At 69.3% G+C, this 52,954-nt stretch carries 47 protein-coding genes, 1 tRNA gene and 1 pseudogene; 34 read left to right on the top strand and 15 right to left on the bottom strand.

The window, feature by feature from the left end; translation table 11 throughout:
• Positions 1-300: 300 nt before the first annotated feature.
• From HF519_RS10175 to HF519_RS10160, 4 genes are all read left to right on the top strand, one after another.
• On the top strand, positions 301-600 hold the full coding sequence (locus tag HF519_RS10175; protein ID WP_169412493.1) for a hypothetical protein: 300 nt from the start codon (positions 301-303) through the stop codon (positions 598-600).
• 30 nt (positions 601-630) lie between these two features.
• Positions 631-1,119: a GNAT family N-acetyltransferase gene (locus tag HF519_RS31205; protein ID WP_169412491.1), complete on the top strand. Its 489-nt coding sequence runs from the start codon at positions 631-633 to the stop codon at positions 1,117-1,119.
• A 12-nt stretch (positions 1,120-1,131) separates the two neighbouring features.
• On the top strand, positions 1,132-2,355 hold the full coding sequence (locus HF519_RS10165; protein WP_211169817.1) for an MFS transporter: 1,224 nt from the start codon (positions 1,132-1,134) through the stop codon (positions 2,353-2,355).
• A 149-nt stretch (positions 2,356-2,504) separates the two neighbouring features.
• Positions 2,505-3,335: a DMT family transporter gene (locus tag HF519_RS10160; protein WP_169412489.1), complete on the top strand. Its 831-nt coding sequence runs from the start codon at positions 2,505-2,507 to the stop codon at positions 3,333-3,335.
• A 77-nt stretch (positions 3,336-3,412) separates the two neighbouring features.
• On the opposite strand, the gene HF519_RS10155 is transcribed toward HF519_RS10160, so the two are convergent.
• From HF519_RS10155 to HF519_RS10145, 3 genes and pseudogenes are all read right to left on the bottom strand, one after another.
• Positions 3,413-4,270: an SDR family NAD(P)-dependent oxidoreductase gene (locus HF519_RS10155; protein ID WP_169412487.1), complete on the bottom strand. Its 858-nt coding sequence runs from the start codon at positions 4,268-4,270 to the stop codon at positions 3,413-3,415.
• Positions 4,271-4,332: 62 nt separating this feature from the next.
• Positions 4,333-4,503: pseudogene (locus HF519_RS10150) on the bottom strand (FAD-dependent oxidoreductase); the annotation flags it as partial.
• 199 nt (positions 4,504-4,702) lie between these two features.
• Positions 4,703-5,290 (bottom strand): DUF2231 domain-containing protein, encoded by a 588-nt coding sequence (locus HF519_RS10145; RefSeq protein ID WP_169412485.1) that lies wholly within the window; start codon positions 5,288-5,290, stop codon positions 4,703-4,705.
• A gap of 95 nt (positions 5,291-5,385) precedes the next feature.
• On the opposite strand from HF519_RS10145, the gene HF519_RS10140 reads away from it, so the two are divergent.
• Together HF519_RS10140 and HF519_RS10135 are read left to right on the top strand one after the other, a co-directional pair.
• Complete coding sequence (locus tag HF519_RS10140; RefSeq protein WP_169412483.1) at positions 5,386-5,739, top strand: MmcQ/YjbR family DNA-binding protein; 354 nt, start codon at positions 5,386-5,388, stop codon at positions 5,737-5,739.
• Positions 5,740-5,844: 105 nt separating this feature from the next.
• Positions 5,845-6,681: an alpha/beta fold hydrolase gene (locus HF519_RS10135; protein ID WP_169412481.1), complete on the top strand. Its 837-nt coding sequence runs from the start codon at positions 5,845-5,847 to the stop codon at positions 6,679-6,681.
• 16 nt (positions 6,682-6,697) lie between these two features.
• On the opposite strand, the gene HF519_RS10130 is transcribed toward HF519_RS10135, so the two are convergent.
• The gene (locus tag HF519_RS10130; RefSeq protein ID WP_169412479.1) at positions 6,698-7,402 is read right to left on the bottom strand and encodes an SRPBCC family protein; all 705 of its coding nucleotides are present in this window, start codon (positions 7,400-7,402) and stop codon (positions 6,698-6,700) included.
• 175 nt (positions 7,403-7,577) lie between these two features.
• On the opposite strand from HF519_RS10130, the gene HF519_RS10125 reads away from it, so the two are divergent.
• Positions 7,578-8,525 carry a hypothetical protein gene (locus HF519_RS10125; protein ID WP_169412477.1) on the top strand — a complete coding sequence of 316 codons (948 nt, stop codon included), beginning with the start codon at positions 7,578-7,580 and terminating at the stop codon, positions 8,523-8,525.
• A gap of 39 nt (positions 8,526-8,564) precedes the next feature.
• Here the strand turns inward: HF519_RS10125 and HF519_RS10120 are convergent, their stop codons facing one another.
• Positions 8,565-9,023 (bottom strand): VOC family protein, encoded by a 459-nt coding sequence (locus HF519_RS10120; RefSeq protein WP_169412475.1) that lies wholly within the window; start codon positions 9,021-9,023, stop codon positions 8,565-8,567.
• Positions 9,024-9,491: 468 nt separating this feature from the next.
• Between HF519_RS10120 and HF519_RS10115 the strand changes: the two genes are divergently transcribed.
• From HF519_RS10115 to HF519_RS33260, 7 genes are all read left to right on the top strand, one after another.
• Positions 9,492-10,976, top strand: coding sequence for a sugar transferase (locus HF519_RS10115; RefSeq protein ID WP_246242996.1), 1,485 nt, complete (start codon positions 9,492-9,494; stop codon positions 10,974-10,976).
• Positions 10,977-11,062: 86 nt separating this feature from the next.
• Complete coding sequence (locus HF519_RS10110; RefSeq protein WP_169412473.1) at positions 11,063-11,749, top strand: arsenate reductase/protein-tyrosine-phosphatase family protein; 687 nt, start codon at positions 11,063-11,065, stop codon at positions 11,747-11,749.
• A gap of 211 nt (positions 11,750-11,960) precedes the next feature.
• Positions 11,961-12,815: an LCP family protein gene (locus HF519_RS10105; protein WP_312860026.1), complete on the top strand. Its 855-nt coding sequence runs from the start codon at positions 11,961-11,963 to the stop codon at positions 12,813-12,815.
• Positions 12,816-12,889: 74 nt separating this feature from the next.
• Positions 12,890-14,272, top strand: a complete 1,383-nt coding sequence (locus tag HF519_RS10100) for a tyrosine-protein kinase domain-containing protein (RefSeq protein ID WP_169412471.1) — start codon at positions 12,890-12,892, stop codon at positions 14,270-14,272.
• A gap of 118 nt (positions 14,273-14,390) precedes the next feature.
• On the top strand, positions 14,391-15,806 hold the full coding sequence (locus HF519_RS10095; RefSeq protein WP_169412469.1) for a tyrosine-protein kinase domain-containing protein: 1,416 nt from the start codon (positions 14,391-14,393) through the stop codon (positions 15,804-15,806).
• 334 nt (positions 15,807-16,140) lie between these two features.
• Entirely contained in the window at positions 16,141-17,241 is a 1,101-nt protein-coding gene (locus HF519_RS10090) for a polysaccharide pyruvyl transferase family protein (protein WP_169412468.1), read from the top strand.
• 39 nt (positions 17,242-17,280) lie between these two features.
• A complete protein-coding gene (locus HF519_RS33260; RefSeq protein WP_169412466.1) occupies positions 17,281-18,147 on the top strand; it encodes a glycosyltransferase family 2 protein in 867 nt (288 codons plus the stop codon).
• A 210-nt stretch (positions 18,148-18,357) separates the two neighbouring features.
• Here HF519_RS33260 and HF519_RS10080 read toward each other — a convergent pair whose 3' ends face one another.
• The 4 genes from HF519_RS10080 to HF519_RS10065 form a co-directional block, all read right to left on the bottom strand.
• Positions 18,358-19,728, bottom strand: coding sequence for a hypothetical protein (locus tag HF519_RS10080; protein WP_169412464.1), 1,371 nt, complete (start codon positions 19,726-19,728; stop codon positions 18,358-18,360).
• Between the two features lie 84 nt (positions 19,729-19,812).
• Positions 19,813-20,850, bottom strand: a complete 1,038-nt coding sequence (locus HF519_RS10075; protein WP_169412462.1) for an acyltransferase family protein — start codon at positions 20,848-20,850, stop codon at positions 19,813-19,815.
• Between the two features lie 1,050 nt (positions 20,851-21,900).
• Positions 21,901-23,049 (bottom strand): hypothetical protein, encoded by a 1,149-nt coding sequence (locus HF519_RS10070; RefSeq protein ID WP_169412461.1) that lies wholly within the window; start codon positions 23,047-23,049, stop codon positions 21,901-21,903.
• Positions 23,050-23,811: 762 nt separating this feature from the next.
• Entirely contained in the window at positions 23,812-25,020 is a 1,209-nt protein-coding gene (locus HF519_RS10065; protein WP_246242994.1) for a glycosyltransferase, read from the bottom strand.
• 204 nt (positions 25,021-25,224) lie between these two features.
• On the opposite strand from HF519_RS10065, the gene HF519_RS33255 reads away from it, so the two are divergent.
• The 3 genes from HF519_RS33255 (at position 25,225) to HF519_RS10050 (ending at position 28,472) form a co-directional block, all read left to right on the top strand.
• Positions 25,225-26,292: a glycosyltransferase family 4 protein gene (locus tag HF519_RS33255; RefSeq protein ID WP_369009244.1), complete on the top strand. Its 1,068-nt coding sequence runs from the start codon at positions 25,225-25,227 to the stop codon at positions 26,290-26,292.
• Between the two features lie 354 nt (positions 26,293-26,646).
• Positions 26,647-27,717 (top strand): hypothetical protein, encoded by a 1,071-nt coding sequence (locus HF519_RS10055; RefSeq protein ID WP_169412455.1) that lies wholly within the window; start codon positions 26,647-26,649, stop codon positions 27,715-27,717.
• Between the two features lie 122 nt (positions 27,718-27,839).
• Complete coding sequence (locus tag HF519_RS10050; protein ID WP_169412453.1) at positions 27,840-28,472, top strand: maleylpyruvate isomerase family mycothiol-dependent enzyme; 633 nt, start codon at positions 27,840-27,842, stop codon at positions 28,470-28,472.
• A 125-nt stretch (positions 28,473-28,597) separates the two neighbouring features.
• On the opposite strand, the gene HF519_RS10045 is transcribed toward HF519_RS10050, so the two are convergent.
• Positions 28,598-29,842, bottom strand: a complete 1,245-nt coding sequence (locus HF519_RS10045; protein ID WP_438826387.1) for an IS701 family transposase — start codon at positions 29,840-29,842, stop codon at positions 28,598-28,600.
• A gap of 174 nt (positions 29,843-30,016) precedes the next feature.
• On the opposite strand from HF519_RS10045, the gene HF519_RS10040 reads away from it, so the two are divergent.
• Positions 30,017-30,244, top strand: coding sequence for a dihydrofolate reductase family protein (locus HF519_RS10040; protein ID WP_169412451.1), 228 nt, complete (start codon positions 30,017-30,019; stop codon positions 30,242-30,244).
• Between the two features lie 87 nt (positions 30,245-30,331).
• Here HF519_RS10040 and HF519_RS10035 read toward each other — a convergent pair whose 3' ends face one another.
• On the bottom strand, positions 30,332-30,706 hold the full coding sequence (locus HF519_RS10035) for an ATP-binding protein (protein WP_169412449.1): 375 nt from the start codon (positions 30,704-30,706) through the stop codon (positions 30,332-30,334).
• Between the two features lie 1,567 nt (positions 30,707-32,273).
• Here HF519_RS10035 and ltrA point away from each other — a divergent pair.
• The 3 genes from ltrA (at position 32,274) to HF519_RS10020 (ending at position 35,325) form a co-directional block, all read left to right on the top strand.
• The gene (ltrA, locus tag HF519_RS10030) at positions 32,274-33,974 is read left to right on the top strand and encodes a group II intron reverse transcriptase/maturase (protein ID WP_169412447.1); all 1,701 of its coding nucleotides are present in this window, start codon (positions 32,274-32,276) and stop codon (positions 33,972-33,974) included.
• A 187-nt stretch (positions 33,975-34,161) separates the two neighbouring features.
• Positions 34,162-35,022 (top strand): alpha/beta fold hydrolase, encoded by an 861-nt coding sequence (locus HF519_RS10025; RefSeq protein WP_169412445.1) that lies wholly within the window; start codon positions 34,162-34,164, stop codon positions 35,020-35,022.
• Between the two features lie 126 nt (positions 35,023-35,148).
• Positions 35,149-35,325, top strand: a complete 177-nt coding sequence (locus HF519_RS10020) for a hypothetical protein (protein WP_211169814.1) — start codon at positions 35,149-35,151, stop codon at positions 35,323-35,325.
• 95 nt (positions 35,326-35,420) lie between these two features.
• Here HF519_RS10020 and HF519_RS10015 read toward each other — a convergent pair.
• Positions 35,421-35,491, bottom strand: a tRNA-Gly gene (locus HF519_RS10015).
• Positions 35,492-35,676: 185 nt separating this feature from the next.
• Between HF519_RS10015 and HF519_RS10010 the strand changes: the two genes are divergently transcribed.
• Both HF519_RS10010 and dcd read left to right on the top strand, forming a co-directional pair.
• The gene (locus tag HF519_RS10010) at positions 35,677-36,807 is read left to right on the top strand and encodes a UDP-N-acetylglucosamine 2-epimerase (RefSeq protein ID WP_169412443.1); all 1,131 of its coding nucleotides are present in this window, start codon (positions 35,677-35,679) and stop codon (positions 36,805-36,807) included.
• Between the two features lie 35 nt (positions 36,808-36,842).
• A complete protein-coding gene (gene dcd / locus HF519_RS10005) occupies positions 36,843-37,424 on the top strand; it encodes a dCTP deaminase (RefSeq protein ID WP_169412441.1) in 582 nt (193 codons plus the stop codon).
• 33 nt (positions 37,425-37,457) lie between these two features.
• Here dcd and HF519_RS10000 read toward each other — a convergent pair whose 3' ends face one another.
• Both HF519_RS10000 and HF519_RS09995 read right to left on the bottom strand, forming a co-directional pair.
• A complete protein-coding gene (locus HF519_RS10000) occupies positions 37,458-38,216 on the bottom strand; it encodes an ABC transporter permease (protein WP_169412439.1) in 759 nt (252 codons plus the stop codon).
• A 2-nt stretch (positions 38,217-38,218) separates the two neighbouring features.
• Complete coding sequence (locus HF519_RS09995) at positions 38,219-39,196, bottom strand: ABC transporter ATP-binding protein (RefSeq protein ID WP_169412437.1); 978 nt, start codon at positions 39,194-39,196, stop codon at positions 38,219-38,221.
• 136 nt (positions 39,197-39,332) lie between these two features.
• On the opposite strand from HF519_RS09995, the gene HF519_RS32795 reads away from it, so the two are divergent.
• From HF519_RS32795 to HF519_RS09975, 4 genes are all read left to right on the top strand, one after another.
• Positions 39,333-40,079 (top strand): histidine kinase, encoded by a 747-nt coding sequence (locus tag HF519_RS32795; protein WP_169412435.1) that lies wholly within the window; start codon positions 39,333-39,335, stop codon positions 40,077-40,079.
• 3 nt (positions 40,080-40,082) lie between these two features.
• The gene (locus HF519_RS09985) at positions 40,083-40,514 is read left to right on the top strand and encodes a sensor histidine kinase (RefSeq protein ID WP_169412433.1); all 432 of its coding nucleotides are present in this window, start codon (positions 40,083-40,085) and stop codon (positions 40,512-40,514) included.
• A complete protein-coding gene (locus tag HF519_RS09980; protein WP_312860025.1) occupies positions 40,511-41,146 on the top strand; it encodes a response regulator transcription factor in 636 nt (211 codons plus the stop codon). The genes HF519_RS09985 and HF519_RS09980 overlap by 4 nt, the downstream gene beginning before the upstream one ends.
• Before the next feature lie 61 nt (positions 41,147-41,207).
• Positions 41,208-42,176: a hypothetical protein gene (locus HF519_RS09975; RefSeq protein ID WP_169412431.1), complete on the top strand. Its 969-nt coding sequence runs from the start codon at positions 41,208-41,210 to the stop codon at positions 42,174-42,176.
• A gap of 68 nt (positions 42,177-42,244) precedes the next feature.
• Here the strand turns inward: HF519_RS09975 and HF519_RS09970 are convergent, their stop codons facing one another.
• Complete coding sequence (locus tag HF519_RS09970) at positions 42,245-44,554, bottom strand: (Fe-S)-binding protein (RefSeq protein ID WP_169412429.1); 2,310 nt, start codon at positions 44,552-44,554, stop codon at positions 42,245-42,247.
• A 528-nt stretch (positions 44,555-45,082) separates the two neighbouring features.
• Between HF519_RS09970 and HF519_RS09965 the strand changes: the two genes are divergently transcribed.
• From HF519_RS09965 to HF519_RS09935, 7 genes are all read left to right on the top strand, one after another.
• On the top strand, positions 45,083-45,346 hold the full coding sequence (locus HF519_RS09965; protein WP_169412427.1) for a hypothetical protein: 264 nt from the start codon (positions 45,083-45,085) through the stop codon (positions 45,344-45,346).
• Between the two features lie 4 nt (positions 45,347-45,350).
• Complete coding sequence (locus HF519_RS09960; protein WP_169412425.1) at positions 45,351-45,788, top strand: hypothetical protein; 438 nt, start codon at positions 45,351-45,353, stop codon at positions 45,786-45,788.
• A complete protein-coding gene (locus tag HF519_RS09955) occupies positions 45,775-48,873 on the top strand; it encodes an ATP-binding protein (protein WP_169412424.1) in 3,099 nt (1,032 codons plus the stop codon). Before HF519_RS09960 ends, HF519_RS09955 begins: the two co-directional genes overlap by 14 nt.
• The gene (locus tag HF519_RS09950; protein WP_169412422.1) at positions 48,873-50,819 is read left to right on the top strand and encodes a hypothetical protein; all 1,947 of its coding nucleotides are present in this window, start codon (positions 48,873-48,875) and stop codon (positions 50,817-50,819) included. The genes HF519_RS09955 and HF519_RS09950 overlap by 1 nt, the downstream gene beginning before the upstream one ends.
• Complete coding sequence (locus HF519_RS09945) at positions 50,809-51,423, top strand: hypothetical protein (protein ID WP_169412420.1); 615 nt, start codon at positions 50,809-50,811, stop codon at positions 51,421-51,423. Before HF519_RS09950 ends, HF519_RS09945 begins: the two co-directional genes overlap by 11 nt.
• Before the next feature lie 50 nt (positions 51,424-51,473).
• Positions 51,474-52,487 carry a C40 family peptidase gene (locus tag HF519_RS09940; protein ID WP_169412418.1) on the top strand — a complete coding sequence of 338 codons (1,014 nt, stop codon included), beginning with the start codon at positions 51,474-51,476 and terminating at the stop codon, positions 52,485-52,487.
• A 49-nt stretch (positions 52,488-52,536) separates the two neighbouring features.
• On the top strand, positions 52,537-52,954 hold a 418-nt coding region (locus HF519_RS09935; RefSeq protein WP_211169813.1), incomplete at its 3' end, for a hypothetical protein.

The raw sequence follows: 52,954 nt of genomic DNA, 5'->3' as shown, positions 1-52,954 counted from the left end.
ACGCACCCACCTGCCCGTGGTGGTGTCGCACCGGCGCCGGCCCCCCCGGCGCCGATCCCGCCCGCGCCGGTTCCGTCGTCACCGAACTCGCCCGCGCCGGTTCCGTCGTCACCGAACTCGCCCGCGCCGGTTCAGGCGGGGGAAGGGGCCGGGGCCGACGCGGCACGGGAGCCCCTGCGTCGGTCTCGGTCTCGTTTCTGTCTCGACTCGCCCGAGGGGGCTCACGTCCGTCGCTCCACCGGCGATGAACGGGCGGGGCCGCCCGGAACCGGGGCGGCATCGGGATGAGAGGAGGCCGCCGTGGGGCGGTTGGCAGCGGCAGTCATCGCCATGGAGGTCGCGGCGCTGGTCGTCGCCTATCTGGCGTTCGGCTGGCCGGTGCTGCTGGTCGGCGCTCCGCTGCTGGTGGGCACCGTGTTCGTGTTGATCGTGGTCCGGGCCAGCGAGGCTCCGCGGCGCAAGCTGCACGAGCTGCGCTCCACCCGCTGGGAGACCGACACGCCGCTCCCCGGTGGGCTGATGAGCGGCTTCTTCCAGCTCTCCCCGCAGGGACGTCCCGCGCAGGTCCCCGAACCGACCTCGCGCGGCGCCGGGAACTGACCTCCACGCCGTCGGTGCGATGGTGGCGGGGTGCAGATCCGTCCGGCCCGGCCCGACGAGGCCGAGGTGCTCGCCGGGATCGCGGTGCGCGCCAAGGCGCACTGGGGCTATCCCGCCGCGTTCATCGCGCGTTTCGCCCGATCGCTCGGGCTGACGCCGGAGGTGGTCACGGCGAACGACGTGTGGGTGGCCGAGCGCGCGAGCGTCGTGGTCGGCTTCTACTCGCTGCTGCACCGCGGTGAGCTGACGGTTCTCGACGATCTCTGGCTGGAGCCGGAGGAGATCGGGCGCGGTCTGGGCCGGTGGTTGTTCGAGCACGCCCGGGATCGGGCGGCCGCCGCCGGTGCCGAGGTCCTGGAATGGGAGGCCGAACCGTACGCGGTCGGTTTCTACGAGCGGATGGGCGGCCACCGGGTGCGGATGGCCGATTCCTCCCTCGGGCGGAAGTTGCCGGTGATGCAGTTGGCCCTGGGCGCGGTGCGGACCGGAAAACCGGCCGCCGGCCCGCCGGCCCTCTAGCGATTCACCGCCGTGCCGACCGACGACGACGCCGGGACCGGCGGGGCGGTCGCGCTGCTGCGCCGCCACCGCGGCTACCGCGCACTGTGGACGTCGCGGGCGGTGTCGCTGCTCGGCGACGCGATGAGCCTCGTCGCGCTGATGCTGCACGTCGCGGGCACCACCGGGGCGGCGCTCGCGGTGGCGCTGCTGCTGCTCGCCGGTGACGTCGCGCCGTCGCTGCTCGCGCCGCTGACCGGGGCGCTCAGTGACCGCATCGACCTGCGCCGGCTGATGGTCGTCTGCGACCTGGCGCAGGCCGCCGTGGTGGTCGTGATCGCGCTGCTGCTGCCTCCGCTGCCGGTGCTGCTCGGGCTCGTCGCGGTGCGGGCGCTGCTCGGGCAGGTATTCGCGCCCGCGTCGCGGGCGGCGGTGCCGGCGCTGGTGGACGACCGCGACCTCCCGTCGGCGAACGCCGGCATCGGGTTCGGGAGCAACCTCGCCGAGGTCCTGGGGCCGCTGCTGGCCGCGGCACTGTTCACCGGCCTGGACGTCCGCGGCGTGCTGCTGGTCGACGCGGCGACCTTCGTCGTGTCCGCGGTGGTTCTCACCCGGCTCCCCCGGCTGCCCCGCCCGGTCGCCGGGACGCGTCCGGCGTTCCTGGCCGATGCCCGGGCCGGGCTGGGTTACCTGCGCGCGGCGCCGTTCGTGCGGGCGGTCGTGCTGGGGTTCTGCGCGGTCGTCGCCTTCAACGGGGTCGACGACATCGCCCTGGTGTTCCTGGCCCGCGATCTCGGCGGCGAACCGGCCGCGGTCGCGCTGCTGCTGGCCGGGGTGGGGGCCGGGCTGCTCGCCGGCTACCTCCTGCTGGCGCGCGGCGGCACCCGGTGGCCGATGGTCGCCGTCTTCGGTGCGGGGCTGGCGATCAGCAGTGCCGGCAACCTGCTGACCGGGCCGGCCTGGTCGATCGCCGCGGCGTTCACCCTGCAGGTGGTCCGCGGGATCGGTATCGCCGGGATGGACGTCGCGGCCGGCACGCTGCTGCAGCGTCACGTGCCGGCAGCGATGCTGGGTCGCGTCTTCGGCAACCTCTACGGCGCCCTCGGGGTCGCGGCCGGGCTGTCCTACGTGCTGGGCGGGTGGCTGCTGGACCTGACCTCCGCGCGGACGACGCTGGTGGTCGCCGGGGCCGGCGGGCTGGTCGCCGCGGCCCTGACGGTCCGCACCCTGCGCCGCCGGTCTGCCGTGAGTGGCTGATCGGATCGCCCGGACGGTGCCCATCACGTGTCGACGCCTTCCGGGGAGGGCATGCTTGCGACGACCGACGCGACAGGGCGGGAGGTGGGCCGGATGGTCGCCGGCACCGCGTGCGACCGCCCCCGTATCGCGGCGGGCGGTCGGATCCCGTGCTGATCGGGCTGATCGTCGCGATCGTCGCGATGGTGCTCAACAGCGCCGCCGGCCTGCTGCAGTCCGACGGGGCCGGTCGGGCCACCCGCCGCCGGCCGCTGGTCCTGCAGCCGCGCTACCTGGTGGGGCTGGTCGTCGACGCGCTCGCGTGGGTGTGCACGGTCGTCGCGCTGCGGTACCTGCCGGTGTTCGTGGTGCAGGCGGTCCTCGGTGGTGCGATCGCCCTGACCGCGCTCGCCACCCGGTGGCTCTACGGCGCGGTGCTGCGCCCGATCGACCGGGTTGCCATCGTCGCCTGCCTGCTCGGCCTGGTACTGGTGGCAGCCAGCGCGGGTGACGAGGAACCGAAGGGGATCCCGCCCACCGTCGACCTGGTGCTGCTCGCCGCCCTCGTCGTCCTCGTGGGCGCGCTGCTCGCGCTGCGCAACACCCGCCACGCGTGGCCGCTCGCGCTCGTCGCCGGCCTGGGATTCGGCGGCACGTCGCTGGCGGTGCGCGCGGTGCAGCTGCGCGACGGGGGCGGGTTCGACCTCGTCGGGCTGCTCGCCCAGCCGGCGACCTACCTGCTGATCGGCTACTTCCTGGTGGGCCTGATCTCCTACTCGCGCGCGCTCGGGCGGGGCGACATCTCCGCGGTGACGGCGGTGTTCACCGTGACGGAGGTGGTGGTGCCCGGGCTCGTGGCGATCGCGCTGCTGGGCGATCCGGTCCGTCCCGGCTGGGTCCCGGCGCTGGTGTCCGGGCTGCTGCTCGCCGTCGCCGGGGTCGTCGTGCTCGCCCGGTCGCCGGCACAGCACCTCCACCCCGAGCGGGACTTCGTGCGTTGAGCCCGTCCGGTCGCCGAGCGGGCCTGCCCGTGGTCATGACGTGACCGCGCGTCCCGGCCCACCGGCCGGGGCCGGCGTCACCGGCGGGCGGCGGCGGTGACGCCCGCCGCCGCGGCGAGCCCGGCGGCGCGGCGCCGCCGCTCCCGGCGTCTCCCCTGCCAGCCCCCGTGGATCCGACCGGGCCCGGGCGTGGGCCGGTAGAGGTTGCCGGTGCTGTCCGGGGCGGGCTCGGTGCGCGACAGGCCCAACCGGTCCATCTCCTCGGCCAGCACGCGCTCAGCGGGACCGGGCAGCACCTTGTGGTGCAGCAGGAACGCCCGGCCCAGCAGCCCGCCGGCGACGACCTCGCGGCGCGGCACCCGGATCTGGTTGACGATGATCCGGGCGACCCGTTCGGGGGTGTAGACCGGCGGCAGCGCGCGCGCCCGGCGGCCGGAGTGGTTGGCGGCGTTCTCCCAGATGGGGGTGTCGATGGCGGCGGGCAGCACCGTGCACACCTCGACCCCGCGGATGCCCGCCAGCCGCAGCTCCTGGCGCAGGCTCACCCCCAGCCCCCGGACCGCGAACTTCGACATCGCGTAGGACGAGACGAACGGCGCGGCGACCACCCCGAGGATCGACGAGACGTTGACGATCACGCCGCGGTCCCGCTCGATCATCCGCGGCAGCGCGGCACGGCAGCCGTGCACGTAGCCCATCACGTTCACGTCCAGCACCCGCCGCACGTCGTCGAGCGGGACGTCGAGGAACGAACCGAACGCCATGACCGAGGCGGCGTTGACCCAGGCGTCGATCCGGCCGAAGCGGTCCACGGTGCGCCGGGCGGCATCCTCGACTGCTTCGGGGTCGGTGACGTCGGCGGGTGCGATGAGCGCCCGGCTCCCGCGCTCCGCGCAGTCGGCCGCCGCCTGGGCCAGTGATTCCGCGTTCCGCATTGGCCCCGCGTACCCACGGCGGGCGAGTCGAACCGGCCCGGCCTACCCTCGCGGGGGTGGTCGAGGTCCGTCGTCAAGCCCGGGTGCAGCTCCGCCGAGCGGATCGCGCCGCCCACCGTGTCGGCGGACTCCAGGAGGCAGACGTCCCAGCCGGCGTCGGCGAGCACCGCGGCCGCCACCAGCCCGTTGTGTCCGCCCCCGATCACGACGGCGTCGGCGGTCAGAGAGGGCATGGCGGCAGTGTGTTCCGGTTTCGGCAGCTCGGCACGCCCTGGCCACGGAGGCGAGGGACGGTCCGGTGCCGCTGCGTCAGCCGGCGGCCTGCTGGGCCCTCGCGTACGCCAGGTGCAGGAAATCGGCCCCGGTCAGCACGGAGAACATCCCGGCAACATCGGACGCCGACTCGTCGATCTGCCCCGTGACGTGGTGCTCTCATCGTGTTGCGCCAGAGTTCCCTGGAGGGAGTGGCCGTCCCCCCGGGCTCCGGGTGGGTTCCGTCCCGTGTTGCCACCGGTACACGCCGGCTCCCAGCGCGTAGGACAGATGCCCGCCCAGCGCACCGCCGGCGGAGACGGCCAGTAGCCCGATCAGGCTCCACGCCTTCCCCGCCGCGACGCGGCCGCGGGCGCGCCGCCGGTAGGACGTGAGGAAGCAGCTCGAGGCGACGAGGTTGGCCGCCGCGTGGACGACGCCGACCCGGCGCTGCGGGCCGTCGAGCTCGCTCCAGTCGGCGAGCCCGGTGAGGACGGCCGGCGGGGTGGCCGCGAGGCCGAGGGCGATCAGCCGCCGGGCGGTGTCCTGCTGGCCGGGGATGCAGTCGAACACCGTCGAGCACGACCAGGCGCCGATCGGCACGGTGACCAGCGCCGGATGGACGGGATGACCGAGCCAGTCCCCTCGCAGCAACCCGTCGAGCCGGCTGCGCGACAGCAGGCGGCGCAACCGGTCCTGCACCGCTCCCGCGGGACGGTCGAGCTGGGACAGGGACTCCGTCGACTGCAACCACCGGTGCGCGTTCACCTTCCCCGATTACCCGCCGGTGCGGCCGGTCCAATCGGCCAGGTTGGTCCGCTTTCTCCAAGACACCCGGTGCCCGAGGCCGCGAGGATGTCGCCATGCCGACGTGGGATGACGTGGTGGCGATCGCGACGGCCCTTCCGGAGGTCGAGGAGTCGACGTCCTACCGGACGCCCTCGCTGAGGGTGCGCGGGAAGGGGTTCGCCCGACTGCGTACGGAGGCCGAAGGCGGCCTGGTGCTGATGTGTCAGCTCGACGAGAAGGCGGCGTTGCTGGCGTCGGGCGATCCGGCGTTCTACACGACTCCGCACTACGACGGGTACGGCGCGATTCTCGTCGACCTGACGAAGATCAGCCGTGACCAGCTCGTCGAGTTGATCGAGGACGCCTGGCGGCAGAAGGCGCCGAAGCGGTTGCGGGCCGCGTTCGACGACGGCCGGGCGCCGGCCTGACGCAGTTCCTTTCCGTGGCGGTTGACACGCGGACCGAGCGGGCATGCGATGGACTGCTCGCTTTCAGGCACCTGCCCTGCGTTCCGCGATCGGGAGGAGACCGCCATGCCGTACCTGAACGTCGATGTCGAGAACGACCACCCGGTCGAGATCTACTTCGAGGACCACGGGGAGGGCCGGCCGGTCGTGCTGATCCACGGTTGGCCGCTCAGCGGCCGGTCGTGGGAGAAGCAGGTGCCGGCCCTCGTGGATGCGGGCTACCGGGTCGTGACCTACGACCGCCGCGGTTTCGGCAAGTCGTCGCAGCCCTGGAGTGGCTACGACTACGACACCTTCGCCGGCGACCTGCACAAGCTCCTGATCCACCTCGATCTGCGCGACGCGACGCTCGTCGGCTTCTCCATGGGTGGCGGCGAGGTGGTCCGCTACATCGCCACCCACGGCACCGACCGGGTGGGGCGTGCCGTGCTGGCCGCCGCCGTCCCGCCCTATCTCTACAAGTCCGACGACAACCCCGAGGGGGCCCTCGACGACGCGACGATCGCCGAGTTCGAGGACGGCGTGAAGGGCGACCGCATCGCGTTCCTCGACGGCTTCACCACCACCTTCTTCGCCACCGGTGACCGGACCGACCTGGTCAGCGAGCCACAGCGCATCTACAACCGCGACATCGCCGCGTTCGCCTCGCCGAAGGGCACGCTCGACTGCATCAGCGCGTTCGGGCGCACCGACTTCCGGGACAACCTGAAATCCGTCAAGATCCCGACGCTGATCATCCACGGCGACTCCGACGTGATCGTGCCGTTCGAGGTCAGCGGCAAGCGGGCGCACGAGGCCATCGACGGCAGCTCGGTGGTCGTCGTCGAAGGGGGGCCGCACGGGCTCAACGTCACGCACGCGGACCGGTTCAACGCCGCGCTGCTCGAGTTCCTCGCGGGCTGACGGGCGCCTGATCGATCTAGGCGAACAGCCCCTCGAGCCAGGACTTCCAGGCCTGCTCGCCGGCCGCCTGGTCCACGTCGTCGGAGTAGACGTGGTGCCCGACGGCCACGGCCATCCCCAGTGCCGCCCGGCCGTGGAACCGGAGGAGCGCGTCGGCGGTGCGGACCCCGAGGAACGACGGCCCGACGTAGTCCACGACGCCCTCGATCGGCGCGAGCCCGGCCGGGGTGAGCCGCACCTGCTCGCCCTGGGTGGGGGCACGGCTCAGCCCGAGCCCCTCGAGGACGCCCGGCCACGCGCTCGCCTGCGCCGACGCCTGCGGGCCCTCGGCCTCGATGTAGGTGGCGGGCCGGCCGGGGAAGTGCTTGAGGTACTCGGTCAGCGTGTGCAGGTACATGTCCCAGCCGTGGCTCGTCATGTCCTCGTACTCGGCGCTCCAGTCGTCGCCGAGGATTCCGCTGTGCACGAAGCGGAGCACGCTGCTGCCGCCCTCGCGTGCCTCGATGAGGTACTCGAACGCATGCGTCGTGCCGTCCTCGGCCTCGGGGGTCCGGGTCACGAGGTGCTTGGACGGATCCCAGGCGTCGGCCTGCGCGCGGTCGGGCGCCTCGATCGCCATGAACCACGCTGCGAGTCCCGGCCCGGTCGCGATCGCCTCCCACACCTGCTCGGGGGTCGCCTCGAGGGTGACTTCCTTGCGGATCTCGAATTCCCGGCTCATCTCCGCGCTCCTTCGGTTCCGGCTACGACGGCCACCCTGTCACCGACAACTTTTATCGTCAAGACTGTCAGAGTTGTCGGTGTGCCGCCGGGCGCACGTCGTGCTGTTTCCCGCCCCCCCGGGCCGGGCACTGCCTCACCATCACAGCAACAGCGTCTACCGCGGGAGTGCCCCGATGGGTCGAGAGAGGATCGCCGTCCTGTTCGTCCACGGGGTCGAGATCGACGACGGCGAGCTCGCGGTTCAGCCGATGCAGCTGCTGAGCCGAAGATTCACCGCGATCGCCGGTGTGCCCGCGGAGGACGTGCTCGTGATGAGGGCGGCGCTCTGGGGAGCGGCTCTGCACCGGCGGCAGGAGGAGCTGTTCCGGCGCTGCCTCGGCGGCGGCGAGGCGACGGCGTTCTCCCAGCAGATGACCGACCTGGTCAAGCAGGTCAACGCCGGGTCCTGGCCGGCCCTGCTCAAGCTGGTGGCCCGCACCGTGTGGCCGTTCCCGCTCGGCGAGTCGGGGCTGCAGTACCCGGCGCTGCGCTGGTTCGTCCTCCACCTGCTCGGTGACGCGGTCTCCTACCAGAGGGTCGGCGGCGACGACGTTTACCGGGAAGTCCACGACAGCGTGTCCGAAGCGCTCGGCGAGCTGGCGACCGAGGCCGGGCCGGACGCGACGCTGTGCGTCATCGCCCACAGCCTGGGCACGGTGATCGCCACCAACCACTTCGACAACCTGCGCAGGGAGCCCGGCGAGGACGGGACGGCCCTGCAGCGGGGCGAGACGCTCGGGTTCCTCTACACCCTGGGCTGCCCGATGGCGGTGTGGGCAGCGAGCTACCCGGAGTCCCAGGATCTCGGGGAGCCGATCCCCGTTCCGGCGCCCGGGTTCCCCCTGCGACATCCGGAGCTGGGCTGGACCAACATCCTCTACCGCGAGGACGTCGTCGGGTACCCGCTGCAGCCGCTGGGTGGCAGGTACGCCGAGCGGGTCAAGGACCGGGTCATCGACGTCGGACCGCTGCCGCTGCGGAACAACCCGCTCGCCCACCTGTGGTACTGGCACGACCGCGCCGTGATCGACCCCATCGCCACCTCGCTGGCGAAGTTCTGGGCCGCCCGACCTCGCAGGTAGGGCTACGCGACGGCGGACCCGGGCCGGCGCGTTCCGACCTCAGCGGCCGGTGAACCGCGCGGCCGGGGTGCCCGGCGGGTTGAACACGCCGGGCTGCGCGTCGGGGTTGGCGACGCAGACCTCGGCCTCGAGGCCGTCCGGGTCGCGGAAGAACAGGCTGAGTACCGGCCCGAAGTCCGTGACGAACTCGTCGGCCGACCCCCGCGCGATGAGCCTGCGCCGGATCTCCTCGAACGCCGCGAGCGAGGCCGCCTGCAGGCCGAGGTGGTCGAGGCGCCCCCGGCCGAACATCGGGACCTGCCGGTCGGCCTCGGTGTTGCCGTCGACCTGGAACACGTTCAGTTCCCTGCCCGGCCCGATGTCGACGATCGAGAATCGCATCCCCGGCTGCTGGATGTCCTGGGCCACGGTCGCGTCGAAGACCTCGCGGTAGAACGCATGCAGCCGGTCGGTGTCCTGGGTGAGTACGCCGACGTGGTTCACACCGTCCAGCAGCATGGACGGAGGATAGGGAGGTCCACCCGTCCAGGGAAGAGCCCCGACAGAGTCCCGCCGCCGCGCTCCCTCCGATCGACCCCGGTCCGCGGTCGCGACAACGGCCTCGAACGGCACGAACGTGAACCTTGTGGGCCGCTCGGGCGGACCTCCGGCGAATTCATACGGAACCGAATAACCCACAAGTTGCTTGCCGAATCAAGATTCGCGATTCGGATGGCGTGCGGGGTGCGGACCAATTACCCGTGACGATCCTGCCGCTCCGTTCGTGGCCCACGTCACGCAAAAGCGGCTGACCGGCAGGAGCGGCGTTCCGGCTGCTCAGAGGTGCCGCGGCGCCATCTTTTGATCGACGTACCCAATCTTGATGAAGTCCGGCAAGAAGGCGTAGAAGGCTGAAACGGAGCAGACCAGGCAGGCGAAAGACCGGTTGATCGTGCTGCTGGATCTGCCGGGTATGAGGAGATTCTCTTGACCACCACCGAATCGTCGCGAGCTGCGTCCCGGTCCGTACTCCGGCGCATCATGCTGCCCGCCCCGCGCGTGCCCGACATGGCCGAGGCGCCCGCTCCGGCTCCGGTGCGCCCGACGGAAACGCCGGTGCGCGGGGCCGGGGTGCGGGGCCGGTTGGGCCGGGTGCGGGCGCGGATGCTGGTGCTGCCGGTGGACGGGGCGCTGCTGTTGGCGCCGTTGCTGTGGGACACCGGGCAGGCCAAGGCGGTGGTGGCGATGGCGGTGGTGTCGCTGCTGCTGTTGTTCGGCGGGGGCCGGTATCGGGCCCGGTTGCACCTGAGCGTGCTGGACGAGCTGCCCCGGCTGCTGGGCAAGCTGTTGACCGCGGCGGCGCTGGTGGCCACGGTGACCGCGCTGCGCCACGACCTGCAGGACGCGGTGGCCGGGTTTCTGGTCAACGCGGCGCTCGCCATCGGGCTGGTGCTCGCGGGCCGGGTGCTGACCACCCGGCTGATCGGGTGGGGGCGGCGGCGGCGGATCACCGCGCACCGCACGGTGCTGATCGGTGGTGGGGCGCTGGCTGCGGAGCTGGCGCAGATCCTGGGCCGGCACCCGCGCTACGGGCTGGCGGTGGCCGGGTTCGTCGACGACGGCAGCGACTGCATCGCTGCGGCGGTGGTCCCGCAGCTGGGCGGCCTGTCCGACCTGGACGCGGTGGTTCGCCGCACCGGCGCGGACGTGCTGCTGGTGGCCGACGGCGACTTCTCCGAACGGGCCCTGCTCGACGTGGTGCGGACCCCGGCCTGCCGGCCGTGCGATCTGCTCGTGGTACCGCGCCTGCACTACTTCCACACCCAGACCGGAATGGCCGACCACATCGGCTCGATCCCGGTGATGCGCATCCGCACCCCGTCCCTGCGCGGCCCGGCCCGGCTGGTCAAGCGCGGGTTCGACATCGCGGTGGCCGGGGTGGCGCTGCTGGTGGCGGCGCCGCTGCTGGCGGTGTGCGCGCTGGCGGTGCGGCTCGAGGGCGGCCCCGGGGTGATCTTCCGGCAGGCCCGGGTGGGTCGTGACGGGCAGCTGTTCGACTGCCTGAAGCTGCGCTCGATGCGCCCGGCGAACGAGGCGGAGTCGGCCACCAACTGGTCGGTCGCGAATGACAACCGGGTCGGCCCGGTCGGGAAGTTCCTGCGCCGCAGCTCGCTGGATGAGCTGCCGCAGCTGTGGAACATCCTGCGCGGCGACATGACCCTGGTCGGGCCCCGCCCGGAGCGCCCGCACTTCGTCGACCTGTTCTCGGCCGAGTACGACCGCTACGCCCACCGCCACCGGGTGCAGGCCGGGCTCACCGGCCTGGCCCAGGTCAGCGGGCTGCGCGGGGATACCTCGATCGCCGATCGGGCCCGGTTCGACAACTACTACATCGAGAACTGGTCGCTCTGGCTCGACATCAAGATCGTCATCCGAACCTTCGCCGAGGTGTTCTGCGCCCGCGGCCGCTGACCAGCACCGGACCCATGCACCTCACCACCGCAAGAGCCTCGGGAAGACCCGGGGGAACGTCGACAGTGTCGGGGGACACGATCACGATGAGCGTAGTTGTCGAACACTCGCGCCACGCCGCGCCGGCCGAGAAGATGACGGTCATGGGCCGCCACCGGCTGGGCCACGACGATTTCCGCCTGCTGTTCGTCTGCACCGGCAACATCTGCCGGTCGCCCTTCGCCGAGATCCTCACCCGGCACCTGCTGATCGGGCGGCTCGGTGGGCGGGCCGCGGCCGACTTCGACATCCGCAGCGCCGGGTTGCGGGCCGTCGTGGGTCATCAGATGCACCCGGACACCCGCGACGAGCTGATGCCCTGGCGCCTCGACGGCGCCGCCGCCGAGCGGTTCACGGCCCGGCAGCTGCGGTCGTCGATGATCCGCGCGGCCGATCTGGTGCTGTGCGCGAGCCGGCGCCACCGCTCGGCGGTGGTGGAACGGGAGCCCGCCGCGCTCGCGACGGCGTTCACCGTGCGTGAGTTCGCCCGCCTCGTCGAGGGGGTCGACCCCGGGGCGCTGCCGCTGCACCCGGTCCAGCGCGCCCACGCCGTCCTGATCGCGGCCCGCGACCGTCGCGGCATCGTGCCGCCCGTCCCGGCCGAGGAGGACAGCATCCCCGATCCGATGGGCAAGTCCCTCGATGCGCACCACGAGGCGGCTGCCCGGATCACAGCATCCGTTCAGGTGATCGTCGATGTGATCGCACCGCGGCATCAGTCGGTAGCTCGTTGATGTCAACGTCCATCGAGCGCCCTCGCCGCCGGGGCGGCCAGGTGCTGGCCGCCTGCGCACTGATGATCCTGTTGCTGATCGGCTCCGCAGCCGCGGCTCTCTACGTCTTCACCGAAAACATCGGTAACAACGTGCAGCGGGTGCGGACGTCTTCGGCGCGCTCGACGAGCAGGCACGCCGGGCCGCCGGCGAGGCGCTCACCTTCCTGCTCGTGGGGACGGACTCGCGCTCGGCCGAGCCGACCACCGGCACCGACGCCGCACCCGATGTCGAACCCGGTTCGCAGCGCAGCGACGTGCTGATGGTCGCCCAGATCAGCCCGGAGCGGACCAATGCGTCCGTCGTCTCGATCCCGCGCGACGCGTGGGTCGAGATCCCCGGCCGCGGCATGAACACGATCAACGCGGCGTACGCCCTGGGCGGTCCGAGCCTGCTGATCCGGACGGTCGAGAACCTCACCGACCTGCGCATCGACCACTTCGCGGTCATCGACTTCGCGGGCTTCGAGTCGATGGTCGACTCGGTCGGCGGTATCGACGTCCGGGTCGCCGCCGCCACGAGTAACCACGGTGTCGACTTCCACCAGAGCCTCAACCACCTCGACGGCGCGCAGGCGCTCGCCTACGTCCGGCAGCGCTACAACCTGCCCCGTGGGGACCTCGACCGTGCCCAGCGCCAGCAGAACGCGCTGCGGGCGCTGCTGTCGAGGGCGGTGTCGGGTGGCGCACTGTCGGATCCCGCCGGCCTCTACGACCTGCTCGACGCGACGAGCCGCACAGTCGGGGTGGATGACACGTTGAGCAACGGTGGGCTGCGCTCGCTGGCGTTCGAGCTGATCGACCTGCGGCCGAGCGCCGTCGCCTTCATGAGCGCGCCGGTACGCGGGCTCGGCAGGGAGGGCGTCCAGTCCGTCGTCTGTCTCGATGATCTTCGCGCGGCCGAGCTCTGGAGCGCGCTGCGGAACGGCACGCCCGCGGACTACGCACAGCGACACCCCGCCGACTCACTGGGCCACCCGGGCGTGACTAATACGGGTGACAGTGCCTTTCCGATTCGTCGGACCTAATTCCCCGTGGTAAGACTCAAGCGCTACCCCAGATGGATCATGAGGAGATGCTCTCTCGCCGGCGAGGTTGATCGATGACATTGCAGGACCACCTGCGTGTACTGCGTGAACAGTGGATCGTCGTCATCGCGGCAGTCCTCATCGGACTTATCGGCGCAGGTGGAGCGTTCTTCCTCCGCCCGGCCGAGTACACGGCCAAGCTCACGATGTACGTCTCGGCCCAGACCGGGGAGACGGCGAACGCGGCCTACCAAGGGAGCCTTCTCTCCCAGCAACGAGTGACGTCCTATGTGGATCTCGTCGGCAGCACCCGGGTGAGCCGCGAGGTGATCCAGGAACTGGGGCTGCCCACTACTCCTGAGGAGCTGTCGCAGCAGATCAGCGCCTCGAGCGCGCTCGACTCGGTACTCATCGACGTCGCGGTCACCGGTCGATCGGCCGAGCAGGCCGCGCGTATCGCCAACGCGGTGGGTGCTGCCCTGACCGGGCTCGTCGACGAGCTCGAGCGGCCGTCAGCCCCGAACGGCGTCGCGCCCGTGGCGGTACGGGTGGTGCAGCCGGCGGCCGTACCGATCGCGCCGTCGTCGACCGGGCTGCCCGTGATGCTCGCGCTGGGACTGTTGGCCGGGCTGGCGGTCGGTGTCGGCGCGGCGCTGGCACGCAACGCCCTCGACACCTCGGTCAAGTCACCCGAGCAACTCTTGGCGGCGGCCGGCGCCCCGAACCTCGGCACGATCGCGCGCGACCCGCAGATCCCGAAGCGGCCACTGACGGTGCACGAGGACCCGCAGTCGCCGCGCTCGGAGGCGTTCCGGCAGCTGCGGACGAACCTGCAGTTCGTCGACGTCGACAACCCGCGGAAGGTCATCACGGTGACGAGCTCGCTGCCGTCCGAGGGGAAGACGACCACGGTCGTCAACCTGGCGATCGCGCTGGCCTCCGCCGGGAGCCGGGTGGTGGTTGTCGAGGCCGACCTGCGACGCCCCAAGGTCGCCGACCTGCTGGGGATGGAGCGGTCGGTCGGGTTGACGAGCATTCTGTCCGGGCGGGTGCGGCTGGAGCAGGCCCTGCAGCCGTGGGCGGGCGGCCGCTTCGACGTGCTCGCGAGCGGCCCGCTGCCGCCGAACCCCAGCGAGCTGCTCGCGTCGCAGCACATGCGGGTCGTGCTCGCGGACCTGAAGGAGCGCTACGACGTGGTGCTCATCGATACCCCGCCACTGCTTCCGGTGACGGACGCCGCCGCACTGGCGCCTGCGACCGACGGCGTGGTGCTGGTATGCCGATTCTCAGAAACGACACGTGGGCAGGTGGAGGCGTCGGCAGAGTCGCTGCGGGCGGTGTCGGCACGGTTGCTGGGCACGGTCTTCACGATGGTCCCGAGGTCGGGCCCGCGGGCCTACGCGCAGTACAACGCGTACTACCGAACCGAGGCGCCGATCATGCCGTCGCCCCGATGAACGACATGCCGAGCATTGCGCGGGAGCCGCGCTTTGTGGCCGCCGACACGACGCCAGTCAAGCCTGTCCCGCGGCCGGCCGCGCGGGCGCCTCGGACGGACGGCACGGGAGGCCGATCATGACGGTCCGGGATTACTTCCGGGTGATGCGCGAGCAGTGGCTCGTCATCGTGGTGGCCGTGGTGCTAGGGCTCGCCGGAGCTGCCGCTACATGGTTCTTGCGACCGGCCGAGTACACCGCATCTTTGACGATGTACGTGTCCGCGCAGGTCGGCGACACGCCGAACGCTGCCTACCAGGGGGCGCAGCTTTCCGCGCAGCGCGTGACCTCGTACACCGAGCTGCTCCGCAGTGCCCGGGTGAGTGGTGAGGTCGCGAGCCGGCTCAGCCTGGTCGAGACACCGGACGAGCTGGCAAAGCAGATCACGACGACAAGCAAGCTCGACTCGGTGCTGATCGACGTTGCGGTGACCGATCCGTCGCCGCAGCGGGCCGCGCAGATCGTCAACGCCATCGGCGAGGTCTTCCCGCAGATCGTCGAGGAGATCGAGCGCCCGACGGGGCCCGGCGGCGTCGCGCCCGTGATCGTCCGCGTCGTCGAGCCGGCGTCGGTGCCGAGCGCGCCGACGTCCACTGGGCTGCCCGTGACGCTCGTGCTCGGGTTGCTCGCCGGTGTCGCCGTCGGAGTGGGTGCTGCGCTGGTCCGCAACGCACTGGACACGTCGATCAAGTCCCCGGAACAGCTGCGCGAGGTCTCCGGCGCACCCAACCTGGGAATCGTTGCCTTCGACGCCGGCGTACCCAAACGGCCGCTGACCGTTCACGAGGACCCGCAATCACCCCGCGCGGAGGCGTTCCGGCAGCTACGGACGAATCTCCAGTTCGTCGGGATCGACGAGCCGCCACAGGCCATCGTTGTGACGAGCGCGGTGGCGGGGGAAGGCAAGACGACGACGCTGTGCAACCTGGCCATCGCGCTGTCGTCGGCCGACCGGCACGTACTGCTGATCGAGGCGGACCTGCGGCGGCCCAAGGCCTCCGACTACCTGGGCCTGGACCGCTCGGTCGGTCTGACCAACGTGCTGGCCGGTAAGGCACAGCTCGGCCAGGTGTTGCAGCCGTGGGGCGGCGGGGCCTTCGATGTGCTCGCGAGTGGTCCGCTGCCGCCGAACCCGAGCGAACTGCTCGCCTCGCAACAGATGCGGGACCTGCTCGATGCACTGCGACGGGACTACGACTCGATTCTCATCGACGCTCCGCCCTTGCTCCCCGTAACCGACGCCGTCGCCGTCGCGCCCCTCACCGATGGGGCGTTGGTGGTGTGCCGCTTCGGGGCGACGACGACGGTCCAGGTGACTGCCACGAGGGACGCGCTCAACGCGGTCTCGGCCCGCCTCCTGGGGACGGTGCTGACGATGGTTCCGAGCGGCGGACCGCGAGCGTACGCCCAGTACAACGACTATTACACAACCGACCTACCGAGGGAGCTGGCGTCGCCGAATGGCCTTTCCGTCACTCAGCGGAGCCGCCGGTAACAATAGGCGGAAGCGTGTATCGGATCCAAAAATTGAAGCCCAAGTCTTCACTCACTCTAAGGTGCCGGCGGCGCACTCGTGGAGGGCATCTCCCTCTGCGTCCAGACGCCCATGCGCGTCGGCGGTATCGCCGGCCTCGCACCTGCCGAAGCCGTGATCGAGGAGGTCCGCAACGCCCTGTCCCTGCACCCTGCTGGCTTGCCAATCGGTGTAGATGGACCGTGTCACCCTAAGTCGTAGCGCGAATCCGTGGACGGAATTGGGACCAATCGCCACTACGTAGGAAGCAGCTGATCGCGCCGCGCATGATATCTCAACGAGCTGAGGAGTTGACTTGAGAAAAGTAGTCCTGTTAAACGCATATAGTGCAGAAAACAGGGGTGACGGCCTGCTTGTAGAGCTTGCCGTGGATCTGGTCCAAGAAGCAGTCGGCTCGAATGTAGATATTAGTGTAATAGCAGCCGACCCGGATTCGTTCTCGGGCTTAGATGTAGTGTCGCCTCTGCCGGGAAGAGGTCGAGCTACCCGCGGAGCCGCTGGAGCAGTTCTCGTGGCTAGTGGCGGACGTGTCGGATTGGCGAGGGGCTTTGCAACACGGATTCAACAGGCTGATCTCATCGTTTCGGTCGGCGGAGGCTATCTTCGGGGCGGCCATGCAGCGGAACTACTGAAGTCAACGTTGGTTCATGGCGCCCAAATCATGGTCGCGAGCAGAGCTGGCGTGCCCTGGATCATGCTGCCGCAGAGTATCGGTCCATATCCGAACGGGTATCGTCAACTCCTTGCGGGGTATCTCAAGCGCGCTCAGCGCATATTTCTGAGGGATGATGTCTCGACGACGGAGCTAAGAAGACTCCCAAATGTAGCGCGAGTAGCTGACACGGCGATCCTAGAGATGGGGAAGACCCACCCGACTTCTCAGGATTCGGCTGCGCACCACATTGGCTTGGTTATCCGTAATCTTCGAGCTCCAGGCGGGTATCACACTCAAGTACGGGAGCTTTTTGGCAGATCCGATTCCTGGATGCCAGTTGTCCAGTCGACCTACTCGGGCAACGACGACACCAACTTCTACCTTGAACTTCTTGGAGTGCACGCCCGATGCTCCTTGGAAGAGGCACTACAGGGTAATGCCCTGAAAGCAGTTGTTTCAGTTCGGCTACACGGCGCCCTGAGGAGCATCATGCTAGGCGTGCCTGCAATCCACCTTAGCTATGAGCGTAAGGGTAGGGCAGCCTTTGAAGATCTTGGCTTGGGTGACTATGTATTCGACGCCCGCACCTTCCGGGCGCAGCAAGTAAGCGGCGCGATCGAGTCAATACTGCAGGACCCAGGCGGGTACTGGGGCACGATACATGCAGCGCTTCACAGAGTACGCCAACAGCGTACGCAGGTCATCGATGAGATTAGGGCCGCAGTCTGCTCGACGGCCTGAAGGCGAAGAAACTCAAGTCCGGCTCCCCTCCTGTCTAAAATGGACGGCAAGATGACCAGTCGCCCCACTATTGCGGTCGTAATACCCACACTGGGCGCTTCAGCGACCAAGCTGCTACGACTGCTCACTTCCATTCAGAAGCAATCGTTTCCTCCCCATGAAGTCGTAGTTGTGTCGCAAGGACCCGTATTGTTACCGGACTCATTGCTTACAGCTTATGGATTCGAGAACGCTCGAGTCATACGCTCTGAGACCGGCTTATCACGCGCGCGGAATCGAGGGTTGGAAGCGCTGCAGTGTGATTGGGATATAGTAGCTCTACCTGATGACGACGTTTGGTATAGCGATAACGCGTTCGAGAAGGCATGGGGCCTGCTTGAGCGAACTGGTGCGGAAGCGCTAAGTGGCAGCCTCTATTTGCCAGGCCGCATTCCCAGCAGGCATCAGTTTCCAAATCAGACGATCGACCTAGACGCTAGCAATGTTTGGAGCGGCTCGATAGAAGCTGCCTACTTTTTCCGGAGGCGATTTATCCATGGGGTTGGAGGATATGACGAGAGCCTTGGGTTGGGGTCTCGAACTCCATGGCAGTCTGGCGAGGGAACAGACTTGCTCCTACGTGGCATCAAGAAAGGGTACCGGGTTCTAGGTGCTCCAGATATCGAGGTATGGGAGGATCCGCAGCCTGTTTCCGGAGGGCTGATAGGATTCGAGCGGCATCGAAAGTACGGGCGCGGCACGGGCCGTGTGTATAGATTACGATATTCGGTTCCCGCACGCATACTCTTCACCCTTCGCTCTATCGGGGCCGTCGTCACAGCAAGATCGCGACCGAGACTGCTCGCAAAGTCCGCCGCGCTACTCGGCCGTATTGAAGGTATGATGGGGATTTGTCTGAAACGGTAGGCGGGGCATGAGTGATGCCCGACTCCGGCATGCAATAGGTAGTGAGATCCACAGCGAGGTTGGAAGATGACTCGCCCGCGCCAGATGTGACCGCGGCGATGGTCGTGGACCACGAAGCCCGTCCCGGTGATCTGGGCATCTGCTACTTCCGGTTGTCCGAGTGGGCCGCTACGCGACCGACACGCTCGGGAACGAGGTGACCTTCCCGGCTTATGCCTGTGAAGGGCGGCGCGAAGATCGAAGACAGGCCGACGTCTTGGCGGGTCGCAGTATCCGAACGAGGGTGACAACGGCGATGAGCACCGGGAATGCCCGGCCTTCGGTCCAATAGATAATGCGAGGTAGCTCGAGCAGTCCGATTGCGACGGTCGCGTAGCCGAGCAGGGCACCCAGGTTGCCACGCATGATCGACGCGTATAGGGATCCGATCACGAGCCCTGTGATCAACCAGACGAGGACCATTCCGACCAGGCCCATCTCACCATGGGTGAGCAGGAACGACCCCTTGTTGGTGAACTGTGGGTCGGCGTGACGCACCAAAACTCCTTCGATCCACTCGCCCGAACTCATCCCCAGGTAGGTTGGTGGGTTCAGTACCTCGCTGAGCCCTGGGGCGTTCCACACCAGCGGAAACGACTGGTACGGGGACTGTGGCCCGGGCAGGTTCTGCAGCGCGACATCAAATAGCGCGCTGTTGTTGTAGGAGGTCACGTAGTATCCGAGCAGTCGCAGGCTCACGAACTCGAAGAAGCTTTCCGAGGTCTGATACCGCAGTATGGCCCAGCTGCGGAAGTACTCGAACGCCCCAAACACTGCCCACAAAGCCGGGACGGCATAGAGGGGGAGCAGCCGCACAACGCGGCTCTTCCAATCGGGCCGGCTTTCGGTTGTCAGTACGTGGAAGATGATGAGCGGTAGGACCACTTCGATCAGTGCCAGCCGCTCCGCGTAGAACAGCGCCCGGAACAGCGCGAATACGATGATGGCCCGATACCACCGGGACCCGGCGTCGATCCGCCGCAAGAGCGCGCCGAGGACCGCTGTGACTGAGCCGAACTGGGTGAGGGTCGTCAGCCCGCCGACGGGTCGGGCGTTCTCCTTCAACCCGGAGATCGCGCCCTGCTGCTGTTCGAGGACGGCTAATAGCTGCGCCGAACCGACTCCGCTGGCAACAGCGAACCCCATCCACAGGACGTACCCGACGACGGTTAACCGGAAAGACCAGCGGTACGCGACGTGAAGCCGTCGAAGTTGTGTGTCGGAGATGTGGAACCGAAGTCGCGACGAGTGTCCGTGCCTGTAGGACGTGAGGATGAGCCCGAGGAACAGGCTGACGAGCCCGACCAGCAGCGTGACGGACTCCTCGAAGTCGAGGTGCTTGCGGACCCGCCAAATCTCGTACGCCGACTCCGGCAACAGGATCGAGACCAGCGCCGTGGCTAGGGGAACGAGCGCCACCAGCGAGATCGGATGCAGCCACCACGGGAACGTGAACTCCACGTATCGAGGCCCGTCGCCGTAGGTGGACAGGCTGTCGCGGGCGGGACGCTGTGGTGCGCTGCGTGTTGCTGCCCGTGCCACCTGTGCGGCCCCCCTCGTCCCAAAGGTCTCAGCTGGGTATAGCCAGCGCGGCCGCAGGATTAGTGCTCAGCCAAGCTAGTTACCTCATCTTGATGAACCGCTCGTCGCGTGGCTCGACGGGTAGACGGTAACCGACCCGGGGCATCGGTGCCGCCTCAACTCCGCGGTAGCCAACGACGTCACGTAGCTGCGACGCCGGTAGCCGACTCGGGAGCAGCTGTGTTGGGTAGCTGATGCTGCCCCCCGTGTTGCGGAGCCACCCACCGGCGGACCTTCGATGCGAGAAATTGCGTCGGTCGCTCGACCAGGCGGAAGAACACCCATGCGGTAACCAGGGACAACGGCGGTGCGATCGTCAGCACGATCGCCGTGTCGTCGGTCCTCAGCAGCATCGCGGCCGACACGACGATCGAGAGGTGCGTCAGATACAGACTGAACGAGAGGCGGCCCAACCACTGGTTGGACCCGCAAATCACCGAACCGCCGGGCCATTGAGTGGTCTAGGAACACGAAGACCAGCAGCGACGCACCGAGCAGCACCAACACATCCAGATGTTGGGGGCTGAAGGTCAGGGGCGCCCACTCGGCGAGGAGCAGGACCAGCGACGCACCGATCAGCGCCAACCATCCGAGCCTGGTGATGCGGGCCGCACAGCCTGCGAGCGTGTCGCGTTCCACGGTCATCACCACGCCGACGCCGAACATGGGCAGGCATAGCGTTGGTCCTGTCCCAAATTCGGAACCGACGGCAGTCGCCGCGAGCAGCAGCAGCTTCGCTATCCGCCAGCGGCGGAACTTCACTGCTGCGAGGATGTAGAGCGGCAGCAACAGCGAAAAGGTGATTTCGTATCGAAGCGACCACAGCGTGTTATTGAGCCACGACGGGTTCGACAACAGCAGTGCATCCCGCACGAGCGTCGCCGCGCTCGGGTTGGGAGCGTGCTGGTTGATCCAGTGGCTCTGTTCAGGTCGAGCCAGGCGAGGAGCCACAGTGGTGAGGATCTTCGCGAACACGAGCGATGCCCACACGGGCACGTACAAGCGGATCAGGTGCTTTGGATAATAGCAGCGCCAGGACGCCCGCCCGCTGAGAAACGGCAGCAAGAGCACGAATCCGGACAAGCACGAAGAACACGAACACTGGTTCGTGACCCGCCCACAGCAGATGCGCCGGCGAGTAGACCGGCCACCACTGCCACTCTGTCGGTCGCAGACCGGAGAAGAGATCCGGGCTGCTGAAGACAGACGAGACGTTCATACTGTGATAGATGACGAAGACAAGTGCGGCTACCCCTCTTAAGCCGTCGAGTACCGTAAGTCGGCCCGACTCTGTGTCGTCCGCTGGTTCCGCGCTATGCATAATTGGCCTATCGCGCGGCGCACCTCGAAGCGTTAGCGCAGCCCTACAACACCACCAAACCTGGTAATTTCCGTGACTCACCGGCGGACAACCGTCGGCCGTCCGAACACAGCACGCCCGCGTCCCGCAGCCTTAACCGGTCGCGAGCCGGGTTTTCACCGCGTTCTAAAGGCCGGGTTTGTGGAGGTCTCGACGTGCTCGACTTGCTCCTCACCGCTGGCGACTCCTAGGGCCGCACCCGCCGTCACCTGCGCGACGTCCGTGTGCCGCTAGACGGGGATACAGCGACTGACTACGACATCTCCGCGCCGCAGCCGTGCGAATCACCGTCGTGCGGATCTGAGGGCTGGATCCACTCGAAAGGCCGCCCGACGATGGAGTGTCGGATCTGCTTGCGCCGGTGCTCGAGATCGGCGCGGTACCGCCCGTTTGCCGGTACGGTCGTCGATGCAGGCGTGGTGCGCTTCGCATGCAACACCGCCCAGGTCTAGCGGCTACCCGGAATGCCTTTGTGTCGACCAGAATGGGCTTGTTCCTGCAGCGGCTGGCGACGCTTTACATCTCGTTGGTGTGGTCCAACAGGGTTGGGTGCGGGGGCTGGACGTGGCCGAACCCGCGGCAACTCCGCACACACCGCTGGGATCTGCTCACCGGCGGCGATGGGTTCGTCGACGGCGGCCTTGAAGTCGCTCCGGCGCCAGACGGCGACGATGACAGTTGGACCTCGGCTCGATCGCGGTGGCGCCCGGGGCTAGCACTTCGGGCTCTTTCGGCTCGGCGCCGACGCCGCGGACACACCGTCGCGAACGACGCTACGTTCCTCGGGCTACGTATGCGCCGTGTGGGCTGACCGTCTGTGGAAGAGTTGGCCCGACGGGCCGTGGCGCCCCTGGTCCCACCGGCCAGCGTGATTCCCCAACGGTTCCGGACCGCAGCGCGGCCACCGCCGCCGCCACGCCTATCGTCATCGCCACGGCGCCCACGAGGTACAGCATTGGCCCGGGGCGCAGCATCACGGCTGCAGCCGTCAACGCCGCGACCGACGACACGAGTGTGGCCGACTGCATCACAGTCGGCCGGGCCATGACCGCGGCGAGGATCAACGCAGGGAACCCGAAAGCGAGCATCCGAGGCCAGTCGGTGGCGATGGCCATCGACGCCACCACCGGGATGAGAAGGGTCCCCAGGTAGCGGACTTCTGCGATGCGCGCACCAACCCCGACCACCAGCGGCCACAGTGGCCCGAATACGAACACGAACGTGGCCACCGCTGCCATCGGCGCCGAGCCGTGAACAGCCGCCCGCGACTCCAACACCAGCTCGAGGTTCCCGGCTGTCAGGTAGTCGAACAGCGGCGCCTCGGCCAACGGCAAACGACGCACCGCCCAGTAGGTGAGCACCCCAGCAGCAGCGCCTGCGCCACCGGCCACAACCCGCACCCGGTCTCGCCGCAGCAAGCCGGCGGCGAGGACCGGCACGAACGCGAACAGCACCGACTCCTTTGTCAGCACCCCGACCACGGTCAACGCGGCGAGTAGCCACCAGCGACGGAGATCCGCCGCGAAGAGCATGCCGACCATGAGGGCGTACGCCAGCGGGTCGACCAGGTACGGGTTCTGCAGCGCGTACACGAACGTCGGCGATGCCCAAAAGAGAAGCACGGCGAGGGCGGCCCAGCGGCGTCCAGCCCGCCGAATGACCCACATGGCGAGCAACGCGGATGTTGCGCTGAGACCCGCCACGGTCAGAATGTGAAACCCGAGTCCGGTCTCGAAAGGAAGCAGGGACACGATGAAAGGGAACATCACCCGGTAGCCGAAGGGCGCGCCTCCAGCCCCGATCCCTTCAGTAGCCATCCGGACATACTGCGCACCGTCGTGAGTCACGCCTGCGGCACCGGGGTCGGGTAGCACTGAGAGCGCGACGACACCGACCAGGCCGGAGATGGCGGCGGCCAGCATGGGGATGGCCCTGGACGTGATGAGCGCCGGCGCCAGAGAGTACTGCTGCGCTATACCAGGTCTGGCAGGTTTGCGATGCCGTGGGAGGCCTGATCCTCGAGCTATTGAGTCGTCGTCGGCCGGCCTCATCGCTGGGACGCTGGGGCTGTTCACGATCACCTGTCGCCGCTCGACCGCAGGGCGTTAGCTGTCCTCCCGCCTCGTCATCAATCGTGATGATGAGCTTGCCGCTCAGGTGGCCCGTCCGCAGGGATTCTGAGGACCGTGACGGCCGCCCCAACCCAATCCGGTGCCTGGCGCCTGGGGGCCCGCTGCCCGGAGAACCCCGGGGCATCTGAGGGACCGGACACGCTCCAACGGCAGTCTGGCCGCGACCCATGTGGTTCTGCTCGCGCCGGCTCTCGAAGTCGACGCTGCACCCCGCGGTAGGCGACAGACGCATGCAGCACTGCGGCGTTCATTCATCGGGGCGAGGTTTCCGTCGCGGGAGGGGTGGGAGGTGCGGGACGGTCGGTGAACAGGGCGCGCTACCAAGCGGCGACTTCCTACAGACGATGCCGCCGCACGACCACGCGGTCCGAGCTATCCCCTTGTGCCGCACAATTAGGATCTGCAGCATCGCCGACGACCCTCGTCGAGGCTGGTGACCTTCCGGGGTTCACGCTCGTCGACGCCATCGACCCACTCCGCAGGAAGCGCGAGACAAGGGGACGCTTAGTCCAAGCATGTACTACGCGCGTCCCATGTGGATAGAACGACGATCTACCTCTCTACAAGGGAAATCGTTAACGCTGCTAAGCGGGAAAGACTGTCGGCCTCGTCAAATAGCGAAGCGCGCTTCCGTGCTGCTGCGCACCCGGATTCAATATTGCTAGGTTTAGTCAGCCACGTCACTATCGCGGAAGCGAGCTCATCAGCATCTCCGGCAGGAACTACTTGACCGACGTCCTCAGTTACAACTTCGTCGAGGCCTGGGATAGATGATGCGACGATGGGGCGCCCACTCGCCAGTGCTTCGAGGGCGGTTAATGGTAAGCCTTCCCAGCGGGAGGGAATCACTACAAGGTCGGCCGCCGCGTACCACTGGCGCATGTCTGGAACGGCTGGAACGCTCGAAATGGTCTCGTCCAGTGCACCCAAGTGCCTATTATCGTCGCCGTCGGCGGCGCCGACGAACACTAGGCGTGCTGCTGGAATTGCAGACGTAACCGATTGCCATGCAGAACAAAGCACATCTTGCCCTTTTTGTAGGGACCATCGCCCCGAACAGATCGCGATCTTTGCCGAGGGCGACAAACCGAGATTCTGGCGGGCGATGTCCTTGGCTTTGGCATCAGAAAATTGAAACTCTTGTAGGTCAACGCCGTTACGTACGATCTCCATCGTGGCTTTTAAGCCGGCCAATCTTCCCACCTTGGCTTCGCCGCTACCAACACAAATCAATCTGTCGCACCACCGGGTGGCCAACCGCTCCCATCGCATCGCCAGGTGTCCTGCAGGCCCTGAGATTGCTAGCCACGACCAGCCATGCGGCTGAAATATGGTGGGGCGGGATCCCCGTATGGCCAACCGACCCGCAAGGCCCGCCTTTGATGAATGGAGGTGAATGATATCCGGACTGATTGCATCAACGATCGCTTTAAGTCGGCGTGTTTCGCGGATGACAGCGAGATCGGGAGCGCGTTCTGCTTGCCAGGGAATGTGTCGCGCACCAGTTGACTGAACGTCCGCGGCGAGTGGGCCATCGGTGGGTGACGCAACGAGCACACGCCACCCTAAAGACAGCTGATACCTACAGACTTTGGTCAAATAGCGGTAGACGCCCCCTGTTGTGGGCTGCGCCACGTGCAATATCGTGACTGTGTGGCGCGCCGATGGAACCTGTCCGTCCGCCCACACTTCAGGCGAGGGCTGGCCCTGTATGGGCAAGTCCGTGAGGTTGGTCTTGGCGTCTGGCCGGGATCGTTCCATACATCGCACCCTAGCGCGACACCGAGCTCCGAGTGAGGTACAGGAGAGGGACATTGATTGCATGAGGGCTCCCCGCAGCCTTAGGCTCATTCGTAGATGTTGAAGCAGCATCCCTGCTCGGCACGGAGCGACAACAGCGAGGTTCGACCTCGGCGCTGAAAGCGGTTACTGAATAAGACGTGTCGCAACGGGAGCGCGTACTGTATGGGCCGGGATGTGACGGGGAAAGGACTTCCGAGGCCAGTGAGAGTACTTATGTCTGAGAGGTTTCTGGCAAAGAATGTTGGCGGTAATAGTACATATGCAAGGTACTTGGCCCGCGGATTGCGCGACTCGGGTGTAGAGGTCGGACACATCCGGACAGGATCATCACCCCTGACGACGATCTTGTGGGAAACAATCGACGGACTTCGAAAGGCTCCAGCCGACAGCGTACTCCACTACATTGCAGACACGGGCCCTCTGTTTCGAGTTCGAGCTCCATCTGTGGTGACCGTTCATGGCGTTGCAAGCCGATGGATAAGGACTGCACGAAATAGTGCGCAGGAATTGGCTTGGCGTGGACGAGTGCGAAGGGCGATCGATTCGACAGATGCGGTAATAACAGTGTCGAGTTCGAGCGCCGACGACATATCAGAAGTCTTCTCAGTGCCGAGAGACCGAATTTCAGTCATCCCGCATGGCATCGACCTAGCATCTATGAGTAGAAGTGAGGATATTTCGGGCAGCCTTGCTGGAATCCTTCCTAAGAATTTCGCATTGTATGTTGGCAATATTGAGCCACGAAAGAACCTACGGGCGCTGGTGGGGGCTTTCGAAGCTACCGCTCTACGGGATCTCGGAGTGCCGCTTGTGATCGCGGGAAAGCCCGCGTGGAATTACGCGGAAACGCTGCGAGATATAGAGGCAGCGGAGAACGTGATCTATGTTGGATTTGTTTCCGATGCGGATCGGGCTGCCTTAATGCATCGTTGTCAGCTGTTTGTCTTTCCGAGTCTTTACGAAGGCTTCGGTTTTCCGGTGCTGGAAGCGATGGCGGCGGGCGCTCCAGTGATTTGTTCCAATCGTGGTTCTCTCAGGGATTTGGCCGGCCCGGCGATGTTGTTCGAGTCGGTTGATGTGGAAGGGATTGCATCCGGTGTACTGAATGCGTTGATCGATGATGACTGGCGAGACAAGTGCCGCAGAGAAGGGCCGCTGTGGAGTCAGAGATTCGACTGGTCAGAAAGTGTAAATGCGCATCTGGACGTGTACACTCGACTTCTCGATTGATGGAAGCGCCTGTACTTCCGGGAAACGTTTCTTGAATTCGTCGCTACCTGGCTTTAATGTTTCTAGCGGTGAGGGAAGCGCTGTGTTTATCCTGGAGGCTGACTGTAGCGGACTGTCCGTTTTTGCGCGAGACGTGCACGCGCAGGCGATCTCCAATAGTCAGTGCGCTGAACCGTCTCCACGAGGCTTGCGGTTGTGAGGGGCTGCTCAGTGCTAAGTAGTAGACGGATTGCATCGATCATCGAGCAGGCGCTCGCGAGTATGGCGTCTCTATTGTCTCTTGTGTCCGCTGCTCAGTACCTGTCTGCGAGTGCTGTTGGCGAGTTCAGTCTCGCCGTAGGGACAGTCTTGCTCGTGCAGTCTCTGGCGAGATCGTTCACGGGCGAAGTGCTGCTTGTAAGTAGCACCCGTTCAGATAAACGGGGCACATCTACAGTAGATATGTTTGGCGCGGTGACATGGCTTGCGGTGTTGGTTTCCCCCGCGGTGTATTTTATCATGGTGGCATTAACGGTGGACAGCAGGCTAGCGGGTAGTACCGCTGCATTTGCTGCTGCAGCCTTGTTTCAAGACGGCATTCGCGTCTATCTGATAAAAGAGGATCGATCCGGAGTACTCCTATTTTTTGGCTGCGCGTCGGCAGTCTTGCAACCGGTATTGATCCTAGTTGCGGGTGCTATGTCTGGAGAGGCATACGCTGCTGTGATCGCTGCTGCAGGAGTGGTCGCTTCGCTCGTTCTTGCAGCAATCGCAGTGAGGTTGGTTCGAATAGATTTAGCGGGTGGGATTAGGTGGCTGCACCTTCACTCGAGCATGGGCTCCGCCTATTTTCTTGAAGTGCTGTCCGGAGCATTGTCTGGCTACTCGCTCATGGTTTTTCTGGACATCTTCTCTGGTCCTGTCGCAGTTGCGGCATACAGGGCGACAGTGTCGCTGTACGGACTTACCAGCATACTCATTAATTTTGCGCGAGTGACAATCTTGCGCGACCTGGTGGCACGTGTGAACATGGGCGCGAACTGGAGTGTCGTGCGAACTAGCGCTCAGCTAGGATTGTTCTTCTTAGTGGGTGTATCGATCACGTTTTGTTCGCTCCTAGCGGTTCCGAACGAAGTTGGATCCCGGCTGCTGGGTGATGTCTGGTGGTCGGTTCAACCGCTGCTGCTCTTGGGTGCCCTTAGTCGATTGGCTGCATCTTTCTCGGTGATCCCGACAATTGTCCTGCGTGCATCTGGTGTGACGTGGAGGGCAACGTGGATTCGCGTCGTGATCGGTGTGGTGGGGATGGCATCTGCACCTTTCGCTGTGATAACCGGGGGCGCGGGTGGCGCGTTCATTCTTGAATCGGCGGTTTATCTTTGCTTGGCGATAGTTTTAGGCATAGTCCTGGTCAGGTCGTTGCGCTTGCCAGGCACTGGAGCGTGAGGCAGCCCGGTCCGCGGTCCTGACCACTGGCACCAACCGAGCGTCGTCGTAGTGCGTTGGGACCTTCCCGGGCCTCGAGACGGGCGCCTATGAGTTCTTCTCTCGTGCCCGGTCTGACTGGCATGAGCAGGACGAAGACCGGCCCCTGGCCGTTGGTCCATGCCGAGCGGACGGCCTTGGCCTGCGACCTCGCGGGCCTCGACGACGAGCAGTGGGCGGCCCCGTCCCTGTGTGCCGGGCTGACGGTGCGGGAGGTTCTCGCGCACATGACCGCGGCCGCGAGCCTGAACCCCGTGCGCTGGATGGCGGGCGTGATCCGCTGCCGGTTCGACTTCGACAAGCAGGTGGCGATGCGCCTGGCCGAGCACCTGGGCTCGTCGCCGGCCGAGACCCTCGCCGGCTTCCAGCGGGTCATCACCAGTACGACCGCACCGCCCGCGCCGACGGTGGCGTGGCTCGGCGAGGTGGTCGTGCACTCGGAAGACATCCGGTGGCCTCTGGGCATCAAGCGCGAGCACCCGATCGAGATCGTCACGCGGGTGGCCGAGTACTACCAGGAGTCCGACCAGATCGTCCTCGCCAAGGGTCGAGTGGGCGGCCTGCGTCTCGTCGCCACGGACGGACCCTTCGCCACCGGCTCGGGGCCGCTCGTGTCCGGCACCACCCTGGCCCTCCTCATGGCGATGTCCAGGCGCGCGGCGTACTGCGACGAACTCACCGGGGCCGGCGTCGCGACGCTGCGCGAGCGCTGCTAGTACTCCAGCCGCAGTTCGTTAGGTGCGTTGCTCTCGACGGCGGTAGTGGGCTACCCGGGCTCGATGTTGGTGTCGTCGTCGCCAGGTCGACCAGGCCCATCGCAAGCTCTGGGTGGGGATGTGGATCAGAGGTGCCAGGAGACGTCGGATCTCGGCGAGGGTGAGCGGGATGAGGCCGCTGCCAGGTCTTTTGGGGCGATCGCCGCGGTGACCGAGAGGTAGGCGTGGGCGAGCAGGGCGAGGGTGATGTGCCGGTACCAGGCGTCGTAGCGGCGGACTTGGTACTGGTCGAGTCCGACCTCGTTCTTCGCGGTCTGGAAGCATTCCTCGATCGCCCAGCGGGTGCCGGCGACCCGGATCAGGTCGTCGTCGGTGGTGCCGGGCGGTCCGGCGCACAGGTAGTAGGCCAACTCGGGCTCGACCCCGGCCTGGAGCTGCTCCTCGGTGAGGATCTGGCGGCGCACCAGCAACCAGCGTCCCCACCCGGCCGGGGCGTTCTCGGGCGGATACAGCGAGGCCGCGGCCCAGTCGTAGAACCGCTCCCCCTTCACGCCCGGACCGGCGGAGCGGCGCTTCCACGCCTGCTCCGGGGCCCGGGCGACCAGATCGTCCGCCCGTCGTGAGCCGCCGATCTGGGAGATGTCGGCGTCCAGGGACAACGGGATGGACTGATTTCGGGGAACCGCGACGACGTAGCCGATCCGGCGCTGCTCGCACCAGGAGCGGAACTTGTAGTCCTGCCCGTATGCCTCGTCCGCCGCTACGAAGGCCGCCGGAACTCCGGCATCGAGGGCGCGCCCGAGCATCTGTTGGGCCAGCGTGGTCTTGGTGGCGAACGCGACCTCGTCGGGCACCGCCGCCTCTCGGCAGCGTTCCGGATCCGAGGTCCAGGACTTGGGCAAGTAGAGCTCGCGGTCGATCAGGGTGCGGCCCTTGCCGGTGGCGTAGGCCAGGAACACCCCGAGCTGGCAGTTCTCCACCCGCCCCGCGGTGCCCGAGTATTGGCGCTGCACCCCGGCGGACTTGGTGCCCTTCTTGATGAACCCGGTCTCGTCGACGATCAGCACCCCGCCCGGCTCGCCGAGGTGTTCGACCACGTAGTCCCGCACGTCGTCACGGACTCCGCCGGCGTCCCAGGTGGCGGCGTTGAGTAGCCGTTGCATCCCATCCGGGGTCGAGTCACCGGCGACCTCGGCCAGCGTCCACCCGTTCTTCCCGGCCAGCGGGGCCAGCAACCCCCGCACATACGCCCGCGCCCGCCGCCTCGGCTCCGCACGAAAGAACCGGCCGGCCACCAGCCCGAACAACCCGTCCAGGCCACCCACCCACGCCTCGAGATCCTCCGCCGACTCCACAAGATCGAACCCTATCGGAAGAGCCAATAACGAACTGCGGCTGGAGTACTAGGTATCGGTGCCGGGGTAGGCGACCGCACTGCGCCGGCAGGACATCGCCGAGGACGGGAGCTCTGCCCGGTCGCGCCACCCGGTCGAGGGCCGTGGTCTGGTCGTCGGGTCGCCGAGGTTCCGGGTGGGAGTCCGAACGTGGACGGCGTCGTGCAGGCGCCCGGCCGCGAGGAGGGCACCGACGGCGGCTTGACCCACGGCGGCTGGTCGATGCCGTATTTCGACCCGCAGACCATGGGGCCGATGTTCAACGAGCTCAGGGGGACGACGGAGGCGCTGCTGTTCGGCCGGCGCACGTGGCAGATGATGGCCGCCGCCTGGCCCGGCCGCGCCGGCGGCCCGCTGACCTGTCCTGGCCGAAGGTGATGCGATGGTCCGGTCCTCGTCCCGGGCCCTCGTGCGGTCTGATATGCGCGAACGCCGGGGGACGCAGTGGATGGTCGGTGTGGAGCGCTAGATCGTGGCCCAGACCGTCTTGCCGGTGGCGGTTCTCGTGACGCCCCACGTGGCGACGGCGTCGATGATCGTCAGTCCTCGTCCGCGATGCCTGCCGAACCGGGACCGGCCCACGGTGAGCGGGGCGAAGGCGTGAACGTCGTCGACCTCGATGTGCACGCGGTCGTCGTCGACGTCGATCCGTATCGCACAGAGCCCGCCGCCGTGCTCGACGGCGTTGGTGACCAGTTCGGTGCAGACGAGTTCGGCGTCGAGTTCGATGTCCTCGCCCTCGGGCAGGTTCGCCCGTAGCCACTGGCGCAACTCCCGGAGGCGGGTGACGTCGTGGAAGGTGAGGCTGAGTGACCGTCGGGGAGCATTCGACTCAGCCAAGCTGCACCTTCCCGCCCGCACGGACCCCAGTGTCCGGGTGACGCCGCCGATCGCCGCCATGTGTCGCGACTACCCGGCATCGTCCCTCTTCACCCTTGAGGTGCGTCGGGGCACACCGTGGCCGCGACGAACGGTAGGCCTTCCAGGAGCAGGATGTCCCAGGCCCGGCCGGGGGATCCGACGACGGCTCTGCTGACACCGGCAACCGCCGCTGCCGGAGAGACGATCTCCTCGCGTCCCCTTGGGCTGACGGGCTGAGGGCACGCGGAGGGCACACGGTGCGAGTCGATCGACGAACGACGAAGGCCCAGGTCCGGGTTGGACGCCCTGCGACCTGGGCCTTCGTGATGAGAGCGGATGACGGGAATCGAACCCGCGTATTCAGCTTGGAAGCAGCCTGCCGCCCGCACGTCTTGCCCCTGACCTCGGCGGTAGCTCGGTCCTGAGGAGCCGTCAGTGACCGCAGTTGACCGCCGCGAATGGCCCGGCCGTTTCCTTGCCGCACTCCCGTGTGCTGGCCGCTCTGCTCGTCGTGGCCCGCCGCGGCGTGCACCATGCTCCGACTCAGGGAGCGGCTTGACGGTGGACGGCCGACCGGTTCTTGACCTGCGCCTGAGCCGTGACCAGACCGTCTGCGTCCGTGCATGGTCTGCGCGAGCCGTCTTCCTGCTCACACCGAGTGTTGGTGGTGATCTCCTCGCAGCCCGGTAGCCCTCGGGCGTGCCGTGAGGAGATCACCACCCCGCCGAACTCCTTGGTCTCCGAGCGGTGTCGGGTCCGGGCAGAGCGTGCGACACGAGGTCGCACGTCGTGAGTGAACTACGGATTGGAGGATCGACGATGTCGATCGGGTAGTTCCAGGCCAGTGCTCAGGGGCCTGTCCCCACCTCAACGGGCGTCGCTGGTGACGGCGGGGTCCGAAGCTTGAGGGAGAAGCCCAAGGGTCCCCGCTCCATCCGGGGATCACAGGCGAGGGGAAGACCGGGCGGGTGAATGTAGGTGAATCCTCGAATGCTTCGTCATCGGACAGCCTCGGAGATGGGATGCCGAGCCGGGGTATAGGACTGGCCGCTGGGAAGCGGCAGGCGGCGACCGAAGAGCTCTGGTCGGTCGTGTGAGCACCGCCGTCCCGGAGTAGAGAGGGCACCCAATCCGGTCGCATCTCACACGTGCGGAACGTGGGAACCCCGTCGGGTCCCCGCAATTGGCGGGGTAGGCCGACCGCGAGGAAGGCCGAATTCCTTGACGGGAACAGGATGCCCAAGAAGCGAATGCCGGTGGCCGAAAGGCGACACGAAACCGGGAGCGGGTGATCGGCGTCCTCCTGCCGTGGCTCCTCGGATAAGTGGCCGGATACCGGCGCCCGCCAGGCGCCGAGCCCCGATGTTGGGGTGCTGAAGTGGGCAGGTGAGCTGTTGGAATCGTCTCTCGCAGACGTCTTCACCGAAGGGCAAGTTGGACGCCGATGGCACACACGCACACCGCGGTAGATGCGGAACGCGCCGCCGTGGCGAACGGACCGGAGGGCGAGTCCGGGCAGCCGCGCAGACCGACACCAGGTGTCAGCATGCGCGCGGCTCGGGACAACGTAGGGCGGCTTCGACAGAGGATCTTCAAGGCTGCGCAGGCCGGGGACCACAAGAGGGTCCGCAACCTGCAGAAACTGATGCTCCGCAGCCACAGCAACACGCTTCTGGGCGTGGAGCGGGTCACCGAGCTCAACGCTGGCCGCGCGACGGCCGGGGTCGATGGTGAGGTGGCGCTCACCGACGAGGCCAGGGCGGACCTGGTGGCACGCGTGCCACGCGAGGCCGCGACCTGGCAGCCCCTGCCGGTCAAGCGGATGTACATACCCAAGGCCGGTGCAGGCCACAAACTCCGACCGCTCGGCATTCCCGTGATCTTCGACCGGGTGCTGCAAGCCCGCGTGAAGAACGCGTTGGAACCCGAGTGGGAAGCCCGGTTCGAGATCCGATCCTATGGATTCCGGCCGGGACGGGGCTGTCACGACGCGATCGAGGCCATCTTCAATACGCTGCACGGGCGAGGCGCCCGACGGCTGTGGATCCTGGACGCGGATCTGACCGCGGCGTTCGACCGGATCGACCATTCCCAGCTATTGGCCGCGCTCGGGTCGTTCCCCGGACGGGAAACGACCCGGCAATGGCTCAAGGCGGGCGTGTTCGAACCGGGCAAGGGGTTCGCTCCAACCGAGGAGGGAACCCCGCAGGGCGGGGTGATCAGCCCCGTCCTGTTGAACGTCGCGCTGCACGGGCTCGAACAGGCCGCCGGGGTTCGTTATCGAACCAGCACCGCCCGCAGCACGTGGGCGCTGGCGACGTCCCCGGTGCTGGTGCGCTACGCCGACGACTTCGTCGTCGCCTGCCACAGCCAGCAGCAGGCCGAACAAGTCAAGGCACGGCTTGCCCAGTGGCTGGCGGTCCGAGGACTCGCCCTCAACGAGGACAAGACGTCGATCACGCATGCAGATCGCGGGTTCGACTTCCTCGGGTTCAACATCCGCCGCTACCCCAACGGCAAGCTGCTGATCAAGCCCAGCACGGCGGCCATCACGCGGATCCGGAAACGGCTGCGCGAGGTGTTCCAGAAGATGCGCGGCGCAACGGTGCTCGCGTTGATCCAGACCCTCAACCCGATCATCTCCGGGTGGGCGGCCTACTACCGGGCGGCGGTGTCCAGCGGAGTGTTCTCGCTGCTGGACGACTACGTGTGGAAACTCGCGCTCAAGTGGGCCACACGCCGCCACCGCAACAAGCCGAAGAAGTGGATCGCCGACCGCTACTTCGGCAGGTTCCATCCTCACCGGAAGGACCGATGGGTGCTCGGCGACCGCGACAGCGGCGTCTACCTCCTCAAGTTCTCCTGGACCAGGATCGTCCGGCACCAGCTGGTCACCGGCGGTTCGTCACCAGATGACCCCGCCCTGGCCGACTACTGGGCCCGCCGGCGTCGCAAGCACAAACCCCCGCTGGGCCGCTATGCCGTGTTCCAGCTCCAACGTCAGCACGGGCGCTGCCCGATCTGCGGGGACTACCTGCTCCACGCCGACCACGCGCCCACCTCGACCGAGGAGTGGGAGCAGTGGTTCCGCGTCACTCGCAAGGCGATCTCCAAGCACAGCCTGAAGATCGCCGGGGGCGCGGAGCCGGGCACACCGGACCGGGACCGCCTACACCTCGTACACACCCGATGCCGACGCTCTGCGTCACCTCGTGGAGGCATCGGTCCAGCACTTCTGCGCGCCTGACAGCCCTCGCGGCTTGCTTGAGCCGGGTGCGAGGAAACTTGCACGCCCGGTTCTGAGGGGGCCCCGGCGCAGTGATGCGCCGGGGCTACCCGACCCGGGTTCTCGTGTGGTTCCCTAGGCGCACGATGAGTCCTGGACCGCCGACGAGTCTGCCTGTGTGGCATGCAGTCGACCGAAGGATCTCGCAGTGACCACACGCATCGTCCGAATTGATGACCGGACCGAGCTGTACGTCGAGTCGATCGGCGACGACAGCGCACACCCGCTCCTGCTGCTCGGGGGCGCAACCTGGTCGAAGGATTGGTGGGATGACGAGCTGTGCGCGAAGTTCGTGTCCAGTGGCTATCGAGTGGTCCGTTTCGACCAACGCGACACCGGAGAGTCCACCGCGTACCCGACTGGTGAACCGGGCTACACCGGTGCGGACCTTGTCACCGACGCAGTCGCTGTCCTGGACCAGCTGGGCATCCAACGGGCGCACCTGGCCGGGCTGTCGATGGGCGGCGGTATCGCGCAGCAACTCGCCGCCCGGTATCGCGAGCGGGTCGCATCACTCACCCTGATTTCCACCAGCCCGGCGGACCCTGCCATCGACGGCCTGCCCGGCCCGGCACCGGAGATCAGGCAACTGTTCACCGAGAAGACCGCCGAACTCGACTGGACGGACCCGGCCGCGGTCATTGGCTACATCGTCGAGGGCGAACGTCCCTTCGCGGGCCCCGGCAACTTCGACGAGGATCGTCTGCACGCGATCGCGGCGCAGGTTGTCGACCGCACCGGGAACCTGCCGAGCATGATGACCAACCACTTCATGCTCGCCTACGGCGACGAAGCCCCCTACGCGCTGAGCGATCTCGCAGGCATTCCGACGCTCGTGGTCCACGGAACGGCCGATCCGATGTTCCCGCTCGACCATGGCAAGGCGCTCGCCGAGGCCATCCCCGGGGCCCGGCTCCTAGAGCTCGTCGACGTCGGCCACCAGCTCCCCCCGCCGCACACCTGGGACCGCTTGATCGCCGCGATGACAAAGCTCCGAGCGTCTGCGTAGTCGAGGGCCGCGGGACCCCTGCCGCTCCCCCTCGCTTGTGATCGGTCGCCACTTCGGTCGTGCCGGGCCGGGTAACACGCGGGCAACCTCTTCGCCGCCCAGACCGGCGCGAGTACCCGCGATCTGATGGCCCGGATGGGGCACGACGACATGAGGGCGGCGCTGATCTACCAGCGTGCGACGAGCGAGGCCGACCGCCGGATCGCCGACCGGCTCAGCGCGCTGGTCGAGGGGCGCGAGGTCACCGACGGCCAGGACGACGACGAGGACGGTGCCTTGGGCGCCCTGGTTCCGGTCGGCTGAATGGCCCGCTAATGGCCCACGCGGTGAGTGGATCACCGAACGACGAAGGCCCAGCTCCGGTGTGGACACCGTCTGAGCTGGGCCTTCGTGGTGAGAGCGGATGACGGGAATCGAACCCGCGTATTCAGCTTGGGAAGCTGATGTTCTACCATTGAACTACATCCGCAGTGCGCGTCTGAACCTTAGCACCTCACGCAGAGCGGTGAAGCAGGGCCGGTCGGATGCCGCCAACGGGGTGGTTCTCACACTTCCGAGGCTCGCGCAACCGGAAAGATCTCGACGCGTGGTGTCCGCCTGGTTCACACTGCGGAACGCCAGCAGGTCAGCTCCCCCGCCGCAAAGGATCCACGGATGACGGCGTTCGACCCGCTCCTGGGCGCTCTTCCCGCCCAGGATCACGATCATGATGTGCTGCTCATCGCGGGCAGCCGTCCCGAGGTGGCGCGTCTGGCGCCCGTGGCCACGGCCTTCGCCGACGCCGATCGCATCCGTGCGTTCACGGTCGCGACGGGTCCGGACCCGATGGCCGTTCACGAGGCCTACGAGGCCCTCGCCGTGCCCGCCGACATCACGCTGCTGCTCCGCGAGAACCCGGGGCACGCCCCGGCCGCGGTCGCCGCGACGCTGATGACCCGGCTCGACGAGCTGCTGGTCGACCAGGACCCGACGGCGATCATGGTGCACGGCGGCGGGGTCACCGCGGCCGTCGCCGCGCAGGTCGCGTTCTGGCGGCAGATCCCGGTCGTGCACCTGCAGGCGGGAGTGGCCACCGACGACCTGCTCTGCCCGTTCCCGCAGGAGGCGAACCGCCGCATCATCAGCCAGCTGGCGTCGCTGTTCCTGACCACGAGCGGTCCCGCGCTGGGCAGCCCGCTCGGCCCGAACGTCATCACCGTCGGCGACACCATCGCCGCGAACCCGCAGCCGGCCGACCTGCGCTTCGCCCGGATGGTCCGCCGGGTCCGCGACGGCGAGGCGCGGCTCGTGCTGGTGGGGCTCGACCGCCCGGCCTCCAGCGAGATCATCGACGACCTGCCGGAGCTGCTGGAACGCGATCCCGACACCGAGGTCGTGCTGTTCGGTGACCTGTGCGACGACGACGCGGCCTGCCGCCTCGCGGAGCTCGACCGCGCGGTCGTCGTGCACGCGCTGCCGCTCGCGGAGCTGGTCACCCTGGTCGCGGCGGCCACCGTGCTGGTCTCGGACGACCCCGAGCTGGTCGCCGACGCGCCCGGGCTCGGCACCCCCGCCGTGCTGGTCGACGGGCCGCATCCCGAGCACCCGGGCGACTCGATCCGCAGCATCCTCGGCCCCGCCGTGATGTCCACGGTCCTCCAGGTGCTCGACGCCGATCCGCGGCAGCCCGCCGAGGTGTCCGACGGCCGGGAGGCGGCCCGCGTCGAACAGGCCGTCGCCTGGATGTTCGGGCTGAGCGCATCCCCGAGACTCCAGCCGCCGCAGCCGTCCTCGACCGACGCCTGAGAATCGGCCTCGCCTCACCCGGTTAGGGTGGCGCCGTGCTGCTCTCGGACGGCGACCTGCGCAAGGAGATCGACGCGGGGCGTCTGGTGCTCGACCCGTGGGAGCCGGCGATGCTCCAGCCCTCCAGCATCGACGTGCGACTGGACCGCTTCTTCCGGGTGTTCCAGAACTCCCGCTACACCCACATCGACCCCCGCGAGCAGCAGGACGAGCTGACGACGCCGGTCGAGCCGCAGGGCGACGAGCCGTTCGTGCTGCACCCCGGCGAGTTCGTCCTCGGCTCCACGTTCGAGTCCGTCAGCCTGCCCGACGACCTCGCCGGCCGGCTGGAAGGCAAATCGAGCCTCGGCCGCCTCGGCCTGCTGACCCACTCCACGGCCGGGTTCATCGACCCCGGGTTCACCGGGCACATCACGCTCGAGCTCTCCAACGTCGCCAACCTGCCGATCACCCTGTGGCCCGGGATGAAGATCGGCCAGCTGTGCCTGTTCCGGCTGTCCAACCCCGCCGAGCGCCCCTACGGCAGCGAGGGCGTCGGCTCCCGCTACCAGGGGCAGCGGGGTCCGACGCCCTCGCGGGCCCACCTCAACTTCCACCGCGCCGACACCCGGCGCTGACGCCGCCCGCCGGCGCCGGCCGCGGGTGGACGGTCAGTGCCGCGGGTCCCAGCGGAACCGGCGGGCCGCGAGGTAGCCGAACACCACCGGCCACACCAGCAGGGCCGCCACCGCGGGCAGCAGGGCGGGCAGCCCGACCGGTCCGGCCGCCCACGTCCCGCCCTCGTAGGCGAGCTGGGTCAGCCGGCCGATCGGCGCACCGGGCACCGCGACGAGGGCCTGCCACCATCCCTGCGACGGCACGACCGCGAGCGCGGCGGCCGCGGCGAGCAGCAGGAACGTCAGGGGCAGCGTCGTGATCTGCGAGCGCTCCGGCGACGGTGTGACGACGGTCGTCGCCAGCGCCGCGGTGACCACCAGCGCCAGCCCGCCCAGCAGCGCGAGGACGAGCGGGAACGGGTCCACGGGCCACGGCGAGCCGATCACCGCATGGATGATCCCGAAGATCCCCAGCTGGACCAGGCCGATCACCACGGCGGGGGCCACCGTCGCCACCAGCAGCCCGGTGTCGGAGATCCCGCTGGTGCGCAGCCGCTTGAGCACCCGGTTGTGCCGCCGGCCCACCACCGTCTGCGTCGCGGTCACGTAGATCCCCATGGCCAGCACGATCGACAGCTGCAGGGCGACGGCCATCGCCGTCATCCCCGGCTGTGTGCTCGCGCCGAACGAGAAGGCCCAGAACACACCCACCGCCAGCGGGACCACGATCGACGACACCGCGACCGTCTTGTTGCGCAGCACCAGCCGCAGCTCGGTGCCGGCCAGGGCCAGCACGCGTCCGGCGTCAGACATGATCACTCCACCTCCGTCTCGCCGGCGCGCACCGCATGGTAGATCTCGGCCAGCGAGGCCGGTGCCGCGCGCAGTTCGGTCAGCCGCATCCCTCGATCGGCCGCCCACCCCAGGAACCCCGTCAGGTCGCGCTGCAGCTCCGTGGTCCGCACCCGGATCCGGGTGCCGTCGTCGACGGGCTCGCGCTCGACGGTTCCGGACACCGCCGGGAGCTCCCCCGCACCCCCGGGCACGATCGCCGAGAACCCCGCGGGCCGGCTCGCGAGGATCTCGCCCAGCGAGCCCTGCACCGCTACCCGCCCCGCGTGCATGATCGCCACCCGGTCGGCCAGCGCCTCGGCCTCCTCCAGGTAGTGCGTCGTCAGCACGACCGTGCGTCCGGCCTCCTGCAGCTCCTGGATGGCGTCCCAGGTGCGCCGCCGCGACTCCGGGTCCAGCCCGGTGGTGGGCTCGTCCAGGATCACCAGCTCCGGCGACCCCCACACCGCCATCGCCAGATCCAGGCGGCGCTTCTCCCCGCCGGACAGCTTCCCGACCGCGACGTCGCGGCGCGCGGTGAGCTCGAACCGCTCCAGCAGCCGCTCGGGCCGGTCCGTGCGGTCGACCATCCGCTGCCACAGCCGCAGCGTCTCCGCCACGGTGAGCTCGTCGACGAACCCGCCCTCCTGCAGCTGCACGCCCATCCGCTCGCGGAGCGCGCCGCGTTGGGTGGCCGGGTCCAGCCCGAGCACCCGCACGCTGCCACCGCTGCGCTGCCCGAAGCCCTCCAGGACCTCCAGCGTCGTCGTCTTGCCGGCACCGTTCGTCCCGAGCAGCGCGAAGATCTCGCCGCGCCGGACCTCCAGGTCGATGCCCCGGACCGCCTCGAAGTCGCCGTAGTGCACGTGCAGGTCGCGCACCTCGATGGCCGGCGCCGCCCGCGGCCCGGACTCCCGGTCGGTCGCGGCGGGCCCCGCCGCGTGGGTGGTCGTCCGTGTCATGGCGGCAAGCCTGCCGGTCGCCGCGGTGACTCCGGTAGTCGCGGGGGTCACCGGTGCCGCTGACAACCGCACGGGCCCCGATGACAACTGTCATGAGCGTCCCGGAGCCGTCCCGCCGGTCGGTTACGGTCTCGGCGTGGACACCACGCCGCCGGCCGGAGCCGACGAGCGCAAGCTGCGCGCGGCCCGCCGGTTCGGCCGCATCGGCCTGGTGATCACCGTGCTGTGGCTGCTGACGGTCCCCGCGTTCGTGGTCTGGACCGGGCTGCCCGAGGCGGCCTTCAGCTGGCCGCTGTTCGCCCTCTACCTCGCGGCGCTCGGCCTGCACGTCTGGCGCATCCGCGAGCACGTGTCCTCGCTCGGCCGCCGCGCCTCGGCGCCGTTCATGGCGGCCGCCGCGGCCGTCGCGCTGGCGATCGCGCTGCTCGGGCTGGCCTCGAGCTGGGCCGGCTGGATCTGGGCCCTCGTCTCGGGGGTGCTGCTCGGCGACATCGTCTCCGGGCTGCGGGCCCGCTGGATCGTGGCCTGGGTCGCTGCCGGGACCGCCGCCGTGCTCGGCCTCGGGCTCCTGGTCGGCGCCAGCGTCGACCACGGGGTCCCGCTTCCGCTGTGGCTCGGGCCGGCGGTCGCCACGTTCTACGTCGCCTCGATGTGGGTGCTCGACGTCGAGCGGCTGTGGTGGCTCAAGGCCGTCACCGACCTCGACGACTCCCGCCGCGCCGCGGCCGAGCTCGCCACCGCCCGCGAGCGGCTCCGGCTGGCCGACGACCTGCACGACATCCTCGGCCACGCCCTCGAGGTGGTCGCGTTCAAGAGCGAGCTGGCCACCCGGTTGCTGTCCGTCGACGGCGAGCGGGCGCGCGCCGAGATGGAGGAGGTGTAGCGGGTGGCCCGGCAGTCGCTCGACGAGGTCCGGGCGCTGGTCCGCGACACCCGCTCCACCGACCTCGTCACCGAGCTGGCCGGGGCCCGTGCCGTGCTGGACTCGGCCGGGGTCGTGCTGACCGTGCGGGGCGACCCGGAGACGGTCGGCGCAGGCGCCCGCAACGTGCTCGGCCGGGTCCTGCGGGAGGCCATGACCAACGTCCTCCGGCACGCCGAACCCAGCCACTGCACGATCGAGATCGAGGTGGCCGGCGGCGGCGCGCGGCTGCAGGTCGTCAACGACGGCGCGCTGCCGGCCAACGGCGCCGATCCTGGGACCGGGCTGGCCGCGCTCAGCCGCTACCTCGACGAGCACGCCGGGCGCCTGGACGCCGGACCCGGGCCGGGAGGCACGTTCCGCCTCGACGCCGTGCTGCCCGGAGCCGCCCGGTGAGCTCGCCGGAGAACCCGACGATCCGCCTGGTGCTGGCCGACGACGAGTCGCTCACCCGAGGCGCGGTCGGCGCGCTGCTCGGACTCGAACCCGACCTCGTGGTGGTCGGCGAGGCCGCCACCGGGGACGAGGCCGTCGACGCGGTGCGGGAGCACCGCCCCGACATCGCCGTCCTGGACGTCGAGATGCCCGGCCGTGACGGCGCCGAGGTCGCCCAGTGGGTCGCCGCCCACCAGCCCGGCACCCGCTGCATCATCCTGACCCGGCACGCCCGGCCCGGGGTGCTGCGCCGGGCGCTCGCCGCGGGGGCCGCCGGGTTCGTCGCCAAGAGCGCACCGGCGACCCTCCTCGCCGACGTGATCCGCCGGGTGCACCGCGGCGGCCGCTACGTCGACCCCGACCTCGCGATGACGGCGCTGACCACCGAGGACTGCCCGCTCACCGACCGCGAACTCGAGGTGCTGCGCACCGTGGACGCCGCCGGGGCCGGTGGGACGGCCGCGGACATCGCCCGCCGCGTGCACCTGTCGCCCGGCACCGTCCGCAACTACCTGTCGTCGGCGATGCAGAAGCTCGGCGCCGGGAACCGCTCGGACGCGGTCCGGCACGCCCGCGACCACGGCTGGTTGTGAGCCAGCGCGTCCCGCTCCGATTGCGGCCCGGGCGGTGATCGGATCAGTACTGTGACCGGCGATGGAGCCGCCCCGGACGCCACCGAACCCGCCGAACCTGCCCGCGGTGCCGGACCCGCCACCGGAGTCGCGTCGGTCGCCGGCCCCGCCGGCCCCGCTGCCGCCGCGGTACGAACCGCCGCCGCAGCAGCCGCCCCGCTACCCGCCGCCGCAGCACCGGCCGCCCAGCCCGTGGGCCCGGCTGCGGCTGCGCAGCCGGCGCGGCGCCGTCGGGCTGGGCCTCGCCGCGGCCGCCCTGCTGCTGCTCCCCTTCCTCGACGACCCCGGACGCTGGTGGGCCCCGGTCGGGCTGGGGCTCGGCACGCTCGTGCTGCTCCACCTGCTGCGGCTCGACCGGCTGCTCCGGGGCTGGGCGCCGCACCTGGCCGGCCTGGTGCTGGTCGTCGCGCTCGTCCAGGCCACCCGGGAGAACCCCTGGGCCTGGGCGTTCGCGGCGAGCATCGCCGTGGTGGTCGCCGGGCTGCTCCGGCTCCCGCGCTGGCAGGTGCTCGCGGCCGGCGGGGTGCTCCTGGTGGTCTCGGTGGTCGGCTACTCGTTCCGTGCCGCCGAGGTGGCGCAGCGCCAGGATCAGATCGCGGCCCAGGCCGGGCAGGTGGCCAAGAGCGGACAGGGTGAGCGGAACCCGAACCGGGTGCTGCCGGCCCTGCTGGAGGCTCTCGCCGAGAAGCAGCAGGTGGTCTTCTGCGGGCTGCTCCGCAGCCCGGCCACCGAACAGGTCGCCGCCGCGACCGGCGCCCCGGACTGCGCGGGCGCGTTCGCGGCGCTCAGCGCCCGGGTGACCGCGCCGTCCGGCTACGCCGACGCCGTCGTGCCCGCCCCGGTCCAGCGCGGTGAGCGGAGCTGGACGGCGGACGGCTGCCGACTGAGCTGGCCGGGCGGGGAAGACGCCGGCCCGCAGCTCGGCCGGCTGCAGATCGGGGAGACCTCCCCGATGCGCAGCTACGTCGTCACCGGGTACCAGCCGTGCTGAGCTGAGTCCCCGGGAACGACCGCGGGGGGCCGCGCCGAGCGCGACCCCCCGCAATCCGTACCGCGATGTCAGCTGTGCGCTTCCTGCTCCGACTCCTCGGCGGCCGCCGGAGCGGAGCCGGTGGTGGAGCCGTTGCCCGAGCCGTCGCCGCGCTTGACCGCGGCGAGCAGCATCTGGGCGACATCCTGCACCTGGACGTTCTCCCCGAGACCGCCGGACTGCTTCTCGGTCAGGCCGTCGGAGATCATCGTCTTGCAGAACGGGCAGCCCACCGCGATGGTGCCACCCGCGGACGCGCCGTCCGACCCGGCCGCGCCGGACAGGGTCTCCAGCGCCTCCTCGGTGCGGTTGACGTTGACCCGCTGCCCGATGCGCTCCTCCATCCACATCCGCGCACCGCCCGCGCCACAGCACATGGAGCGGTCGGCGTGCCGCGGCATCTCGGTGAGCTTCGCGCCCGCCGCGCCGACGAGCTCGCGCGGCTCCTCGTAGATCTCGTTGTGCCGGCCCAGGTAGCACGGGTCGTGGTAGGTGACCGGTGCCGCCTTGTCCGCGGCCGGCTCCGCGACCGGGACGAGCTTGCCCTCGCGGACCAGCTTGTTCAGCAGCTGGGTGTGGTGCACGACCTCGTAGTGCCCGTCGAGCTGCGGGTACTCCCGGCCCAGGGTGTTGAGGCAGTGCGGGCAGGTGGTGACGATCTTGCGGGTGCCCGGTTCGCGGCCCTCGAACACCGAGTTCAGGATCTCGACGTTCTGCTGGGCCAGCATCTGGAACAGGAACTCGTTGCCCGAGCGGCGCGCCGGGTCACCGGTGCAGGACTCCTCCGGGCCGAGGACCGTGTAGCCCACACCGGCCCGGTGCAGCAGCTCCGCGGTGGCCTTCACGGTCTTCTTGGCGTTGTCGTCGAACGCGCCGGCACAACCGACCCAGAACAGGTACTCGGTGTCGGCCGACAGCTCGCCGTCGAACACCGGGACCTCGAAGTCCAGGCCCTTGGTCCAGTCCAGCCGCTCCTTGGCGTTCTGGCCCCACGGGTTGCCCTTGTTCTCCAGGTTGCGGAACAGCACGCCCAGCTCGGACGGGAACTCCGACTCGATCATGACCTGGTGGCGGCGCATGTCGATGATGTGGTCGACGTGCTCGATGTCCACCGGGCACTGCTCCACGCACGCCCCGCAGCTGGTGCAGGACCACAGCACGTCGGGGTCGATGACCCCGCCCTGCTCGGCGGTGCCCACCAGCGGGCGCAGCGCCTGCTCCGGGCCCGACCCGCGGACCCGCTCGAACCCGGACTCGGGAACGCCGTGGTGCCCGTTGTTGCCCGCGGCGGTGGCGGCGAGGACGTCGAAGTCGACCGCGCCCTCCTCCGGCATGTCCTTGGTGCCGAGCATGTAGGGCGCCTTCGCGAACATGTGGTCGCGCAGGTCCATGATCACGAGCTTCGGGGACAGCGGCTTGCCGGTGTTCCACGCCGGGCACTGACTCTGGCAGCGACCGCACTCGGTGCAGGTCGCGAAGTCGAGCATGCCCTTCCAGGTGAAGTCCTCGATCTTGCCGCGGCCGAACGTGTCGTCCTCGCCCGGGTCCTCGAAGTCGATCGGTTTGCCGTTCGACTCCATCGGCAGCAGCGGGCCCAGTGCCTTCGGCAGCCGCTTGCCCGCGACGTTGATCGGCGCGGTGAAGATGTGCAGGTGCTTCGAGTAGGCGACGATGACCAGGAAGACCAGCATCACGCCGATGTGCAGCAGCAGCCCGACGCTCTCCAGGATGCTCAGCGTCGGCTCGCTCAGCCCGGACATCAGGTTGCCGACCCCGATCGAGGCCCAGGCCCCGGACTCGTAGGGCAGCAGGCCCAGCGCGGACGCCGCGCCGCGGAACAGGAACATCGTCCACAGCACGTTGAAGATCATGAACAGGATGACCCACGCGCCACCGGTGTGCGAGCCGTAGAACCGTGACGCCCGCGCCTTGCGCTCCGGGGCGTTGCGGATCCGGATCACCGAGAACACGGCGAGCGAGATCAGCGCCAGGACCGCGATGGTGTCCTGCAGGAAGCCCAGCACCGCCCAGCGGCCGATGAGCGGGATGTGGAAGTCGTGGTCGAACAGCACCCCGTAGGCCTCGATGTAGACCGTGGCCAGGATGAAGAACGCCCACATCGTGAAGAAGTGCGCCAGGCCGGGCACCGACCACTTCAGCAGCTTGCGCTGCCCGAAGACCTCGACGAACTGGGCTTTGATCCGCTCGTTGAGCCGATCCTTGCGATCGTTCGCGGGCTGTCCGGACTTGATCAGATTGTAGATCTGGAGGGCCCGACGGCCGGCGATCGCCACGGCGATCACCGTTATCGCCAGGCCGATGACCAGTCTCACAACCACGAGTTCCTCCCTGAACTACAGGCTTTTCGCGTGTGGTGGGACGCGAATGCACTTGCGCAGCAGGGTAAACCGCCTACCCCGACCACGACCCAGCGCGTACCGGTTGATCATCTACCTACTTACCAGCGAGTAACTAGATGACCGGTGAGTGACACTAGCCCGCCAACGCCCTGGTTGTGGCCTCGATGTGGTGCAGCGTGTATCACGCTCGCCCGAACGCACCGCCCGCGGCCCGGAGGCGTTGAGCCCTGACGGTGGAGCGCCACAAGGGGGCCCGTACTCCGTTCCATGAACCGCCCGTGAGCGTCGGCCGAACCTCTTGCAAACCCTGTCACTCAGACGGATGAGACCGTCGCGCTCTGTGTCACCTGGCGTCTGCTCAACGGGCGTTTCTACTACTATCCCCCTGGTCAACATGGTCTACTCGACGCCGGACGCGGGGCCGAGGATCGGGTCGGCTGTCCACCAGCCCGAGGGGGCCCGGTCACGTCGCCTCGGGGCCGGTCGCGCCCGCGAGAAGGAGCCGTCATGACCGCACCGGAGTCTCTGTCACTCTGGTATGCGCAAAATCTGACGACCAACGGCTTGCAGGGCTGGATCCAGAGCAACATCGTGCCCCTGATCCTGCTGGGCATCGCGATCATCCTGCTCTGGATCGGCGGCCGTGGGGACAACGCCGGTGTCGCCCGGCGCAGCGTCGGGCTGCTCGTCGGCCTGGTCGCCCTCGGGGTGGCCGTGTCCGGGACGGGGCCCGAAGTGGGCGCCTTCCTCGCCAGCCTCATCACCGGGTGATCGGGTGCTCGTCCGTACCGACGACGAGGTGTACCGGGTCGACGCCGTCTGGCTGGGCCCGCCCCGGGCGACCTTCCCGTGGCGAGCCCGCTACGTGAGCTACGGCCTCGGCCTGTTCGTCATGATCTTCGTGATGTTCGTCCAGCGACGGCTCGGGATCGGACTCGACTTCTTCTCCGTCGCCTGGGCGCTCATCGCGACCGTCGTCATCACCCGCTTCCTCGGCAAGCGCATCGACTACGAGCGCCCGATGGGCCAGGTCGTCGAGTTGTTCTGGCACGAGGTGACCGGTCCCCGCCGCCGGACCGCGGTGGCGGGCGGCCCGGTCCGGTCCGGGCACGTCAAGGTGCGCGTCGCGGCGGCCCGGGGCCTCGCGCCGGGCGGGCGGCCGGCGCCCTGGACCGGTGGCGCCCGGAAGGGGTCGTGGCGTGCCCGGTCGTGACAAGCGGCCCGAGGCCGCGTCCGCCGAGCAGCCCCGTGAGCGACGCCGGCGCGGACGAGCCCTCGCGGGCGAATCCGGGCTGCCCCGCTACGTCCCGGACATCGCGCTGCGCGCGATCGACGGCCACCTGACGCGCACCGGCACGCAGGTCATGGCGTGGTACCGGCTCGCCGCGCAGGCCTGGAGCTTCCGCAGCGACTCCCAGCGCGAGATCCTCATCCGCCAGATCGCCTCCCAGCTCGGCGAGCTGCAGGGCCGCTGGCTGCACCTGCGCGTCACCACCCGGCCCTACCCGGTGCACATGTGGGCCGAGTCCTTCGACCACAACGCGCTCGGCCGGATGCCCGACGTGGCCGGGGCGCTGGGCTGGGACGGCTTCCTCGAGGGCGAGCAGCGCCACCTCATGGGCCTGTCGATGTCGGACAAGGAGGTCTTCCTCGGCATCGAGGTCTCCGGGCGCAGCGTGCTCGACCGCTGGGTGGACATGGCGGCACCGATCCTCGGCAGGGTCGCGCCCGCCGCGGTGCGCGCGGAGCTTGCCGCGCTGGAGTCGGAGATCAACCACCTCGACGTCCTGGTCGCGGGCAGCGGGCTCGACGCGGTCCCGGCCACCGCCGAGGACATCGCCTGGCTTATGCACCGGTCCTGCGGGCTGGGGCTGCCCGCCCCGCGCACGCTGTCCGCCGTGCCGGGAGGCACCGGCCGGTGGGAGACCGAGGACCTGGCCGCGTTCACCGACGGCGTCGACATGTACCAGGAGCCCTACGCACCCACGGTCCAGGTCGTGGGGCGGCTGCGTTCGCAGACCGTCCGACGCAACGTCGCGGTGCTCTCCGTGGGGTTGATGGAGGGGTTGCGCATCCCCGAGGTCGACGACCCGTGGATGCAGCACTCCGACCGGCTGCCGTTCCCCGTCGAGTGGTCGGCGCGGATCTACGTCCGGCGACCCGAGGACGTCACCGGGGAACTGCAGCGCCAGATGGGCAAGGTGCGCAGCCAGATCCGGCACTACACGCACGACCACGACCTCGACCCCCCGATGTCGCTGGCCCGCCAGGCCGACCGGGTACTGGAGATCGAGGACGAGGTCACCAGCGGGCTGACCCAGCTCAACACCCGGCTCTACGGCTGGTGGCGCATCGCCGTCGCCGGTCGCGACGAGGCCGAGGCGATCACCCGGGCGCAGCAGGTGCTCGACGTCTACCGGCCGAAGGTGCAGATCGAGCACCCGGAGGCGCAGTACCGCTACGCGCGGGAGTTCATCCCCGGCGAGCCGCTGGCCTCGACGGCCTACCGCCGCCGGGGGTCGGTGACCTGGGCCGCGGCCGCGGTGCCCGCCGCCACCGCGAGCGTCGGCGACCGGCGCGGGATCATGCTGGGCGAGACCTGCACGGCGACCCGCCGGCCGGTGGCCTGGGACCCCTGGCTGGCACAGGAGGTCCGGCGCGCGTCCGGGCTCACCGCGGTGGTCGGCGGCCTCGGGTCCGGCAAGTCGTTCCTCACCGGGCTGATCGTCTACAAGACGCTCCGCGCCGGCGCCCGGTGGACCGTGCTCGACCCGTCGGGGCCGCTCGCCGAGCTGACCCGGCTGCCCGAGCTGGCGCCGTTCTCCCGGCACATCAACCTGCTGCGGGCCGATCCGGGCATCCTCAACCCGTACCGGGTGGTCGCCGAGCCGCGCCCTGAACACTTCGCCGACGAGGAGGACCCCGAGCGGGCGTGGCGCCGCGAGCGCTCGCTCGCCGCGGCCACCCGGCGCCGGCTCATCCTCGACGTGCTCACCGGGCTGCTGCCCTACGACGTGTCCCGGCTGCCGCACACCCGGATCGTGCTGCTGCGCGCGGTCCGCGAGGTGGGCGGCGCCGCCGACCGGCACCCCGGGCAGGTCATCGACGCGCTGCGCCGGCACGCCCGCGACGGCGAGGAGCACTCGGGCGTCGTCGCCGACTTCCTCGAGGAGCGCCGCGAACTCCCCCAGGCCGCGCTGCTGTTCCCGGACGCCTCCCGGGAGGACCCCTGGCACGCCGACCGGGACTACCGGCTGACGGTGCTCACGATGCAGGGCATGACGCTGCCGCGGCCCGGCAGCCCGCGCGAGGAGTGGACCGACGGCGAGTCGCTCGCGGTGGAGTTGCTCAACCTCGCGAGCTGGCTCACCCAGCGCACCATCTACGACGCCGACCGGAACCTGCGCAAGGGCGTCGCGCTCGACGAGACGCACTTCCTCTCGCAGGTCCCCACGGGCAAGGTGCTGATCGACCGGCTGGCCCGCGACTCCCGGAAGTTCAACGTGCGGGCGCTCTTCGCGTCCCAGCTCGCCGGCGACCTGCTGCGGGTCTCCGGCTTCGCGTCGCTGGTCAACGCCGTGTTCGTCGGGCGCACCGACGACGAGGAGGCGCAGGCCGAGGCGCTGCGGCTGCTGCGGGTCCCCACGGGCGTGGGCTACGAGCAGATGCTCGGCACGCTCTCGCCCCGGCCGCGCCACGACGACCGGCCCGACGACACCCCCCGCCAGTTCGTCTTCGCCGACGGGCACGGCGGCGTGGAGAAGATCCGCATCGACCTCGAGGCGCCGCATCTCGAGCACGTCCGCGAGGCCCTGGACACCAACCCCGACGCCAGCCGGGTCTCCGCCCGCGGTGTGCCGGTCGCGGCCGGTGCCGCGGAGGTACGCGCACCGGACGAGCCTGCCGCCGCCCTGGGCGCGGGCGGCCGGCTCGACCTCGACGCCGACGGGGATCTCGCGCCGGTGAACGGCCGCAACGGGCACCACAACGGGAACCGGCGTCCCGGCGCGTACGGGGTCGGGCCGCGCCGCGACGACGAGGTGCTCACCGGGCGCGGTGCGGTGCGTGCCGAGCCGGTCCCGGTCGTCCCGATGGACGCCGAACTGCTCGACGACGAGGAACTCGACCTGCTGGGCGATCTCGACGACGACCTGATGGACGACCTGGCGGACGGCGACCCGGAACCGGACCCGGACGGCGAGTCCGGTCCGGCCGGGCCGGGTTCCGGTGGGCCCGGAACGGGCCAGAGCCGGCCCGCCGGCTCCGAGGTGGGCGCGGCCGGCGAGGCCGGGCGGTGATGGCGGGCGACCTCCCGACATCCTCGGGGGCGTGGGCCGTGCTGCTCGTGCTCGGTGTCGCGCTGGTGACCGCCGTGCGCCGGCGCCGACGCGCGAGCGCCGCTGCGGCGCCCCGCCGGTCCCGCGGCCGCGCGTTCCTGATCGTGGCGGCGCTCGTCGGCGGGTCGGTGCTGCTCGGCCAGCCGGCTCTGGCGCAGCCGTTCAACTGCAAGGAGCCGCCCGAGCCGGACCGCCCCGGCACGGGTCTGGTCGGATCGCTCGACCCGCCGACGCTGAGCGCCGGGGAGCCGGGGAGCGTCTACAACGAGGTCGGCTACGCCGGGCTCGTCTGGCACAACTACGACCTCGGCTGCGCCGGCAGCGCCGTGCTCAACCCCGCGACGACGACCGACACCTGGCTGGGCAACCAGACCTTCAACGTGGCCAAGTTCGCGGTGGCCGGGGTCAACTGGTCGCACTACCTGATCGCCGACGGCGGCGAACTGCTCGCCCCGCTCGACGACCTGATCTCCGACGCCACCAAGGCCATGTACGACGCCGTGTTCACCACGTGGATCGGCCCCGCGCTGCTCGTCCTCGCGATCGTCCTGCTCGTGCTCGCGGTGCGCGGGGACCTGGCCCAGCAGGCGCAGCGGACCGGGTTCGCCGCGCTCGCGCTCATGCTGGGCTCGGCCGCCTACCTGGCCCCCATCGACTGGGCGAAGGCCGCGGACGGCCTGCTGCTCGACGGCATCACACAGATGCAGGAGGGATTCCTCGCCCAGGTCGGGCTCGGCGACCGCGACACTCTCCCCACGGTGCTGGTCGACCAGGTCGTCTACGCGAACTGGCAGCGCGGGGAGTTCGGCTCCCCGGAGGTCCCGCAGGCCCAGGAGCTGGGTCGCGACCTGCTGCGCGCCCAGACCTTCACCAAGCAGGAGGTCGCCGAGGGCCGCGACACCCCGGAGCTGGCCGAGCAGAAGAAGGCCGACTTCGCGGCACTGGCCGACCGGATGGGCGACCGGTACTCCTACTTCCAGGGCGAGTCCGGCAGCCGGGTGGGAGTCGGCGTGCTGTCGGTCGTGCAGGCCGTCTGCATCGCGCTGTTCCAGCTGCTGTCCAAGGTCCTGGTGCTCGTCGCCATGATGCTGCTGCGGCTCATCGTGATGACCGCGCCGGCGCTCGCCGTGCTCGCCGTGCTCAAGCCCGAGGTCCTGCCCGCCCTGCTCCGGGTGGCCGGCGCGGCGATCGTGAACACCCTCGTGGTGGGTGCGCTCGCCGGGTTGCACGCGCTGCTCGTCGTGTCGCTGTTCCGCCCCGAGGCGAACATCGACCTGTGGCTCGCGCTGCTCGTCACCGGTGTGGTGACCGTCGTGATGTGGGCCGTCGCGCGGCCGTTCCGGCGGCTGGTGTCGATGGTCTCGATGACCCGCGAGCAGTTCGGCGGCATCGTGCCCGGGGCCGGGACCGGGCCGATGTCGCGGGTGTGGCAACGGGTCCGCGGGGGCCCGGCGGAGGACCGCCAGGCCCGCTGGTGGGACGAGCGGCGCACCGGCGGCGTCGGGGGCGGGGACCCCGACGGGTCCCGGCCGGAGGCCGCGCCCGGTGCCGGCCCCGGCCCGGCCGGAGCCCGGGTGCCCCGGCGCCGGACCGAGGTCGAGGCGCAACCGTCCGCGGCGCTCATCCCGGCGGCCCGGCGGCCCGCGCTGCCCGCGGGCGCGGGTGGGGTCGGTGCCGGTGCGGGGGAACCGCGCTGGGCGGATCCCGGCGAGGTGGACGAGCGGGTGATCTACCGGCGGCCCGATGCCGTCCCGCTGCGACCCGGCGGCGAACGCCCGGTGCAACCGGAGCTGGTCGACGGCGTCCCGGTGTACCGCATCTACCGGCCGCGCACCGCCCAGCCGGCGTACGGCTCGGCCTCACGGAACGGCTCTGTCGCCGGGAACGGATGGGGCAGTGCCGATTAGGTCCCCGCGCGGCCGGGTCGACGCCTACCGCTCGCTGTGGCAGTGGCCGCTGCGCTCCCCGGTACGGCTGGCGATCACGGGCGTGGTCGTCGTGGCCCTCGCGGTGGGGGCCGGCGTGGCGGCGGGCGCGCTGCGGGGCACGTCCGACGATGGCCCGATGTCCCGATCCACCGCGACCGGCGGCTCGGCCACCCCGGGTCCGAGCGGCCGGTCGTCCACCGGCGCGGGCGGGACCGCGCTGCCGACCGCGTTGCCGCCGGTCACGCCGCTGGTCCCGAGCACCCTGCCGCTGTCCCAGGCGCCGCCCGCCGCGCTGCGGGTGGCCGCCGGCTGGTCGGCCGCCTGGGTCGACCACCCCGACGGGATCACCTCCGAGCAGTGGCTGGCCGGGCTGCGTCCGCTGACGACGGACGAGTACCTGGGCGTGCTCGCGAACGTCGACCCGGCCAACGTGCCGGCCGCACGGGTGACCGGGGCGCCCCGTCCGGTGAACGTCGCCCCGCGCTCGGTCCGGGTGGAGGTGCCGACCGACGCGCTGACGCTGATCGTGCTCGTCGTCGACACCGAGGACGGCTGGCGGGTCGCCGGCTACGACCGGGCCTGACCCGCGATGGGCGGAACCGGGCGGCGGCACCCCTGCGGAGGTGAGCGGCGATGAGGCCGTTGCGTCCCTTTCGCCTGCTGGTGCCCGTCGTCGCGATCGCCGCCGCGCTCGGGTTGTTCCTCGGCATCGGCCTGATCGCGTTCTCCGTCGGCGGCGGTGGCGGATCGCGGGCCTCGGGGCTGTGCGACACCGTCGGCCCCCCGGTCGGTGTCGGGCTCGGCGGACGGGCCGGGACGACCATCGGGGACCTCAGCGACGAGCAACGCGAGAACGCCGCGACGATCATCGGGGTGGCCCGGGAGATGGGCGCCCCGCCCCGGGCCTGGCTGATCGCGCTGGCCACCGCGATGCAGGAGTCGACCCTGCGCAACATCAACTACGGCGACCGGGACTCGCTCGGGCTGTTCCAGCAGCGGCCCTCGATGGGCTGGGGCTCGCCCGCCGAGGTCACCGACCCGGTCTACAGCACGACGATCTTCATCGAGCGGCTGCTGCAGGTCCCCGGCTGGGACCAGCTGCCGGTGACGGTCGCCGCGCAGACCGTGCAGCGCTCGGCGTTCCCCGACGCCTACGCCAAGTGGGAGGGGCTGGCCGCACAGCTGGTGCAGCAGCTCGCCGACGTCGCGGCCGTCCCCGAGCACTGCGGCCCGACGGCGGCGACCCTGCCCGAGGGAGCGGCCCGCACCGCCATCTCGTTCGCGCTCGGCGAGGTCGGCAAGGCCTACGTCTGGGGCGCCACCGGCCCGGACACCTACGACTGCTCGGGACTGATGCTGCGAGCGTTCCAGGCCGCGGGGATCGAGCTGCCGCGCGTGTCGCGTGATCAGTTCAACAGCGGCGGGCACGTCCCCATCGACCAGGCCCAGCCCGGCGACCTGCTGTTCTACGCGACGGATCCGTCCGACCCGTCGACCATCCACCACGTCACGCTGTACATGGGCGACGGTCAGATGGTGGAGGCGCCCTACAGCGGAGAGTCCGTTCGGGTGCAACCGGTGCCGTGGAACTATAAGGAGCTCGTGCCGCTGGCCACCCGGCCGGGAACCGCACCGAACACCGTGTGAGGCCGATCGGCAGCAGAGCACGAGCACAGCACGACCGGGAGTACGCCTGATGCCAATCGATCCCCCCGCCCCGGCGTCGACCACGCCGCTGCGGGACTACCTCGACCGCCCCGCGCCCGGCGCCACCGAGGATCACCTCGTGGTGCCCCGCTCGCTCGCCCAGTCGATGCCGCTGCGCTGGCAGCAGGTGTTCACGGGCCTGCTGGCCGACCTGCACGACGCCTACGGTGACCTGCCGTGGCCCGAGTACAAGGTCGTCCCGAGCCGGTGGGAGTCGCTCGTGGACATGGACGAGGAACAGCTCGCTGCGGCCGGCTACCTGGCCGACCTCGACTCCGACGGTGAGCTGGTCTACCGCGACAGCGCGGACAATCCCGTCGACGACCCGGCGGGCCACCGCGTGCTGGCCCCGGTCGACGACCCGCTGCCGCCCGCCTCGGCCGGCCGGGTCGAACCCCGCCCCGCCG

This window comes from Pseudonocardia bannensis (assembly GCF_012911875.1).
GTDB classification, from domain to species: Bacteria; Actinomycetota; Actinomycetes; order Mycobacteriales; family Pseudonocardiaceae; genus Pseudonocardia; species Pseudonocardia bannensis.
This window is presented reverse-complemented; position numbering and strand designations above follow the sequence as displayed.

Coding starts and splice junctions, on each gene's coding strand:
- HF519_RS10130 (WP_169412479.1), bottom strand. CDS start 7,402: ATGAGCCGGGAATTCGAGATCCGCAAGGAAGTCACCCTCGAGGCGACC.
- HF519_RS10155 (WP_169412487.1), bottom strand. CDS start 4,270: ATGCGGAACGCGGAATCACTGGCCCAGGCGGCGGCCGACTGCGCGGAG.
- HF519_RS09995 (WP_169412437.1), bottom strand. CDS start 39,196: ATGACACGGACGACCACCCACGCGGCGGGGCCCGCCGCGACCGACCGG.
- HF519_RS09975 (WP_169412431.1), top strand. CDS start 41,208: ATGGAGCCGCCCCGGACGCCACCGAACCCGCCGAACCTGCCCGCGGTG.
- HF519_RS10020 (WP_211169814.1), top strand. CDS start 35,149: ATGGCCCGGATGGGGCACGACGACATGAGGGCGGCGCTGATCTACCAG.
- HF519_RS33260 (WP_169412466.1), top strand. CDS start 17,281: ATGGACGGCAAGATGACCAGTCGCCCCACTATTGCGGTCGTAATACCC.
- HF519_RS09940 (WP_169412418.1), top strand. CDS start 51,474: ATGAGGCCGTTGCGTCCCTTTCGCCTGCTGGTGCCCGTCGTCGCGATC.
- HF519_RS10125 (WP_169412477.1), top strand. CDS start 7,578: ATGGGTCGAGAGAGGATCGCCGTCCTGTTCGTCCACGGGGTCGAGATC.
- HF519_RS10100 (WP_169412471.1), top strand. CDS start 12,890: ATGACATTGCAGGACCACCTGCGTGTACTGCGTGAACAGTGGATCGTC.
- HF519_RS09965 (WP_169412427.1), top strand. CDS start 45,083: ATGACCGCACCGGAGTCTCTGTCACTCTGGTATGCGCAAAATCTGACG.
- ltrA (WP_169412447.1), top strand. CDS start 32,274: ATGCGCGCGGCTCGGGACAACGTAGGGCGGCTTCGACAGAGGATCTTC.
- HF519_RS10000 (WP_169412439.1), bottom strand. CDS start 38,216: ATGTCTGACGCCGGACGCGTGCTGGCCCTGGCCGGCACCGAGCTGCGG.
- HF519_RS10010 (WP_169412443.1), top strand. CDS start 35,677: ATGACGGCGTTCGACCCGCTCCTGGGCGCTCTTCCCGCCCAGGATCAC.
- HF519_RS10140 (WP_169412483.1), top strand. CDS start 5,386: ATGCCGACGTGGGATGACGTGGTGGCGATCGCGACGGCCCTTCCGGAG.
- HF519_RS10110 (WP_169412473.1), top strand. CDS start 11,063: ATGAGCGTAGTTGTCGAACACTCGCGCCACGCCGCGCCGGCCGAGAAG.
- HF519_RS33255 (WP_369009244.1), top strand. CDS start 25,225: ATGGGCCGGGATGTGACGGGGAAAGGACTTCCGAGGCCAGTGAGAGTA.
- HF519_RS10050 (WP_169412453.1), top strand. CDS start 27,840: ATGAGCAGGACGAAGACCGGCCCCTGGCCGTTGGTCCATGCCGAGCGG.
- HF519_RS10120 (WP_169412475.1), bottom strand. CDS start 9,023: ATGCTGCTGGACGGTGTGAACCACGTCGGCGTACTCACCCAGGACACC.
- HF519_RS10065 (WP_246242994.1), bottom strand. CDS start 25,020: ATGGAACGATCCCGGCCAGACGCCAAGACCAACCTCACGGACTTGCCC.
- HF519_RS10135 (WP_169412481.1), top strand. CDS start 5,845: ATGCCGTACCTGAACGTCGATGTCGAGAACGACCACCCGGTCGAGATC.
- HF519_RS10070 (WP_169412461.1), bottom strand. CDS start 23,049: ATGCTGGCCGCCGCCATCTCCGGCCTGGTCGGTGTCGTCGCGCTCTCA.
- HF519_RS10095 (WP_169412469.1), top strand. CDS start 14,391: ATGACGGTCCGGGATTACTTCCGGGTGATGCGCGAGCAGTGGCTCGTC.
- HF519_RS09950 (WP_169412422.1), top strand. CDS start 48,873: ATGGCGGGCGACCTCCCGACATCCTCGGGGGCGTGGGCCGTGCTGCTC.